Here is a 42,725-nt window from a genome sequence, read left to right on the forward strand (position 1 = left end):
CGGTCTGGTCGACGTCGGCGTCGAGGTAGGCTTCGGCGTCACGGTGGTGGTAGGCGCGGACGTTGACATGTTTTTCCACCACCTGATGGCGGGTTTGCAAGGCCCACACGCCATCTTCGCCGCTGCCCAGGCCGGCCGGTGGGCACAACGGCAGTTCGACGTCGAACTGGTAGCCGCGCTGGCCGTCACAGAAATGCACGACGTCGATCGGCAGGCGTTCGTGGTTGGTGAAGCGATACCAGATGCCGACTTCGGCCAGCAGGCGGCTGATGAAGGCCAGGTCGCTTTCGCCGTACTGCATCACCTGTTCGCGCCGGGGTATTGGCGATTCAGATTGAAGACGAAGTCCTGATACTCGAAACCGTGGCGGCGGCGCAGGACCTGCTCGACGATCGCCGGCACCGATTGGTGCTGGTAAATGCGGTATTGCCGGCCACGGTCGAGCAGGGCCAGTCGCGGTTGCAGGGTGACTTTGTAGCGGGCTTCGTCGCGGGAGCCGGAGAGTCGTTGCAAACCGGTGATCACGCCATGCAGGGTGCGCAGCGGTTTGACCTCGGGCGTCGGGGCCCAAGAGAACACCGGCAGGTTCGACGGCACGGCGTGCAGGCTGAATGTGGCTGGCTTGCCGAGCAGTTGTTCGGCGGCCAGGTCCTGGTCGGTGCTGGTGAATTCGATGTGGTAGACGTAGGGTTGGCTCAGGTGTTCCGTGCCGTCGAAGGCGAGGACGTCGAGGTGGGCGTCTAGATCCTCGACCTGGAGTTGTGGCGGCTGTGGTCGAAGAAAACGGGTACTTGGGTGTTCACGTCTGGACCTCCTTGGGACATTCGAGGAGGTGTCATTTCCACCCTCGTTCAAGCGCTGTCAGCTTTCAAGAAGCTGAGCCGAGTTGAAAGAGGATGTTTCGTGAAAGTGCGTAGGAGGCGTCGGGATTGGTGGTGTGTAGGGTCTGTAAGAATTTTTACGGTGTTATCAAAGCAGGATTAAAAGATCGTCCGAACGCAACGATCTTTTGATCTTAATGCCCCCAGATCAGCGCTTCGGTCCACCCCAACTCGGCAAAATCCTCGGCCCGCAAGTGCGACTCACCAATACAGAAAAACTCGTCCAGTTGCGGCGGTTTCACCGATGTATCGCTGAGCATTGCATGGACCTGACCACGGTGATGAATCTGGTGCTCGAACAAGTGCGACAGCATGCGCAGGCGGCTTTCATGTTGCGGCGTGTCCCGGGCGATGGTCACCACTTTTCCCAGGTCGGCATCGCGCATTTGTTCGCAGTAGGCGATCAGGCGTCGGTCGACCTGGGCCTGCTCGCGCTTGAGGTCCAGGGCATCGGTGAACGGTTCGTCGTCCGTGAAAAATACGTAGCAATCGGGATGCGGATCATCGCCGCGCAACTCACGCTCTAGGGCATCCACGTAAAACCAGTCGCACGTCAGGATGTGGTTGAGGGTCGTGCGTAGGCTGGGAAAGAAGCTGACGCGAGGGGCTGCCAGATCATCCGCACTCAACTGACACCAGGCTTTGGCCAGTCGGTGATTGGCCCAGGCGTTCTGATAAGCCATGGTCAACAAATGGTGTGAAAGAGGTTGATTCATGCTCATGCCTCCTGAAACTAAAGCCTGCTGAATCTCAAGGCTCCTGATTCTCAAACTTGCGCGAAACGTTGCAGCTGCATCTCCTGCAAGCGACTCAGGGTGCGTCGGAACGGGAATTCCAGGTAGCCCTCGGTGTAGAGCGAATCCATCGGCACCTGCGCTTCGAGGTATAGCGGTACCTTGCGGTCGTAGCATTCGTCCACCAGGGCGATGAAACGCCGCACACCGTCGTCATGCACCGACAGCTGCGGCAATTGGCGATCCCCTGCCTCCACTCGCACGGCGCCGTCTTCAGTGCCCCGGGCAATGCGCCCTGCACGTTTTTGCGCGCTCAGGTTGGGGACATCACTCAACAGGATAGCGCTGAAGGTGTCGCACAGGACCATGAAATCCATCGCGGCAAACGGCTGCTCACAGAGATCGGCGTAACGACACCAGAGCACGGTTTTGCTCGCCTGCACCACATCCAGCGAACGGTAACCGACCTTGACCGGTTCGCTGGACACCGGTTGGCCAATGGTCAGCACCTTGAACACATCATCCAGTGCGCTGGATTGTCCCGGCACGGCCACCCAGTAACGCTGCAAACCCTGCCCCGGATGCAGACGGTGATCTTCGCCGCCGTTCACCGCTATCACCTGCATGTGCTGTTTGATCGCGACGATGGCGGGCAGAAAGCGGTCGCGGTTGAAGCCATCGGCGTACAGCTGGTCCGGGGGCAGATTGGAGGTGCAGACCACCACCACGCCTTGTTCGAACATCACTTGGAATAACCGCCCCAGAATGATCGCGTCACCGATGTCATTGACGAACAATTCGTCGAAGCACAGCACCCGCACCTCTTCGCTCAGTTCGCGGGCCAGGGCCTTCAGCGGGTCGGCGGTGCCGGTGAGCTGAAACGAGCGCTGATGCACCCAGCCCATGAAGTGGTGAAAGTGTTGACGCCGGGCAGGAACCCGCAGATGTTGGTAAAACTGGTCCATCAACCAGGTCTTCCCGCGCCCGACCGGGCCCCATAGGTACACGCCAGTAATCGGCACGCGCCCCTCATGCAGCGCTTCATGGCACTTTTGCAAGGCCCAGACGGCATGTTCCTGGGCTTCGTCCTGGACGAAACCCTTTTGTTCGATCGCGTGTTGCCAGGCGCTGAGGGGAGAGTCGACATTCATGCGCGGCAGTATAGTCCTGTAGCAGTCGCCGGTCGGCCGATTTCCAAATAAGAGCCTTGACGACATATATGATTAACATCATATTTAATAAATGCCGTGCAACATCTATTAAATTCTCGATCGTTACTTCAGGAGTCATCCCCATGCATTACAAAGTTTTCGGCCGCAAGACCGGCCTGCGGGTTTCCGAACTGGCACTGGGCGCCGGCAACTTTGGCACCGGTTGGGGCCACGGCGCCGAACGTGACGAAGCCAAGGCCATTTTTGATGGCTACCTGGAGGCTGGCGGCAACTTCATCGACACCGCCAACGGCTATCAGGGCGGCCAATCGGAAACCATGCTCAGCGAGTTCATCGCCGCGGAACGGGATCACCTGGTCATCGCCAGCAAATACACCTTGGGGACTACACCGGCAGCCGGCATTTCCCACACCGGCAACAACCGCAAGAACATGGTTCGCGCCGTGGAAGAGAGTTTGAAACGGCTGAAAACTGACCACCTCGACCTGTTCTGGGCCCACATGAGCGATGGCGTGACACCGATGGAAGAAATTCTGCGTGGTTTCGACGACTTGGTACGGGCCGGCAAGATCCATTACGCGGGTCTGTCGAATTTCCCGGCGTGGCGTATCGCCCGGGCCGATCTGCTGGCCGAGATGCGCGGTTTTGCGCCGATTGCCGGGATTCAGGTCGAGTACAGCCTGGCCGAACGCACTGCGGAGCGCGAGCAATTGCCGATGGCCGAAGCGCTTGGCCTGGCCGCGACCTTGTGGTCTCCGTTGGGTGGTGGCTTCCTCACTGGCAAGTACCGCAACACCGAGGGCGACAACCGCGCCAGTAAACTCGGCATGCTGGTTCACGCCGAGAAAAGCGCCCGTGAAACTGCCCTGCTCGATACTCTGCTGGCCGTTGCCGAGGAACTGGCAGCCAGCCCGACCCACGTGGCCATCGCCTGGCTGCGTGAGCAAGCCAGACGTTCGACCACCACGCTGATTCCTATTCTCGGCTCACGGACCCGTGTACAGCTGGACGCTACTTTGGGGGCGTTGACCGTACAGCTGAACGCCGAGCAGTTGGCACGCCTCGATGACGTCAGCAGCGTGGCCAAAGGCGTGCCCCATGAATCGATTTCCGGTTCTGCTGCACGGTTTAGCGGGGGCGTAACCCTCGACCTGCCGAAAATCCCCGTGGCCTGAAAAAGCTTCGCGGGCAAGCCTCGCTCCTACAAGTGCACCGCTCACCCTGTAGGAGCGAGCTTGCCCGCGAAGAGGCCGTAACAGGCACTACAAAACTATGTTACCGATCGACCTTATGCTTGGCCGCATAAAGGCACAGCATCTCCATCGCCAGCGTCGCCGCCGCCAATGAGGTGATGTCCGCACTGTCATACGCCGGCGCCACTTCCACCACATCCATGCCCACCAGATTGATCCCGCGCAAGCCGCCGAGGATTTCCAGCGCCTGCACCGTGCTCAGGCCGCCACACACTGGTGTTCCGGTGCCCGGAGCGAAGGCCGGGTCGAGGCAGTCGATGTCGAAAGTCAGGTACACCGGGTTGTCACCGACCCGAACCCGAATGGCCTCGACAATCGCATCAACCCCGCGCCGATGCACCTGCCGCGCATCCAGTACCTCAAAACCCTGATGATCATCGTTAGTGGTGCGCAAACCGATTTGCACCGAACGCGACGGATCGACCAGGCCTTCCTTGGCGGCATGCCAAAACATGGTGCCGTGGTCGATACGCTTGCCCTCTTCGTCCGGCCAGGTGTCGCTGTGGGCGTCGAAGTGGATCAGTGACAACGGGCCATGCTTGCGTGCGTGAGCCTTGAGCAGCGGATAGGTGATGAAGTGATCGCCACCGAAGGTCAACATCGCGCTGCCCGCGTTGAGAATGTGTTCGGCGTGGGCCTCGATGCTTTCCGGGGTCGACTGCGGCGAACCGTAATCGAAGTCGCAATCGCCGAAGTCCACGACCGCCAGATGATCGAACGGGTCGAAGGTCCATGGCCAGTGACGCTCCCAAGCAATCCCGGTAGACGCGGCACGAATCCCCCGCGGTCCGAAGCGCGCGCCGGGACGGTTGCTGGTAGCGGTGTCGAACGGCACGCCGCTGACCGCCACGTCGACACCGCGCAAGTCACGGCTGTAGCGACGGCGCATGAAACTTGTGATGCCGGCGTAGGTACTTTCGGCGGCAGTGCCGTACAGGCTGTCGCGGGTCATGGCCTGATCGTTTTGCATCGGGACGTCCATCTCGGGTTCCTTATTATTGGCGGCTACGGTTTATTGGCGGCTACGGAAAGCGGTCCACAGTCGGGTGCGCTGACGCATGTCCTTGAGGCTCATGCTGCGGTCGGCGTACAACCGGTCACGTATGTCAGCGGGTGGGTAGATGTCCGGGTCGGTACGCACCGCCTCATCGACCAGCGGCGTCGCAGCCTGGTTGGCGGTGGCGAAGAACAGGGTGTTGGTCAGCGCGGCAACGGATTCGGGACGCAACATGAATTCAATGAACTGGCGCGCGGCTTCGGGGTGCGGCGCGTCCTTGGGGATCGCCAGGTTGTCCTGCCATACAAGGGTGCCTTCCTTCGGAATCCGATAGGCGATTTCGTAGGGCTTGTTGGCCTTGCGCGCCTGGTCGGCGGCCATGCTGGTATCACCGTTGTAAGCCAGTGCCAGACAGACGCTGCCGTTGGCCAGATCGTTGATCTGACGGCCGCTGGCGACGTACAGCACCGAAGGTTGCAGCTTGTGCAGTAGTTCTTGTGCCGCGTCGAGATCATTCTTGTCGGTGCTGTACGGATCTTTGCCCAGATAGTGCAAGGCCAGGCCGATCACTTCCTGTGGCGAATCAATGATCGCAATGCCGCAGTCCTTCAATTTGCTGGCGTACTCCGGCTTGAACAGCAGATCGAGGCTGTTCAGCGGTACGTTCGGCAAACGTTTGTGCACCGCCTCGACATTCATTCCAAGCCCGAGGGTGCCCCAGGTATAGGGCACGCCATATTGATTGCCGGGATCGACAGCTGCGAGTTTGTGCAGCAGATCCGGATCAAGGTTGGCGTAGCCCTTCAAGCCTTCATGGGGAATGGCTTTCAAAGCCCCTGCCGCCAAGCCGCGCGCCAGAACGCTGGACGACGGCACCACCACGTCATAGCCACTGCCGCCGGTGAGCAGTTTGGTTTCCAGCACCTCCGGCGCATCGAAAGTGTCGTAGCGCACGTGAATGCCGGTTTCCTTCTCGAAGCGCTGCAAGGTTTCAGGGGCGACGTAATCAGCCCAACTGTAGAGGTTGACGACTTTGTCCTCGGCCTGGGCCGCTGCGGCCATGGCGAGGAACAGCGCGGGTACACATAACTTGAACACTGGAGCCATGACGAACACCTGACCGGAGGAAGTGGATACAGCATGCGTCGTCGGATACATTGATAAAATATAAAGATTATTAACCTGACATTAGCCTTGAGTAATGTTTCATGCTCGGACAACTTCATGATCTGGACCTGCAACTGTTGCGTCTTTTTGTCAGCGTGGTGGAGTGCGGCGGCTTCAGCGCGGCACAGGGTGAACTGGGCTTGAGCCAGTCGAGCATCAGCCAGCAAATGGCCAAACTGGAAACCCGGCTTGGCTACCGGTTGTGCAGTCGGGGCAAGGGTGGATTCAGGGTCACGCCCAAAGGCGAACAATTGCTCAGCGCCACCCGAGGTTTATTCGAATCCATCGAAGCGTTCCGCCATAAATCTAATGGCGTGGCCGGGCGTCTGATCGGTGAAGTGCGCCTGGGCTTGTCCGAAGCGCTGGATCAATCGGTGCTGCAACGGGTGGCCGAGGCGATCCGGCGTTTTCGCGAACGCGACGAATCGGTACGTATCGAATTGATGAGCGCCATGCCCGGTGAAATGGAGCGCTTGCTGCTGCAACAGCGGCTGGACCTGGCCATTGGCTATTTCTCGCAGGTACAAAGCGCCTTTGACTACCGTGAACTGTTCACCGAAACCCAACATTTATACTGCGCCGCCGGCCATCCACTGTTCAGCAATGACGCGCCGGATGACCAGGCGTTGCAGGCTTGTGATCGGGTCGATCACCCCTACCGCTTCCTGCGCAGCGATGAGCCCTTTCAGGGAAAACTGTGTTCGGCGCGATCGGAACAGGTCGAAGGCACCCTGGCCTTCATTCTGTCCGGCAAGCACGTGGGCTATCTGCCCAATCACTTTGCCCGTGGCTGGGAAGACAAGGGTCTGCTGCGGGTCGTACGCCGCGAAGGCATGAGTTTCGACGTGGCATTTCACCTGGCGCGCCATCGTGCGCAGGTGCCGGGGGATGCACAGAAGGCGTTTGAGGAAGACTTGTTGGCGGCGTTTGCCTGAACCTCCTGTGTCTGCCAGTTCTTATAGACTCGATTCTGCAGGTCATGGAAAATCCAAATGTCCAGGTCTTGGGTGAACCTGCCATGCCGCCAGGTGTCGCACAGTTGAACCGTCAGACAACGCTCAAGGGCTGAGCCGCGCCGGCCCATCCCTTTGTTTACCTATGAGAGCACGTCCATGCGCAGCGTCCACGCGGTCATCCTTTCCCTTCTGTTGCTCTCCCTGAGCGCCTGTGCCCTGTTCCCCAATCGTGATCCACTGAACATCAACGTGGTCGGCATTCAGCCATTGCAAAGCCAGGACATGGAAGTACGCTTTGCCGTGAAAATTCGCGTGCAAAACCCCAACGATACGACCATCGACTACAACGGTGTAGCGCTGGACCTGGAGGTCAATGGTCAGCCGCTCGCCTCCGGCGTCAGCGATCAATCGGGTTCGATTGCGCGTTTTTCCGAAACCGTGCTGACGGTCCCGGTAAGCGTGTCGGCGTTCTCGGTGCTGCGCCAGACTTTCGGTTTGAGTCAGATGCAAACCCTGAACAACATGCCCTACGTTCTGCACGGCAAACTGGCCGCAGGCTTGTTCGGCACGATGCGTTTCGTCGATAGTGGCAAGCTCAGCCTGCCGGGGCCTACGACCGGCAGCCTGTAGGAGCGAGCTTGCTCGCGAAAAACCCAAAGGCACCGAGGTAATCCAAGGCACTCGGCGTCGGAACGCCGCCCGGAGCAAGCCTCGCTCCTACAGGGGTTATGTTGTGAATTTCACGCCCGGTTTGGCCCGCTCATCCACGCTCAGCTCGAACACATCGGGACGAGCGTAATGCCCGACCACGTCGAAGTCATAGCGGGCGCGAATCAGATCATCGGTGTCGATTTGCGCCGTTAGCAAACCCGCCTGACCACGCATCGGCCCGGCCAGAATATCGCCCATCGGACCTACGATGACACTGCCGCCGGCAATCAATGGTCGATCCGCCGGCCAGTTGGCGACCTCCACGCCAAGCGCCTGCGGCGAGTCCTGAACCTGACAGGCGCTGACCACAAAGCAGCGGCCCTCATGGGCGATATGGCGCATGCTGACCTGCCACATCTCCCGCTCGTCGACCGTTGGCGCGCACCAAACCTCCACGCCTTTGGCGTACATCGCAGTGCGTAACAGCGGCATCATGTTTTCCCAGCACACCACCGCGCCAATCCTCCCGACCTGGCTATCGATGACCGGCAAGGTCGAACCATCTCCCTTGCCCCAGATTAGCCGCTCGGTGCCGGTTGGCATCAATTTACGGTGCTTGCCCACCAATCCCGCCTGTGGGTCAAAATACAGCGCAGTGCAGTACAACGTGCTTCCCGCCCGTTCGATAACGCCGATTACCAGATTGGCGCCAGTGCGCGCCGACAGCCCGGCCAGTGCTTCGGTTTCCGCGCCGGGCACATCGATGGCATTGGCGAAATAACGGGCAAAGGCCTCCCGTCCTTCCGGCAGCCGATAGCCCAATTGCGTTCCAAAACCCTCGCCTTTCGGATAGCCGCCAAGCAGCGCTTCGGGCATTACCACTAATGCGGCACGGGATTCGATGATTGCGTTTTCATAGGACAGGATCTGTTCCAGGGTCTGTGCCTTGCCACCGGGCAAGGCGCCTATTTGAAGCGCGGCAACAATCGATTTAGGCATCACGTCAGCTCCGTTGGCATCAGGTGTTGCTCATTCTCAAACGCCACGGGATCATGAATAAAGCCCCATTCACTGCTAAATGATATGAACCAGATGAATATCGTCGACATCGATCTAAACCTGCTCAAAGTCTTCGAGGCGCTGCACGAGGAATCCAGTGCCAGCCGCGCCGCACTGCGCCTGGGCGTGACGCAGTCGGCGGTCAGCGCGGCGTTGCGCCGGTTGCGCGAGGTGTATGGCGATCAGTTGTTCGTTCGCACCGGACGCGGCTTGGCGCCGACGCTCAAGGCCAATCAACTCAAACCCGTGGTCAGTGACGCCCTGAACAAATGCCGCCAGAGCCTGGCGATGGTCGACCCCGACGCCAGCCATTACGACGGGCGATCCGTGACCGTGGGCATGTCGGATGATTTCGAGATTGCCTACGGCCGGCGACTGATTGAAGAAGTCGCCCGCAGCGCCCCGAAGCTGCGCCTGATCTTTCGCCAGACCCACAGCCAGATCGTCGCCCAGGCTTTGATGGAGCGCAGCATCGACCTGGCAATTACGGCCGGCGGGTTTGCCGAACGCATGCTCAGTCGTCAGGTGTTGGGGGAAGGTAATTATGAGTGCCTGGTAGACCCGCTCAGCCTGGAAGCGAACCAGCAAAGCATTGGCCTTGAAGAGTTTGTCGCCCGCGAACATATCCTGGTGTCTTCGGGAGGCTTTATCGGCATCACCGACGAGGGACTGGCGGCGTTGGGTTTGAGTCGAAGGGTTTGTGCCTCGACCACTCATTTTGCGGCATTGCCATACCTGCTCAAGGGCAGCCGGGCGGTGGCGACCATTCCGGCCCATGCAGCCCGCAGCATCGCGGCAATCAGCGGTCTGGCGCTGCTGCCCTGCCCTCTGGCGTTGCCGCGCTACCCGATCGAGCTGGGTTGGCGCACCAGCGTCCAGCTCGATCCGGTGGTGTTGAAAGTGCGCGAAGCGATTGTCGCGAGCTTTGCGTAGCCGTTACTTGGCGGCCATCAAGCGATTGACTTCACTGCGCACCATGTTTGAGAACTCCGGTGGCGACATGCCGTCCAGCTCGGCGCGGACCCACTCGGCCCATTTGCCTTTGCGTTTGGCACGCTCACCGAACAACCGGGCGGCTTCGCCTTTGGCTTTGCCCAGGTTGTTTTGCCAGAGCTCGAACAGACGGGATTTTTCATCTTCAAGCGCCGCGCGCTCGGCAAGGGATTTGTCGGCCAGATTGAAGCTCATGGGAATTTCCTGCTGCGTAAATAGCCGACATCTTACACTGTAGGACGAATCGTCCTGCTCGGGATTTTCACCGGGATGGCGCTAGCGCGCAAAATCACTGCAACTTTTTCAGTCGCCGCGCACTCCATTGTTCACTGTTCACTTAACTGCAAGGAGTACTTCAATGGCCCGCAAAACCGCCATGCAAGCCGCCGAAGACCAAATCAAGGATCAAGCCTTCAGCGAACTTCAGTCTTTGATAGAAGAGTCGGAAAAACTGCTCAAAAGCAGCGCTTCACTGGTGGGAGAGGAAGCGGAGACACTGCGCGGGCAGATCGCCCTGAAACTCCAGCAGGCCCGGAACTCGGTAACCAGTGTTCGTAACCGCACGCTGCCCGCGGTCGAAGCCACCGAAACCTACATCGGCGGTCATCCATGGCAACCGTGGCGGTTTCGGCCGGTTTTGGCCTGGTGGTCGGGTTGTTGCTGGCCCGGCGTTAAACACAGCCATGCATGCCCCTGTAGGAGCGAGCTTGCTCGCGATGAATTTGAAAGCGACGCATTTTTTCCGCCTGCAAGCGTCATCGTTCACGTTGATCGCGAGCAAGCTCGCTCCTACAGGTTCTACGTCTTAATCTCCAGCCAGCTCCCGCAAACTCGCCAGCGTCCGCGCATCCAGCGCAATACCACTGGCTTGCGATTTGGCCCGTTGATAGTGACGTCGATCCCCCGGTAACCGCTTTAACCCACACCATGCATCTGCCGCACCAGTTCCTGGCTGCGCTCGGCAAAGCCCTGTCCGGCGGCCTTGCTTGGATCGATGACGATCAGCAATTGGCCGGTCCACGGCGTCTTGGCACCGGGGTGATTCTTCCAGTCAAACTCGAATGAAAAATTGCCCCCGGTCAACGCCGCGGCCAACAACTCCACCATCATCGACAGCGCCGAGCCCTTGTGCCCGCCGAAAGGCAACAAAGCACCGCCTTCCAGAATCGCTTTCGGGTCCTGGGTCGGCTGACCGAGGCCGTCCACGCCCATGCCCGGCGGTAAACGCTCGCCTTTGCGCGCGGCAATCTGCACATCACCATGGGCAATAGCACTGGTAGCCAAATCGAAAACAATCGGTTCGCCATTGGCACGGGGCGCGGCAAAAGCAATGGGGTTGGTACCGAACAACGGGCGATCGGCACCGTGAGGCACCACACAGGTCATGCTGTTGACCACACTGAGCGCCACCAGTCCTTCATAAGCGAACGGCTCGACATCCGGCCACAACGCGGCGAAATGGTGGGAATTGCGGATGGCAAGTACCGCGATGCCGGCGCTGCGGGCCTTCTCCACCAGCAAGGCTCGTGCCGCCGCGAGAGCCGGTTGCGCAAAACCGTTGCCGGCATCGACCCGGACAAAACCCGATGCCACGTCCTCGACCAGCGCAACGGCCTTGCCGTTTACCCAGCCGCTTTTCAACGTCGAAACATAACCGGGAATGCGAAACACCCCGTGACTGTGGGCACCGTCACGTTCGGCGCCAGCGCAGTTTTCAGCCAACACCCTGGCGACGTCAGCCGAGGTTCCATGGCGCAGGAATATCTTCTCAAGCAATGCCGTCAGTTCAGCGAAGGACAGGTTTTGCGAGACATCAGTAGACACTTGATCGTGTGGCGCAGACATCTGAAGCTCCAGACTAATTATTGGAGGGGGCAACAGCGTATGTAGACCGCCGATTAACAACGCGCGGCGAGGGACCTGTCAACCCCTTCGATTGCGCCTGTTTGCACGAACACCGCCCGCCCGTGCGTTAACTATCTACCACCTGTGCCCCGGCACGCACTTCTAGTCTCGACGCTCCATCCACTGGCGCGCTGCGCCGCGCCTTGCACGAGACTCGACGATGTCTACATCCACTGCTCCACTGTTTTTCCCCGAAGCCCTCCAGTCCCCCGGCCTTTGGACGGCACTTGGCAAAACCCACGGACTGACGCGAAAGGACTTCGAATGGTTCAGCCACCTTCAGTTAAGTACCCATGAAAGTCGCAATCAACAAACCCCGCCGATGCTCGCCGAGAAAGTCCTGGTCAGCACGGGGACGTTGTCCCTCCCCCTGGCTGGCTGCTTTGTGTTGAGCTCCACGCCCGATGACAAGGGGGAAATTCTCTACACCCCATACGCAGGCATAAAGAAATTCGACAGCCGCACGGCCTTGTCCAGGCAAATCAAAAGCAAGTTGGACAGCGCAGGCGAAGACCATGACTTGCTGGCGTTCATGTCATTATCCGCGCGCAAAACCCTGGCGGCGGCCACCGACATCAAAGTGACTTTCAAGACCATTGCCGGGGACGTTTTCGAAGATCAGCGCGCAGATATCGAAAACAGCCAACGTAGTAACAATCAGGCCATGATCGACGAACTGCAGAAGCTGCCAACACTCAACGCACTGCTAGATACTGTGCTCGATGAATTGCTGAAAGCGGATTTTCCAGGGCTGGATCAGCGCCGGACCCAAGTCAGTTTTTATGCCGAAACAGCGAACAACCTCGCCGATGCGCAAAGCTCAAAGTCACGACAATTGACCCACTCCATGTCCCTGAGTGAAGCGGCACTGTCGTATTACCGCCATCAGCGCTGGCCGATCGGGCAGCGTGCTGAATACTCTCATCCACAAAGGAAGGCGCTGGCCGCTGACCAACAACGCTGGGAAACGGCGATCAAGCGCGCTGCCAATGACCTGATCAGTCGACTGTCCAGCCAACTGCAACGTTACTGGAACCAAGCGAGCGCCGACGGAGCCACGCGCCGGGCGTTCGTTTCGCGGGCCATCGGTGAAAAGGCGCGAGCAGAACTGCTACTCAAGCGCGAAGACCAGGTGATCACCCCGGAACAAAGCCGTGCCCTTGACCCGCTGATCAATCCAACGACGGGAACAAGCACCACACTGACCGTCGAAACCGTGCGGCTGTGGGAGTACCAGGCCAACTATGTAGAACTCGCCGGCTCGCTGATGATCAGTCAGGACAGTTCCAATGCCTTTCTGTATACCCCCGCCCATGGGCTACAGGTTCTGAAGGACTATCAGGACCTGAAAGCTACCCTGCAGAAAAAATCCATGGTGGCCGGGCACGACGATGAGCTCTATGAGCTCCTGAGTCTGGAAGAACGGCAGCGCTTCATCGGTTTCGATCAGCCGCAAGTGTCTGGCGCCGTGGTTAGCGGCTCGGTATTCACGACACTCTTTGAAACGGTCATTACCAAACAATTGCAAAACATGGAATACGCCTTTCAGGTCTTGCGCCACAGTGACGGCGCGGTAAATATCCAGGCCTACTTCGACAAGGCTCTGGACATACGCTCCATGATCGGCGAACAACTGCTGACGCTGGAAACCCAGGGTCGCTGGAGCACCCGCCCCGTATTATCGGGCGAACAACCTTCCATGGTTCTGGGGACACGGCGGCGGGTTTCGTGAAGACTTTTCGCTCTGTCGAAGGGCCGATCCGCGAAGAGTTCGAGGCCCAACCGCTGCGCACTCTGGCGATACAGCAATACCACCTGGCAGCCATGAAACCGCGACTGTCCCACGCCCTTTCCGTAGGCGTGCGTGGCGAGGCCACCCTTCGGGAGTTGGGTGGCACACTGCGAAACGCCGATTGGGTCATCGTCGATACGGTCTTCAACCCGGAACGTCCGGACCGTGCACGTCGACCCGCCGTCCGGGGTTTCCACCCGGATGCTTTCTCGCTGGTCCTTGACTGCGCTGGCGAAAAGGACGTTGTGCGCTTGGCTAACTGCGTCTTGTTGACCGAGCGTGGCGGGCTCGATGTCCAGCATTCCGGGCGCGCGATCCTGTGGACACCGGCGGCAGGGCTGGAAGTCTTCAAGACAGTCGCCAGCGCCCGCCAACAGCTGAACCTGCGCCTGCTCGACCCTGACGAACGCCTGGTACTGTTGGAGAACCTTTCCCCTGTCCAGCGCAAGTACCACCGGCGCTACTCGCTTAACTCGTTACGTCTGATCGAGGGCGATGTCTTGCAGCACATCGTGCAATCGGGCACTGAGCTCTTTCTGGCGCGATGCGAGCACATGCGGTCCTTGGAGTTGACCGCCACCAAACAAACCAAGGCACTTGAAACGTTGATGCGGCAAACAGGCATCGAGACCAACTTGCACAGAGCCACCCAGATTGCCCAGGCCATCAGCCACCAGCAATCTCTGCCAGCCTGGCTCGGCCTGGCGCCCGTCGAAGAGCAGAAACTGCACATCGAATTGCTGGAGCAATATCGCAACAATGTCACCGACGACAAAGACTACCTGCACGGGCTGCAGACGCTTGAGGAGTACGTTCGTCAAACACTGAAAACGTTGCTGACGGCCCGATTCCCGAAAAAATCCATTGATCCCGACTTGATCGAGATCACGCCCAATCTGGCGTTGGCAGGACCTGCGCAGACCCTCACCCAATTCGCCTTGAACCACGTCAATATCGCCCATGGCACGGGATTCCGGGTCAGCTCCAGCGCCCCTCAAAAACTGCCTGAAGACCTCAATCAAGCCGCCATCACTCAGCTTTTACTGTCACTGAACATTCAGCGAGATTATGCAAAACAAGTCACAGAAGCCTTGTCGGGCGCCGCTGCCGCCCCCCGACATTTGCGATTCGTTAAACAAGTCCCGTGGCAATTGCTGCAACACGCCCACGCCCTGAAATTGCAGCGACATCTGTCCTCCAGCGCTTTCGATTTGATTTCCCAGGTTCTGGACATGCCGGACGCCGTTGCCCGGTCAGCGGTGGCAGGCGCTCACGCCATCGTCCGGCCGCTGGAGCTGATCACGACCACCGGCTCCACCGCCGTCCAGGCCAAGGGCCTGTACCTGATCAGCCCTGGCGCTGGAAAAAAGGGGTCGCACATCCTGTATGCGCCCTACTCCCCAGGTTCGTTGTTTACTGAATTCGCGGACGAGACTTGCGTAGTCGCAGCAATTAACACGCCTGGCGCATTGCAGGACCTGATCGTTCGTCGCCTGCCTGTAAACGAGCAGGCGTCGTACCAAAGCCTACTCAAGTCCAGCATCGGTGAGTTAAGCGAAATCACCCTCGGGTCTACGCCCATAGGCGGCAACCTGCTGACGCAGTTATTCGATGACAACACCAGTGTGCTGACGCAGTTGCTCGGTAGTCAGTCGCAAGCCACTGGCCAGTCTGACTGGGAGCAAGCCAAACAGTTGTTCAGCGCCGGCATCAAACTGATCGCCAGTCACTTGCCCGGTAAACTCGCCTACGTCCGTTTTTTGTGGCAAGCGTTCGAAGACTTCCTGGATTCTGCCGAGGCATTGCAGGATCACCATTGGACACGTGCCTTGAAGAGTTTCATTGACGGTGCCGCGCAGATGGTGACGCTGGGAGAACTGTCGCTGGAGGATCTGGACGGCATCGAACCCGTGTCGACCCATATCACACCCGTCAAGACACCGGTCGCCGAACCACAGTGGTCGCGGATCAAACCGACAGCGTCGACACGCACCCTGTTGCAGCCTTTCGAGGGGTCAACCGTAGCCCTGAAGGACTTGACCAAAAACACGGCCGACGGCACTTACGATGATCCCGTCAGCAAGCTGCGTTATGCCCCCGTCGCCGGGAAAGTCTATGCCGTTGAAAAACCCGGCGATGTCTGGCAAATCAAAAAGCCTACGTCCGCGGGCCCTCGCTTATGAAACACCAGGCCAGCAAATGGTGCTCGACCCGGACCTCCATACGGTGCACTACGGCAAGGGCATGTCGAAGATGTACAACGAGTACGTGGCAGACAGTGGAGTTCGCCAGATTATCAATATCGAAGCCCGAGGTATGACAAACATCCGCGCCAAATTCCCGTATAAGGCCCGCATGATCGTGCAGGCCATCGATATGGCGCGCTACTACGTATTCAATAGCTTGCACAATCTGGTGCAAGCCCGACGCCTTGAAAAAGGCACACGGCTGGAGGGTTTCTTGAAGTCTTCTTTGATGTCGCCGAGGTCGATACCGACCTGCTTGATAAGATAGGAAAAGTCATCGTTCCTATCTGCCAGGCACTGGTGAACGAGAACGATGAGTTGTTGAACTCCGAGCGCTTTATCGTTGGCTCGCTTCGCACCCCACAGATAACACGAGTGCTTTTGTAATCGATGACGATGAGCGCCGGCATGTGCATTTCACCGAGCATTTCTTCGATCCACAACTCACTTTTTACACGCCCTTCCTGACGGAAAATTTCGATGTCGACGGCCACGCTCAGGCCGCCACGCTCCTACACGAGTTCGCTCACCTTTTTTCGGAAGCGGTCGATATGACCTATCTTGAAGCGAGAAGACCCTTCAGCGATCTTATCTCGCCTATAACCAGCGTGGCCGCAAACATTAAACGCGAACAGGAAGAGTTCCAACGAGAAGCATTGTCCCTGGATACTCCGCGCGAAGAACTGTTCTCCCGATGGAACAGAGAATTGCAAGAGTGGGTCAGCCTGGATTCGATTCCAGGTGTCAAACATGTGGGCAAGGCAATCCTGAAAGTAACCGGATGCCAGAACATGGATGAAGCACGAACCGCTTTCAGGAGCCGGGCCAATTCAGACGCGCGCATCGCCACCATTTTGCACACGCCGACTCGATCGCGCATTTGATCTGCCAGATGGGTCGACAGCTCGATCCGGCTCTACCGCCTGCTTCCTGATCGCCATTTATAGGCGCAGGACACGTGTTCTGCGCAGCGCAGCGTCACTATTGAGCTAATAGAAATCGTTTTGATCATTTTTCACCTCACCTATGGATACTGCTGCCCGCTGAACAGCATTTGCGCTACACAAGCGGAAAATAAATACACCTTGATGTTTAATTGCCATGAGCGATGTTCTCGCAGCTGCCCTCAAGGTTAGAATGGCGCAAATCAGGATGAGTCAATGACCGACCACTCTCTCTCCCCAGCCGAATTCGACGACATCACCGATGCCGCGGCGCACTGGTGCATGCGCATGCATGCCGATGACTGCACCCCGCAGGAGCGCCTGGCGTTCGAGCAGTGGCTGGATGCTCATCCGCTGCACGCGTTCGAGTACGAGGCCATGCTGGAAATCTGGGATGTCGCCGGTGATTTGCCGCGTCCTGAACCTGTCGTCGTGCCAATGGTTGCGGTGAAACCCCAGACACCCTGGCGCACCTTTGGCATGGCCGCCGCCGTGTGTGCACTGGCGTTGCCTTTGGCGGCTTACAGCGGCTGGAATCTGGGCTGGCTGCCCAATTCGTACCAACACTTCGAAGCGACCGACAATGTGCGTCAGGTCACCTTGAAGGATGGCAGTCAGGTCGAACTGAACCTGGGCAGTGAACTGACCTACAGCAACTACAAGGATCATCGTCAGGTCACCCTGAAAAAAGGCGAAGCCTTCTTCAGCGTCACCCACGACACCAGCCACCCTTTCCTCGTCAAGGCGGCCGAAGGCAAGATCCGGGTCACCGGGACCAGGTTCAACGTCTGGATGTATGAAGACCAGGTGAAAGTGAACCTGATCGAAGGCTCGGTGCTGGTCAGCAGTAATGATGACCTGCCGGGGACGGATTAAGGCTGGACCCATCGATGCAGGCGAGTTATCGCCAGGGCGATTTTATTCCGCGGATCAGCCAGACCTACGACGGCGACAATTCGCTGGCCTGGCGCAGCGGCAAACTGGTACTCGATGATCTGGCGCTCAATGATGCGCTGCCCCTGATCAATCGTTACCTGGAAATCCCGCTGATGGTGGCCGACAACAGCACCGGCGCGATCCGTATCGGCGGCATCTACAACATCAAGGAACTCAACACCCTGGTGGCGACTCTGCCCAAGGTGCTACCGGTTTACCTGACCCGCAACAAGGACGGCAACCCGGTCCTCAATTCCATTCCGCAACGCACTCCGAAAAGCTGAAGGCCGCAACCCTTGCGGGGTGCGGCCTTCGTCCATCGTTCAACTACCCATTACTCTATTGTGTAGCCACCTTCCCGGCCTTCTCATCCTGTTCGCGGATCGACTGTGCCTGGTATTGCGGATCGGACGTGATCTGCTGTTCGGTGAACGGCAACACACTCAACTGCTTCTTCGAAAACGCCAAGGTCTGGTCCCGGGAGTATTTCGAGGCCGGATCACTGGAGAGCGAGAACGCCAGCAGCCCCTTGGCCTGCGGGCCCTTTTCATCGAAGGTCACGACTTGCAGGTAGCTGGTGCCGCTGACCACTTCGCGCTTGCCGTCGGTCCGGGGCACGCTCTGAATGGCGTTGTACACGCCCAGCATACCCGGCCCGCCGTGGATCGGCGTTTGCTGGCCGCCACTGCTGACCACCTGAATATCGCCCCAACGGCTATCCTGCTTCAGCCCTGCCGCATTGACCTGCTCCACCGACGCCAGCATCGCCTGACGCAATACCTGCGCCACTGCAGGCCGGTCGACAGCCAGGCCACGCGGAGTATGTTGCGGGTCCTTCGGATCAAACGCCACACGCCAGATATCCGCGGCCTGTTCCAGAGGCGCCATGACATTCTGGAAATGCACGAAGCCCAGGCCGCTGTCGAGATTCGCCTTGCGATCCCACGCCTTGAGGCTGGCACACAGCGGCGCCAGGATTTTCGCATCGGCGCCCAGATCCGCCGCGCAAAATTGCAGCAGGTCCGGCATCACTTGCGCCGCCTGATAAACCTGATCGTCCATCACCATCTGTTGCAGATCCGCTGCCCCAATCGGGCCGGCCTTGGCTAGCGTGCTCAGGCGATCCAGGGCAAACCGCGAGCGCAAGCCCAATGGCTGGCTATCCTGGCTGATCAATGGCGAAAAACCGCTCAGCGGTTGCGCCGGGTTGACCATCCACGCGGAATCGTTGGAGTGCTGCACGAAGTCCTTGCGCAATAGTTGCGGCAATTTATCCGCCGCAAAAATGCCCTTTTGCGCGGCCTGCGGATCGATGTCCCAGGCGCAAGCGCTGTTGGATCCGTCGAGGACAATCATCTGCAACCCGATACGCGGATCGCTGCACTGCGCCAACTTCTCGGCACTGACGTTCGGCACAACCGACAGGTTCATGTATAGCGTTTGTCCCTGATCGTCCGCGGCCAGGGTGTTGACCCACGGGATGCCCTGGATCTTGTGGACCGAGTCCTGAAATTCCTTGAGGCTGCCGGCACGATTCATGGCGTACCACTGCTGCAGCACACGGTCGTTTTCCAGGTTGGCATCGCGCAAGCTGTAGGCAAACTGGTTGTCCCAATCCAGCCTTCCTGGCCACTGCACGATCGGGCCGAACCGCGAGCTGTAGACCACATGGGAAACCGCTTTGACCGAACCGTCCGGCTGCTTCACGTCAACCGTCAGCGTCTGTTTCTGCATGGGCAGGGATTTGCCGTCGAGCAGGTAACGGGTCGAATCCCTGGGGTCCAATCGCAGGCGGTACAGGGTGAAATGCCTGGACGAATCCACGGTGTGGGTCCAGGCCAGGTGCTGGTTGAAACCGATGTTGATCATCGGCAGGCCGGGCAATGCCGCGCCCATCACGTCCAGCTTGCCGGGAATGGTCAGATGCATCTGATAGAAGCGCATCCCGCCAACCCAGGGGAAATGCGGATTGGCCAGCAACATGCCGCGATCATTAAAGGAGCGATCGCTGCCCACCGCGACGGCATTGCTGCCACGGTCCAGGGCAAACCGCTGCATGCGCACTTCGGCCACCTGGAACGCTGTCTGTTTACCTGCATGCCCGGCGACCGCAGCCGGCGGCGTGGCACCCGCCAGAGCTTCGGCAAACTGCCCGACGCCACCTTCTACCAGAAGGCGGCGGGTCAACTTGAGCAGATCCTCGGCGGTGATTTCCCGCACCCATTCGCCCTGGCACTGCTGCGGTAGCCCCTGGGCCCGACGCTCTGAAAGGGAGCGGTTGTAGCCGGCTACATAGCCTTCGATCAGCTCTCGCACTTCAGGGGTTTGCGCCTGCCAGAACCCGGCAACTGCCTGCTGCGTGTTCAACCAGTTGAAAAACAGGTCGCTGACCAGGTTCTCGCGCTCTTCAATCGTGAATTGATCCGGACCGAAAAAACGTGAACGTTGACCGTTCACCGTGGCGATCTCATTGGCCAACAAACACAGATTATCCTGAGCGTAGGCATAGCCGATTCCATAACCGAGCCCCCGTTCGTTCTCGGCACGAATATGCGGCACACCGAAACTGGTCCGGCGGATTTCGGCACTTGCCTGCTCAGGCGGGTTACGCGCATTCGCCGCAAGACTCAGCCCCAGCAACACACCCGCCAGGCTCAACCTGCTTAACTGACTGGAAATAATCACACTCGCTCCTGATCGAAAAAACGATGGTCACAGTTCTGCGTACCGGCACGCACTGCGCATCCTTTCAGGGACGAAACAAACGACAAAAATTTAGGCGATTGGAACGCTATCCAGCGGCGTCTAACGGACTTGTGACGCCATGACAACGAAATTTCTACATTTAAGTCTTCATGATTTGTGTCACTGATACGTCTTGTTATGCAAGAGCGCCCATTTTCCTGATCAGGCTCTGAAAAGGAGTTTTTGCAATGTACAACTCGCAACTACCAACGGACGGTAGCAACGCGCCAAAGGGTACTTCCATTGGGGTTGAAGTTTTCGACCAGCGTACCGATCGCCGCGGCAACGAGCGAATTCGTCTGTTGCTCAAGAGCTTTGGCCTGCGAACCAGTCTGATTCGTCTCAAAGTCATCGACGCCTTGCTGACAGCCGCTGAAAGTGACCGCAGCCTGGGCGTGCGGGGTGTGCATACTCATTTGCTGGAGCTGGATATTCCCCTGTCCTTCCTAAGCGTGCGCGAAGTGCTGAAACGCCTGTGCAGCGAAGGCGTGATCGTTCTGAACGCCGACAAAAGCTACAGCCTGGACCCACGGGCCATCGCCGTTCTGCGCCACCACTGATTGTAGGAGCAGCCGGTCGACTGCTCGCGAAAAACATCCGGAAGCACACCTGTGTAGGAGCCGGCTTGCTGGCGAACGCGGTGTGTCAGGCACAGACAAGGTGACTGAACTGACGTCTTCGCCAGCAAGCCGGCTCCTACAGAAGAAATGCGAACGACCTCCCGACCAGGTCGGCGGTAGGCCGCCATCACCTGAACAATGGATATACACCCAACATCAATAGCTCAGGGCTTGACCTTGCGGCGCATCACACCATTGATAACCACCACGATCACCGCCACGCCAATAGCGATGTACTGAAACAGTTTTTCGCTGATAACCCCGGTGTTCTGCAAATACGACAGGCCAAACATGATCCCCAGCACCACCAGGGAGATCAGAATCGAATATTTCAAACGTTGCGACTGGGTCATTGCGAGTTCCTGAACATGAGCCTGAATGAAAGCCTGTATCTGAAGTAAATGTATCCACTTTGTATCCGGATGCATGCCAAGCCCCTACCGTTTTCCGGGGATGGGGCGCTGCAAACGGGGTCTCATGTTACAGCCGATGAAGAGTTTTGGCTTCATAGCGGCGATAACCATGAGGATTTTCAAATGTTGCGTCGAATCACACTGCTGATTCCCCTGCTGGCCCTGCTGTCCCTGAGCGGCTGCATCGTTTTCCCCCACGGTGGCTGGCACCATGACCACCATTACGACGATCGGGGCGGACCCGGTTACTACCAGCATCGTTAACAACTCTCACTTATTCAACACCCTGAGCGCCTGATCCGGCGCTCAGCGGCCTTCCTGACAATCTTGTAATGTCTCCCTCATCTGCCTGACAGCTTTGGTCTACGATCATAAAGCCGCCCAGCTTGTAGTAATTCGAAACAAACCTTGAATGTCTGGCCGGGAAAACCGGTCAGAATGCGTTTTTTCGCCCGTAATCCGAGACACATTCCGACATGCGAACCCACCTGCGTCTGATCGCCTTGAGCGCCCTGTTCATTTCCTCCCTGGTCCAGGCCGCCGACTTGATTCCCATCGAAGTCCATCGCGACGCCAACTGCGGATGTTGCAAGAAATGGATCAGCCACCTGGAGGCCAACGGCTTCAAGGTCGATGATCATGTCGAAGCCAATATGAGCGAATTCAAACTACAGCATGGCGTACCCCCGCGCCTCGCGTCCTGCCATACGGGCCTGATTAACGGCAAATTTGTCGAAGGTCATGTGCCGGCCGATCAAGTCCTGGCCCTGAGCAAACGTGATGACCTGCTCGGCGTAGCGGCCCCCGGCATGCCCATGGGTTCGCCCGGCATGGAAATGGACGGGATGAGCGATGCGTATCAAGTGATCGGCCTGAAAAGGGACGGTACGGATGTGGTCGTGGCGGATTACCCGGCCCATTGATCTTCGGCGCCTATATCGGCTTGTTTCTGGCGGCCTTCGGTGCCGCGACGTTGCTGCCCTTGCAATCCGAAGCGGTGCTGGTGGGATTGCTGCTCAGCGACAAGTATTGGCTGTGGTCGCTGCTGGCGGTGGCGACACTGGGCAATGTCCTCGGCTCGCTGGTGAACTGGTGGCTGGGGCGCGCCATCGATCGCTTCCGTGACCGGCGCTGGTTTCCGGTCAGCCCCTCTCATCTGGAAAAAGCCCGAAACCATTATCAACGTTACGGACATTGGTCGCTGCTGCTCAGCTGGCTGCCGGTGATCGGCGATCCGCTGACGCTCGTCGCCGGCGTGATGCGCGAGCCGCTGGGGCGTTTTCTGCTGATCGTGACCCTGGCCAAAGGAGCCCGTTATGGCGTGCTGACACTTGCCACTGTGGGTTGGATGGGTTGAACCAACCGCGGTGGCGATTGCCTGCTTAACGTCGCCCTAATCATGCCGATCCAGCATCGACGGATTTTCAACGGAGTTCACCGATGCCCATCACCTTTACCCGCTGGTTGCCCGGCCTGCTGTTGACCGCCGCGCTGCCTGTCATCGCTCACGCCCAAGCTCAATCCCAGGCCCCGGAATATGGCCCGGAGCTGCAAGGTTTCGAGTACCCCTACACCGTCAAGCATTTCGCCTTCGAATCCCAGGGCAAGTCCCTGCAAATGGGTTACATGGACGTCGCCGCCCATGGCAAGGCCAACGGCCGCAGCGTGGTGCTGATGCACGGCAAGAATTTCTGTGGCGCGACCTGGGACACCTCAATCAAGGCGCTCAGCGACGCCGGTTTCCGGGTCATTGCCCCGGACCAGATCGGTTTCTGCACCTCCAGCAAACCGGACCACTATCAGTACAGCTTCCAGCAACTGGCGAGCAACACCCAGCAATTGCTCAAGGCCCTCGGCATCCAGAAAGCTACCCTCCTGGGGCATTCCACCGGCGGCATGCTCGCCACCCGCTATGCACTGCAATATCCCGAACAAGTAGAACGACTGGCGCTGGTCAACCCGATTGGCCTGGAAGACTGGAAGGCTCTGGGCGTGCCTTATCGTACAGTTGATCAATGGTATGAACGCGAGCTGAAGGTCACTGCCAAAGGCATCCACGACTACCAGCGCAGCACCTATTACGATGGCCGCTGGAAACCTGAGTTCGACCGTTGGGTGGACATGTACGCGGGCATGGCCAAGGGCCCGGGCAAGACCCAGGTGGCGTGGAACTCGGCGCTCATTTACGACATGATCTTCACCCAGCCGGTGTATTACGAGTTCAAGGATCTGAAGGTGCCGACCCTGCTGCTGATTGGTACCGCTGATACCACGGCCATCAATAAGGACATCGCCTCGCCCGAGGTCAAGGCAAAATCGGCCACTACGACGTCCTCGGCAAACAAGTGGCAAAACTGATTCCCCAATCGACCCTTATCGAATTCCCCGGCATGGGCCACGCGCCGCAGATGGAAGAACCGACGCAGTTCCACAAGGCGCTGCTTGGCTGGCTGAACAAAACCAACCCCGTGCATTAATGAGGTAAGGCTGATGGCGGTGCAGATTGCGGTGATTGACGATTGGCAGGATGTGGCCTGTGACGTGGTCGACTGGTCGCTGTTGGACGATATCGGCCAAGTAAGCTTTATCCACGACTACCCTGCCGACAATGAGACGCTGGCAGAACGCCTGGGTGAGTTTGAAGTGATTTGCGTGATGCGCGAGCGCACCCGGTTCGATGAAGACCTGTTGCGGCGCTTGCCGAAGCTCAAATTGCTGGTGACCGGCGGCATGCGCAATGCCGCCCTCGACTTCAAGGCTGCTGCCGGGCTGGGCATTCAAGTGTGCGGCACCGACAGCTACAAACACGCGGCGCCGGAACTGACCTGGGCCTTGATCATGGCCGCGACCCGCAATCTCGTGGCCGAAGCCAATGCCTTGCGCGCCGGTAAATGGCAGCAAAGCCTGGGTGGCGATCTGCACGGCAAGACGCTGGCAATCCTCGGCCTCGGCAGCATCGGCCAGCGTGTCGCGCAGTTTGGCCAGGTATTTGGCATGCGCGTAATCGCCTGGAGTGAAAACCTCACCGCCGAACGGGCCGCCCAGGTGGGCGTGACCTATGTCAGCAAGCAGCAACTGTTCGAGCAGGCTGATGTGTTGTCAGTTCACCTGGTCCTCAGCGACCGCTCCCGGGGACTGGTCGACGCCGAGGCTTTGGGCTGGATGAAGCCCACTGCGCTACTGGTCAACACCGCACGCGGGCCAATTGTCGATGAAGCGGCGCTGATCAAGGCCTTGCAGAAACGACGTCTGGCGGGCGCGGCGCTGGATGTGTTCGATGTCGAGCCGTTACCGCCCCATCATCCGTTCAGGACTTTGGAGAATGTGCTGGCCACGCCGCATGTGGGGTATGTGAGCCAGCAAAACTATCATCTGTTTTTCTCGCAGATGATTGAAGATATTCGGGCTTGGTCTGCGGGGGAGCCGATTCGATTGCTGAACTGATATCGCGTTATCGTTCATTCGCGAGCAAGCCCGCTCCCACAGTAGATCTTCATTAGACATAGATTTTGTGCCCGACATAGATCCACTGTGGGAGCGGGCTTGCTCGCGAAGAGGCCCGCATCAACAACACACCACCCAAAAACACGCACCGCAATGGTGCAGTTCAACTGTTCACCCACGCACACCGATGTGACAGTTCTGCTTCTTTTTTATCCGTTTTGATAAAAAAACCTGCACTTCGTCGGTGCGTTTGCCTCGTTATCCGGCACGTCCGTACCTCTTTGGACCGATTGTCGAACAATTTTGCCATATGGGCTTTACCGCTCTAAGTTCTGGTCTAGGCTCATTTTCTTGGGGCGAAACTGATCGGTCACAAAGCGGAAAAATAAAGAAACTTTCGCTGTTGGTGGTCGGTCGACTGAAAGGCAGGTGCGTTGCGACTGGTGCAATCCTTGCAATGGTCCTTGCAATGGTTACTTCACCCATTCTGCTTCAGCGCATTGGGCAGCGCTTGCTCACCGATGCGTAGCGCTTTTGCGCCGGGCCACAGGATTTGGCCACGAAATACCGTTTGCCAGACCTAAGAATTAGATCAACAACACGGGAGATTCATATGATCAGTGCGGCTTTAGATGCTCAGGGAGAACGTGCTCATCAGCATGTCGGTGAATCGAGCGCCGTAAGTGCTCCCACAGCCCAGTCGATCAGCGTTACCGGTACCAGAACGCTGACACCGGTGGCCAGTCAGAACCCCAACAGGAAGAAAGTGCTGTTCGTCACATCGGAGATCGCCGATCTGGTGAAAACCGGCGGTTTGGGAGACGTTTCCGCCGCCTTGCCACGGGCCATGACCCATCTGCACGACGTGCGTGTGCTGATCCCCGGTTACCCGCAGGTGCTGCACAGCGAAAACCCGATTCATATCATCGGTGAGCTGGGCGGACATGCCGCGCTGCCACCCTGCAAGATCGGGCGCATGGACATGCCCGATGGCCTGGTCATTTACGTGTTGATCTGCCCTGAGCTCTACGAGCGCGAAGGTTCGCCCTACGGCGCCAACAACGGTCGCGACTGGCCGGACAACCATATTCGCTTCGCTCGCCTCGGTCTGGCGGCTGCCGATATCGCCGCGAACCTGGCGCAAATTCACTGGTGCCCGGACCTGGTGCACGCCCATGACTGGCCAGCCGGTCTGGCGCCCGCGTACATGCACTGGCGCGGGCAACGCACGCCGACACTGTTCACCATCCATAACCTGGCGTATCAGGGCGTAACCAGCCTGGGCTCGTGCCCCGAACTGGGCATCCCCCTTCACGCCCTGCAACAGGAAGGCATGGAGTTCTACGGCAAGATGTCGTTCCTCAAGGCCGGCATGGCCTATTCGAGCCACATCACCACGGTCAGCGCGACCTACGCCCAGGAAATCACCACCCCGGCCTTCGGTTGCGGACTGGACGGTTTTCTCGCCTCCAAGACCCAGCAAGGCTTGCTCAGCGGCATTCCCAACGGCATCGATGAAAGCTGGGACGCCTCCACCGACGCGCACCTGTTACGCCCCTTCAGCATCGGCGACTGGGAAGGCAAAGCAGTCAATGCCGCCCACGTGCGCCAGTTGTTCGGCTTGAACGAATCCGAAGGCCCGTTGTTTGCCGTGGTTTCGCGACTGGTCTATCAGAAAGGCCTGGACCTGACCGAAGCGGTCTCGGAATACATCGTCAAATCCGGCGGGCAAATCGCGATCATCGGTCGTGGCGAACCGGAAGAAGAACAGGCGATGCGCGAACTGGCCCTGCGCTTTCCCGGTGAGATCGGCGTGCGTATCGGCTTCAATGAAACCGATGCGCGCCGCATGTTTGCCGGCAGCGACTTCCTGTTGATGCCTTCGCGCTATGAACCTTGCGGCTTGAGCCAGATGTACGCCCAGCGTTTCGGTTCGCTGCCGGTGGCGCGCAACACCGGCGGTCTGGCCGACACCATTGAGAACGGCGTGACCGGTTTCCTGTTCAACGAATCCACGGTGGAGAGTTATCAGGAAGCCCTGAGCCGCGCGTTCAAGATATTCGCCTTCCCGAACTGCTGAACGCCATGCGCTGCCGGGCCATGACGCAGCCTTTCAACTGGTGCCAGGCGGTCGAACCCTACGCCGAACTTTACGAACAGCTTGTGGCTAAAGCACTGGGGAAATCGCACAAACAGTAAGAGGCTTTCAAGATGCCGTTACGGACCCTTGAGACCTGGCCCCACGGCGCAATCATGCTGGACGCTGAGCACACGCAATTTGCGTTGTGGGCGCCAGATGCGTTCTACGTCAGTGTCGAACTGGAAAATGGACAGTCCTTGCCGTTGCTGCCTCAGGCTGACGGCTGGTTCGTGACCAATACCCGTTGCCCGGCGGGCACGGGTTACCGATTCAACATCGACGGCGAGCTGGAGGTGCCCGACCCGGCCTCCCGCGCCCAAGCCGGGGATATCCATTTGCACAGCGTGGTGGTCGACCCCCACGCTTATCGGTGGCAACACAGTGCCTGGCTGGGCCGACCCTGGAACGAGGCGGTCATTTACGAGTTGCACGTCGGTGCGCTCGGCGGTTTTCAGGCCGTCGAGCAACATCTGGCGCGCCTTGTCGAGCTGGGTATTACCGCCATCGAACTGATGCCTGTGGCGCAGTTTCCCGGTGAGCGCAATTGGGGCTACGACGGGGTGCTGCACTACGCACCCCAGGCGTCCTATGGTTCGCCCGAACAGCTCAAACATCTGATCGACAGCGCCCATGGCCACGGCCTGGCGGTGATACTCGACGTGGTCTACAACCACTTCGGCCCGGACGGCAATTACCTGCATCGCTACGCCAAGGGATTCTTCAATGAAGACAAACAAACGCCTTGGGGGGCGGCCATCGACTTTCGACGGCGCGAGGTGCGCGACTTCTTCATCGACAACGCGTTGATGTGGTTGCTGGAGTACCGGTTTGACGGTTTACGCTTTGACGCGGTGCATGCCATAGAAAGCCCCGACTTTCTTCAGGAAATGGCGCAGCGCATCCGCCAGCAGACCGATCCGGCGCGGCACGTCTGGCTGATGGTGGAAAACGAACACAACCAGGCAAGCCTGCTGGAGCAAGATTACGACGCGCAGTGGAACGACGATGGCCACAACGCCCTGCATGTATTGTTGACCGGCGAAACCGATGCCTACTATGCCGATTATGCGCAAAACCCCACTGAACAATTGGCGCGCTGCCTGAGCCAGGGCTTCGTGTTTCAAGGCCACATCAATCGCCATGGCAAGCCGCGCGGCGAACCCAGCGGACATTTGCCACCCAGCGCCTTCATTCTGTTTTTGCAAAACCACGACCAGATCGGCAACCGCGCCTTTGGCGAGCGCCTGCATCAACTGGCCCATCGCGATGCCTTAAAAGCCGCCACCGTGCTCTTGCTGCTGTCACCGATGATTCCGCTGATGTTCATGGGTGATGAGTGTGCCGCCGAGCAGCCGTTCCTGTTTTTCACCAGCCACCACGGTGAACTCGCGCGATTGGTGCGCGAAGGGCGGCGTAACGAGTTTGCCGCGTTCAGCGCCTTTGCCGATCCGCAAAAACGCGAACGGATTCCCGACCCGAACGCACCACAGACTTTCGAAGCGTCCCGGCCCACCCTGACGGCCAACGACGCTTCGGCCACCCAAGATCTGTATCGGCAACTGTTGCAGATCCGTCATCGGCAGATCATCCCGCGCCTGCCTGGCGCCCAGGGACTGAGTGCCGAGGTACTGGCTGATGGCGCGGTGTCGGCGCGCTGGTTGATGGGCGATGGCAGCGTGCTGCGCATCGACCTGAACCTCGGCGGCACGCCAGTGGTCCACACTTCACAGGCCGATGCGCTGTTGTTGTTCGAGCATCCTCCACAATCCTTCGGCCTGTTGGAACAGGGCACGCTTGCCCCTATTGCGCGCTAGTCACCCTCAAGGCCGCGGCCCCTTTGCTACCCCCGGATGGAGAGCGTCAATGAGCGATGCGCAACTTGAAATTCTGGCCAGCCGGGCAGGCCTGGCAGTCGACTGGATCGATGCCAACGGCCGCCCGCAAAAAGTCGCCCCCTCGGTTTTGCGCAATGTCCTGACCGGGCTCGGCCACCCGGCTGGCAGTGCGCAGGAAATCGACGCCAGCCTGCTCCAATTGCAGCAGGTGCAACAGACCCGACACTTGCCGCCGTTGATTACCACCGATTTCGGTGTCGGCCTCAACCTGTCCCATTACTTCGAACCGCAAACGCCATGCGAGATTCACCTTGAAGACGGTTCGCGGCTCATGCTCAAACTGGACGCCGAAGCGACGTTGCCGGGGCTGATTCCGGTCGGCTACCAGCATGTCAGCATCGATGGCCAGACTTTCACCCTGGCGGTAGCGCCTGAGCGCTGCTACAGCGTGGGAGATGCGGTTGAAAACCCGATGCCGCGTGCCTGGGGTTTGAGCGTGCAACTGTATGCGTTGCGCCGAACCGGTGATGGCGGATTCGGCGATACCCAGGCCCTGGAAGATCTGGCACGGGTGGCGGGTGAACGCGGCGCCGAAGCGCTGGCGATCAGTCCGCTGCATGCCATGTTCGCCAGCGACACCCAGCGCTACAGCCCTTACTCGCCGTCCAGTCGTTTGTTCCTCAACAGCCTGTATTGCGCGCCCGGCGCGATCCTCGGCGAACGTGCGCTGCGCTCGGCCATCGATGCTACCGGCCTGACTGCCGAACTCCAGCATCTGGAAGAACTGCCGTTGATAGACTGGCCGGCCGCTGCCGAAGCCAAACATCGGCTGTTGCAGGCACTGTACGAAGGCTTCGTTCAGGGCGAACACCCGTTGCACGCCGACTTCAGCAGCTTCCGCCACGCCGGCGGTGAGGCACTGGAAAATCACTGCCGTTTCGAAGCCATTCAAGAGGCCCGTGCCGCCAAGGGTGAAAGCCTCGACTGGCGCCAATGGCCCGAGCAATGGCGCAATCCGCGCAGTACTGCCCTGGCCGAATTCGCCGAAGAAAACGCCGGACGCATCGGCTTCTTTGCCTTCTGCCAATGGCTGATCACCCGGTGCCTGGAGCGTGCGCAAGCTGCCGCGCGCTCCAGCGGTATGAGCATTGGCCTGATTGCCGACCTGGCCGTCGGTGCCGATGGCGGCGGCAGCCAGGCCTGGAGCCGTCAGGATGAACTGCTCGCCTCCCTTACCGTGGGCGCGCCACCGGACATTCTCAACCGCACCGGTCAAGGTTGGGGGATTTCCGCGTTCTCTCCCGAAGGGCTGGTGCGCCATGGCTTTCGTGCCTTCATCGAAATGTTGCGCGCCAACTTCGCCCACGCAGGTGGTCTGCGCATCGATCATGTCATGGGCCTGCAACGCTTATGGGTGATCCCTAATGGCGCACCGCCCGCCGATGGCGCTTACCTCTATTACCCGGTGGACGACCTCCTGCGCCTGCTGACTCTCGAATCCCACCGCCATCAGGCTATCGTACTCGGCGAAGACCTCGGCACCGTGCCGGACGGCCTGCGGGAAAAACTCATCGCCCGTGCGATGCTGGGCATGCGGGTGCTGCTGTTCGAGCAGGACAACACCCACTTCAAACCGATCCTCGACTGGCCGGACAACGCCCTGGCAACCACCAGCACCCACGACTTGCCGACCCTCAACGGCTGGTGGCACGGCCGCGACATCGACTGGAACGCCCGATTGGGCCTGATCGATGCCAACACTGAAATCGAGTGGCGCCGCCATCGCGAACGGGAACGCGAAGGTCTGCGTCGCACGTTGACCCAAGACCCGCAGAACTTTCGCGAAGAGTCCCATGAAACCGACCAGGTGCTCGACGCCAGTGTGCGTTTCCTTGGCCATACCCGTGCACCGCTGGTACTACTGCCGCTGGAAGATGCCTTGGGCATCGAACAGCAGGCCAACCTGCCGGCACCATCGACACCCATCCCAACTGGTCCCGACGACTGCCCGGCGACAGCGAAGCCCTGCTCGATAACCCGGACGCCGCCCGACGCCTGGAGCTGCTCGCCTGTGCGCGACTTCAGGCGGCCGAGCGTGATCAATGACTCAAGTGTCTACTCAACCGCCTGTGCAACCCTTGCGGGCCACCCTTCGCCTGCAATTTCACAAAGACTTCACCCTGGACGATGCGGTGCCGCTGGTGCCGTACTTCGCGCGCCTCGGCATCAGCCACGTTTATGCCTCGCCGCTGCTGAGCGCTCGCGCCGGGTCGATGCATGGCTACGACGTGGTCGACCCGACCACGGTCAACAATGAACTGGGCGGTGAAGCAGCGCTACGTCGACTGGTCAGCGCGTTGCGCAACCAGAACATGGGGCTGATCCTCGATATCGTGTCCAATCATATGGCCGTCGGCGGTAGCGACAACCCGTGGTGGCTGGACTTGCTCGAATGGGGACGGCTAAGCCCTTACGGCGAGTTCTTCGATATTCAGTGGCACTCGCCCGATCCGTTGATGGAAGGTCAACTGTTATTGCCGTTCCTCGGCAGCGACTACGGCATCGCGTTGCAGGACGGCACCCTGCCCCTGCGCTTCGATGCGCAGCAGGGTGCGTTTCATGTCGAGCACTACGATCATCACTTCCCGATTTGCCCCAGCCACTACGGCGAACTGCTCAAGGCGGATGCTGAACCGCTCAAATCACTGGCGGACCGCTTCAGCACACTGAGCTATCAGACGGATGCTCACAGTCTGGCGATGCCGTTGAAAGACCAGTTACGCGAACTGGCCCGCGATCCGGCCATTGCGCAAGCCATCGAAGACAACCTGAAAAGTTACGACTCATTTACCCCTTCCGGCTTCCAACGACTACACAATCTGCTGGAACGCCAGAGCTATCGTCTTGCCAGTTGGCGCACCGCCGCGGATGACATCAACTGGCGGCGTTTTTTCGATGTCAACGAATTGGGTGGGCTACGTGTTGAGCGTCCCGCCGTATTTGAGGAGACCCATGCGAAGATCTTCCAGTTGGTGGCGGACGGCTTGATCGACGGCCTGCGCATCGACCATATCGATGGCCTCGCCGACCCTCGGAGTTACTGCCGCAAACTGCGGCGTCGGGTCGACAGCCTTGCGCCGGGCCGGCACCTGCCGATCTATGTCGAGAAAATCCTCGGCGAGGGTGAAACCCTGCACCGCGACTGGTCGGTGGATGGCACCACCGGCTATGAATTCATGAATCAGCTGTCGCTGCTGCAGCACGATCCCCAAGGTGAACAGATCCTGGGCGAGCTCTGGCATCGGCACAGCGAACGCCCGGCCGATTTCCGCGAGGAAGCACAACTGGCCCGTCAGCAGATCCTCAACGGTTCCCTGGCCGGGGATTTCGAAAGTGTCGCCCATGCCTTGCTTCAAGTGGCCCGCGACGATCTGATGACCCGCGACCTGACCCTGGGTGCAATTCGTCGTGCATTGCAGGAATTGGTCGTGCACTTTTCGGTGTACCGCACTTACATCAGTCCTGTCGGGCGCTCGGCTCAGGACGAAGCCTTTTTCCAGCAGGCGATGGCCGGCGCCCGGCAAACCCTGGGCGAAGCGGACTGGCCGGTGCTCGATTGTCTGGCCGGTTGGCTGGGCGGCGAATCCTGGCGCAAACATCCGCCGGGCCGCCCGCGCAAACGGCTCAAACATGCCTGCGTGCGCTTTCAGCAGCTGACTTCACCGGCGGCGGCGAAAGCCGTGGAAGACACCGCGTTCTATCGTTCGGCGGTGTTGCTATCGCGCAATGACGTTGGCTTCAGCACCGAGCAGTTCAGCGCGCCGGTAGCCGAGTTTCATGCCGCGTGCGCACAGCGCCTGGCCGAATTCCCCGACAACCTGCTGGCCACCGCCACCCACGATCACAAACGCGGTGAAGACACTCGCGCGCGCCTGGCAGTGCTCAGCGAGCGCAGCCAGTGGTATGCCGAGCAGATCGGTCTGTGGCGCGCCCTCGCCCGGCCGTTGCGCAACGATGATCAATTGCCGTCGGCCGGGGATGAGCTGATCCTGTATCAAGCGATCCTCGGCAGTTGGCCGCTGGACTTGCGCAGTGATGATCCACCGGCCCTGGAGGACTACGCCAGGCGACTCTGGCAGTGGCAACAAAAAGCCCTGCGCGAAGCCAAGTTGCAGAGTAGCTGGAGCGCGCCTAACGATGCCTACGAACAAGCGAGCGAGGAATTCCTGCGGCGCCTGTTAGTGACGCCGGACGGCGAGCTGCTGCGCTGCGCTCTGGGCAAGGCCGCTCAGGCCATTGCCACGCCGGGCGCACTCAACGGATTGGCGCAAACCTTGCTGCGCATGACGGTGCCGGGTGTGCCGGATCTCTATCAGGGCAATGATTTCTGGGACTTCACTCTGGTCGATCCGGACAACCGCCGGCCAGTGGATTACGCCAGCCGCCAGCAGGCCTTGCAGCAACCTTTAGACCTGCCTGATTTGCTGGCGAACTGGCGTGACGGGCGCATCAAGCAGACGCTGATTGCCCGCACGTTGAACCTGCGCGCCGAGAATCCGGAGCTGTTTCGACGGGGGAGTTACCAGCCCCTCGAAGTCGTCGGCAGCCAGGCGCATCGGGTGCTGGGATTTGTTCGAGAACATGAAGGCGAACGGGCTATCGTCATCGTGCCGATTCGTTGCGCGGCCCTGCTGGAAAACAGTGCAGTACCGCAGGTTGGCGCGCCGCAGTGGGGCGATACGCGGGTTCAACTGCCATTTACTACCGCCGGGAAAAGTCTCAAGGGACTTTTTTCGAGCGATGTAGTCACAAAAAACAGGGAGCTGATGATCAGCGCCGCGCTGGGGGATTTCCCGGTCAATCTGTTTATCCAAACTACCGACACTTGAGTTGTTCAGGAGCATTGCGATGAGTACCGAAGACAAACGCATCCGCGAGTTTGCCTATCAGATATGGGAGTCAGAAGGCAAACCCGAAGGCGAGGAAGCACGCCACTGGGAGATGGCACGCAAACTGGCTGAAGCCGAGGCGCTGGCGCCCAAGAAGTCACCGCAAGCGGCGGGCAGCAAGACCGCAGCCAGCAAACCGGCTGCCGGCAAAACTCTGAATGGCAAGGCTGGCGAGCCTAAAGCCAAAGAAGCCAAGGCCAAGCCTGCTGCAGCTTCCAAGGTGATTCCTTCGGGGGAAAAAGCAGTAGAGAAGAAGCCTCGCACAGCGCGAAAACCGCCTGCTGTCTAACGGTTTAACGATTGTCCTGAATGACTACGTGGCGAGCGTGCTCGCCACCGAGGGATCGCTCGTTCTCCGGAAAGCCTCTTGTGGGAGCGGGCTTGCTCGCGAAAGCGGTGTAACAGCCAACACTGATGTCGACTGACACACCGCTTTCGCGAGCAAGCCCGCTCCCACAGATACCAGGTACAAACGTGTGGAATTTGGAACCATCGCGAGCAGGATCGCGCCCACATTTACCGCGCAGTTGTCCCCCCTTTGCAGGAGCACCTATGACCCGTCCAAAGAAAGCCGCGCCAGCACCTCAAGCCGAGGCCTCCTCGCGCATCCGTGAAGGCCTGCCCTTTCCATTGGGTGCGACCTGGGATGGGCTGGGGGTCAATTTCGCCTTGTTTTCCGCCAATGCCACTCGCGTTGAACTGTGCATTTTCGATGATGCCGGCGAAGTGGAATTAGAGCGCATCGAACTGCCGGAGTACACCGACGAGATCTACCACGGCTACCTGCCCGACGCCCATGCGGGGCTGATCTACGGCTACCGCGTGTACGGCCCGTACGACCCGGCCAACGGTCATCGCTTCAATCCCAACAAACTGCTGATCGACCCTTACGCCAAACAACTGGTGGGCAAGTTGAAATGGTCCGAGGCGTTGTTCGGCTTCACCATCGGGCATCCAGACGCCGACCTCAGTTTTGATGAACGCGACAGCGCACCCTTTGTGCCGAAATGCAAGGTGATTGACCCGGCGCACACTTGGGGCCACGACCATCGGGTCAGTGTGCCGTGGGACAAACCATTATTTATGAGACCACGTGCGCGGCATCAGCATGAGTCACCCTACCGTCCCCGAGAACGTGCGCGGCACCTTCGCCGGGTTGATGGTCGACGACGTGCTGGAACATATCCGCAAGCTCGGCGTATCGACTGTGGAATTGCTGCCGATCCATGCCTTCGTCAATGACCAGCACCTGCTGCACAAGGGTATGACCAATTACTGGGGCTATAACAGTATCGCGTTCTTTGCCCCCGACCCGCGCTACCTGGCCAGCGGCAAGATCGCCGAGTTCAAGGAGATGGTCGCCCACCTGCACGAAGCCAATCTCGAAGTGGTTCTCGACGTGGTCTACAACCACACCGCCGAGGGCAATGAACAAGGTCCGACACTGTCCATGCGCGGTATCGACAACGCTTCGTACTACCGCTTGGTGCCGGACGACAAGCGCTTCTATATCAACGATTCCGGCACCGGCAACACGCTCGACCTGAGCCACCCGTGCGTGCTGCAAATGGTCACCGATTCCCTGCGCTACTGGGCCTCGGAAATGCATGTGGACGGTTTCCGCTTCGACCTGGCGACCATTCTCGGGCGCTATCACGATGGCTTCGACGAGCGCCACAGCTTCCTCGTGGCCTGCCGCCAGGACCCGGTCCTGCGTCAGGTGAAAATGATTGCCGAAGCCTGGGACTGCGGCCCCGGCGGCTACCAGGTCGGCAATTTCCCGCCCGGCTGGGTTGAATGGAACGACAAATTTCGCGACACCGTACGCGCGTTCTGGAAAGGTGATGACGGGCAACTCGCGGACTTCGCCAGCCGCATGACCGGTTCCGGCGAGATGTTCAATCAACGCGGTCGGCGTCCTTATTCTTCGCTGAATTTCGTCACCGCCCACGACGGCTTCACCCTCAACGATCTAGTGTCGTACAACGACAAGCACAACGAAGCCAATGACGAGAACAACCAGGACGGCAGCAACAATAATCTGTCCTGGAACCATGGCGTCGAAGGCCCTACCGACGATCCCGAGATCAACGAGCTGCGTCTGCGGCAAATGCGCAACTTCTTCGCCACTTTGATTCTGGCCCAAGGCACGCCAATGCTGGTGGCCGGTGACGAGTTCGCCCGCACCCAGGAGGGCAACAACAATGCCTATTGCCAGGACAGCGAAATCGGCTGGGTCAACTGGTACATAAGCGAAGACGGCAAAGCCCTGCTCAAGTTCGTCAAACGCCTGATCGAGTTGCGCCTGGCTTACCCGATCCTGCGTCGCGGGCGCTTTCTGGTGGGCGATTACAACGAGGACATTGGCGTCAAGGACGTCACCTGGCTGGCAGCGGACGGCAGCGAGATGACCACCAAGCATTGGCACGATGCGCACAATCGCTGCATGGGCATGTTGCTCGACGGCCGCGCGCAAGAGACCGGCATTTGCCGCAAAGGCGCCGACGCCACTTTGCTGCTAGTGGTCAATGCGCACCACGACGTCGTCAACTTCCTGCTGCCGGAGGTGCCCGACGGTGGCTTCTGGACCTGCATGATCGACACCAACCAACCGTCGATCCGCGGCCAGGAACGCTTCGAGTTCGGCCACGAATACTCGGTCACCGGCCGCTCGCTGCTGTTGTTCGAACTGCAGCATGAGGAAGAGGAATAACCTGAGCCCCTGTAGGAGCGAGCTTGCTCGCGAAAAACGTCCGGGCAACGCGGGCATCCAGACGCCCCGCGTCATCGTTGACGTCCATCGCGAGCAAGCATCGCTCCTACAGAGGGAGTGCGGATAAAAAAACGTACCGCCGGCAACATCGGGGCGACGAATAGCATGACATGAGCAATACTCTGCCCGCGGCAGTTCCAGGGTTCGGAACGCGGCCAAACGCTTTCAACGAGAACAAGGACGTCGCCATGAAACCGCTCTCTCTCCTCGAAAACAGCCTGTCGGCGCAGATCTGGAACAGTGCCCCGCAACTGGACAATATCCCCGTCATCAACACCCAGTCCCTCGTTCCCGCCGGCGCCCGTGCGGTGGTGATTGCCCCGCATCCGGGCGATGAGGTGGTGACATGCGGCGGCCTGCTGCAATTGCTCAGCACCATGGGCCATCCCTTGCAATTGATCTCGGTCACCGACGGCAGCGCCAGCCATCCGGGATCCCAGCAATGGTCGGAGAAACGCCTCAGCGTGTTTCGCGCACAGGAAAGCGTCGAAGCCTTGCGTCGCCTGGGGTTGCCGATGCACAGCCTGAAGTGGATTCGCGGCGGCTTCACCGACAACACCCTGAACGAGCATGAGCTTGAACTTACAAAGTTCATCGCCCGGTATTTGCGGCCCGGCGACGTGGTGTTCAGCACTTGGTCCGAAGACGGCAACAGTGACCACGATGCCGTCGGCCGCGCCTGCGCCAACGCCGCGGCCATCGCCGGTGCCGATTTCAACGAAGTACCGGTCTGGGCCTGGCATTGGCCAACGCGCGAACGCGGCTTGATCCCCTGGCATCGCGCCCGCAAGGTCCGTCTGGACACCTGGACGGTCGCGCGAAAAAGCCATGCGACCCACGCCTACGCCAGCCAACTGGACGGCGAACCGGCCATCGGCATCGCCCCGCTGCTGCCACGGGTGCTGCTGCAGCGGATACGCTTGCCCTATGAAATCGTCTTCGTCTGACCCACAGCGCTCAATCTGTAGGAGCGAGGCTTGCCCGCGAAGAGGCCTGAACATTCACCATCATCGCTGCCTGTGAGTACGTCTTCGCGGGCAAGCCTCGCTCCTACAGGGATCGGTGCCATCTACATTGTCACCCAGACTGAACTGCCCGCCCCCACATCAGTCGCATGCATAAGCCTGCCTTGATTCAGAGGAGTGAAAGTGACCCGTACCTCCAAGCCGCAGACGCTCGAATCAGTGCCGTTGAACAAAACCCCGGCCATCCATCGACTGCGTGTGCTGACCGTCAATACCCACAAGGGCTTTACCGCCTTCAACCGACGTTTCATCCTGCCCGAATTGCGCGAAGCGGTGCGCAGTACCTCGGCGGACCTGGTGTTCTTGCAGGAGGTGGTCGGCGAACATGATCGCCACTCTTCGCGCTTCAACGATTGGCCAACGACCTCGCAATACGAGTTCCTCGCGGACAGCATGTGGAGCGATTTCGCCTATGGCCGCAATGCGGTCTACCCCGACGGTCACCACGGCAACGCGCTGTTGTCCAAATACCCGATTCGCGAATACCGCAACCTCGATGTTTCCATCACCGGACCCGAGCGCCGCGGGCTGTTGCATTGCGTGCTGGACGTGCCTGGGCACGCCGAGGTCCATGCGATCTGCGTTCATCTGAGCCTGCTGGAAAGTCATCGACAACTTCAGTTGCAGTTGCTCTGTCAGCTGCTTGAATCCCTGCCCGACGATGCACCGGTGATTATCGCTGGCGATTTCAACGACTGGCAGCTCCAGGGTAACGCCGCCCTCGCCCGTCGCGACTACCTGCACGAAGCCTTCGAACGCCATCACGGCCGTCCCGCCAAAACTTACCCCGCGCGGTTTCCGCTGCTGCGCCTGGACCGCATTTATCTGCGCAATGCCAGTAGCCATGAGCCGAAAATTCTCGGGACCAAGCCATGGACGCACTTGTCGGATCATTTGCCGCTGGCCGTTGAAGTACACCTCTGAACCCTGTGCCGATCATGTCGAAAAATCACTCATGATCGACAGCTAAAACGTTTCACCTGTTACTTTTGACAGTAGATACGCAAAAAAACTGCTGCTACGTTGCACTCGTCCATACACCTGAACCTATGGACGTGCGACTCATAGTGGCCGTCGTTGCTGAACGTTATCGGTTTCGGGTGACTGTTCACCCGATGCTGTCTCGCAACTCGCGCTGCCGATGGCGTCTGATGCCTTGCCATTTCTGACATGTGGCAACTCAGTCGCCGATCCATAAGCGGAGACGAGCATGAAGTTTTCCAGCGATCTGCCCATGTACCGTTACAGCGCCTGTGCCGTTTCAATCCTGTTCTGCATCGGCTGGCCCCAACCCACCCAAGCGGCGTGTACGCTCACCCCCACCGCCGGTAACGATAACTACGTTTGTGACAGCGCCAGCAATGGGCCGCTGACTGACCTGGCGGGCAATAACCGCCTGACCTTCCCGGCCAATGGCTCCGGCACGATCAATGGCAACGTCACGTTCGGTGCCGGCACCGATACGGTCAACATGAATTCCGGGCGCATCGTCGGTGTGCTGGATCAGGGTGACGGCGCGGACGTCCTCAACATCAGCGCCGGGCAGATCACCGGGGCGGTCCAACAAGGCAATGGCGTCGATAATTTCACCATGACTGGCGGCATTATTCAGTCCCTGGCTCAAGGCGACAGCCGCGACTCTTTCCTGATGACCGGCGGCACCATCGTTGGTGCTTTCGAGGATGGCGATACTGCCAAGATGACTGGAGGCACCATCGGCCGGGTCGACATGAAGCTCGATAACAACCTGTTCGACATGTCCGGCGGAAAGATCCTGGGCAATCTGGTGACGGGCTTCGGACGCGACACCATCATCGTATCCGGTGGGAGTATTGGCGGGTTCATCAGCGTCAGCGGTGGCGACGACAGCATTAAAGTGACCGGTGGCGAGGTCTTTGGTGAGATCCGCACCAGCGTCGGCAATGACACTTTTGTCTGGGATGGCGGTGGCATCCTTCACTCGGCAATTCTGATGGAAGGCGGCGACGACAGCGCGACTGTGCGCAATCTCGACGAGAGCACCCTCGCCCAGACCCCGAGCCTCAACGGCGGCACCGGCAACGATGTGCTGACCTTCGATCACACCACAACCACGGGCGCTGGCCGCTACGTCAATTGGGAAACGGTCAAGCTGAGTAACAACTCACGGCTCGATCTCGCCGATAACTTCGTACTGGGTGACAGCGCATCCCGCACTGGTGTGTTCAACATCGACGGCAGCAGCGTCCTGACGTCGACGCAAGGCAGCATCTCGCCCTTCACCGCCGGCCAGCGTGCGACATTGAACAACGCCGGGATCATCGACCTTGGCAACGGCAATACCCGTACCAGCGACACCCTGACGGTAGAGGGCAATTACGCGGGAAGCGGCGGTCAACTGCTTGTGCAAAGTGTGCTTGGCGGTGACAACTCGCCCAGTGACAAACTGGTTGTCAATAACGGTTCCCTGACGGGTACCACTGCAATCAGCGTCACGAATCTGGGTGGCGCTGGCGCGGCAACTTTGCAAAATGGCATTCAGGTAGTCCAGGCCCAAGGCACGGCAACCAGCGACAATGGCGCCTTTACGCTCAAGACCCCGTTGTCGGTCGGCGCCTACGATTACGTCCTGTACAAGGGCGGTGTAACCGCCGGCAGTCAGGACAGTTGGTACTTGCGTTCGTCCGTCGTGGCGCCGCCACTGGTAGCAGTGACCGCAGCCAACCCCGCCCCGGCCCTGCCGCCGGTAGCCAACCCCGCCCCGGCTGTGCCACCGGTGGGCAACCCCGCCCAGCCGTGCCATCGCTGCCCAACCCCGCGCCGGCCGTGCCACCCGTGGTAGAACTGGTGCCTTTGGTGGCGATACCCGTGGCCGCCGCCGGCAGCCCGCCGTTGCCAACGCCCGAACCCGGTGCTGCACCGATTCCGTTGTACCGCATGGAAGTGCCAACCTGGTCGATATTGCCGTCAGCGGCTGCGCAAATGACCCTGACCGCCCTCGGCACCTTCCATGATCGCCAGGGTGATCAGAGCCTGCTGACTGAAACCGGAACCTTTGGCGCAGGCTGGGGGCGGGTCTATGGCAAGGACCTCGACCAGACATGGGCCGGCACCGTCACGCCACGTTTCGACGGCTCAATTAAAGGGTTCCAGGTGGGCAACGATCTGTTCGCCTCAGAAACGTCTGGGGGACAAACCCAGCGCAGCGGTTTCTTCGTCGGCCAAAACCGCATGAAGGGTAATGTTGACGGCTTCAACCAGGGTTACGAAGGTAAACGCGCCGGCAAAGTCGAACTTGAAGGCAACAATCTCGGCGCCTACTGGACCCTGACAGATCCTAAAGGTAGATACTTCGATGCGGTGGCGATGTACACCTGGCTTTATGGCGATAGCCATTCCGATCGCGGCCTCAAAATCGACAATCGCGGTCACGCGCTGACCCTTTCATTGGAGACAGGTTTTCCCTTCACGCTGGCGCGCAACTGGGTGATCGAACCCCAGGGGCAAATCATCCGCCAGCAGGTTGATCTCGACAGTCAGAATGACGGCATTTCCCGAGTGTCTTTGATTCCGACGCGGCATTGACCGCTCGACTCGGCGCGCGGCTCAAAGGCAGCTTCAAAGCCGGCGGCCTGCCGCTGGAACCCTGGCTGCGTGTCAACGTTTGGCACGCTTTTGAAGGCACTGACACAGTCACTTTCGCCAACACCACCGATATCGATACAAAGCAGAAATCTTCGTGGGCTGATGTCGGTATTGGCGCGACCCTGAAGCTCGCGCCAAGCGTCGGCGTATATGCCAATGTTGATTACAGCAGCAATCTAGACGCTAACCAGCAACGCGCAATGGCCAGCACGCTGGGTATCAGGGTCAGCTGGTAATACCGAGCAAAGGCTCTAGCACGTGCGTTTTTTTGACGTTTTTTCCAATAAACAAGAACTTAGGTACGCGCCGTAAATCAGTCACTTATACGACCTGAAATACCACTACCACTGATCGGCCATTTTCTTGACGCAGTGGCGGGGGTCTTCTTGACTTCACGGTACTACCCCGGAATCATTACCAGGGGCAAGCCCCCAAGACACCCGCGCGATCGGGCGCCCCCCCGGCTTGCTCCAAACCATTCGGTCGCCCCTCGCTCGGGGTAGGAGAGACGCCAAGGCAAGTACGGCACGCGATTGCAAGGTAGCCCCGCCATGAAAACCTCCCTAACCCAACACGAGATCAAAATCACTTTTTTGCACTGTCTCGAGCTCACTCCTGCTGTGCTCGTCCATGGAAGTGCAGGCAACACCTGCCGAAGAAGATACAACGCCCTGGTTCGGCCAGGACATCCCGACGCTCTCCTTGCCTGCTCTCGCGAATACGTACCCCGGGCGTTTCAGCCCTGCTACCGATATGCGAAGCAGTTACTTCACCACCGAAGACGCCACCCCCTTCGCCTGGGATCAGGTCTACGGACAGGCCTCCCGCCTGGCCCAAACCGATGCCTTGGGCCAGGGCGTTTCCAATCCCGGCTCAGGCGAAGTCAAAGGTCCGGCGATCCTGACTGTGCAAAGCGGCAGCGGCCAGACCCAACAGGTCGGCCTGATTAGCGGCACCACCCAGTTGCAGGGCAATAGCAGTGGCCTGCTGACCAACCGCGCCATGTCCGACCCGACCACCGATACCCTCAACCTGCAAGGCCAAAGCCTCGGGCCTACTGGAGCCTGACCGGGGCACAGGGCTGGCACGTCGACCTGTCGGCCAGCGGCGGCCGTGTAAGCGGGTTCAGTCGCAACGAACAGGGCGCCCGGCAAGCCACCGAAGGCAGCGCGATGACGCTGTCGGTGGAGGGTGGTTTTCCGATCGGTATCAGCGAAAACTGGGTGGTTGAACCCCAGGCGCAATTGATCAACCAGCGGATCACCCTCGATACGCCCTATGCGGGCTCGGGCAACGCTTCTTCCTCCGACGTGACGGCATGGAGCGGCCGTGTCGGTGCCAAATTGCAAGGTAGTTATGACATCAGCGGCCTGCCCGTCGAACCCTATGTACGGACCAACTTGTGGCACACGGTGTACACCGGCAATACCGTGACGCTGGATCAGGTCGACAAGATCACCAGCAGTCGCAA

Annotated in this window: 25 protein-coding genes and 11 pseudogenes; 26 read left to right on the plus strand and 10 right to left on the minus strand. The window is 59.4% G+C overall.

What is annotated here, in order from left to right:
* The 3 genes and pseudogenes from CES87_RS30325 to zapE form a co-directional block, all read right to left on the minus strand.
* A pseudogene (locus tag CES87_RS30325) lies at positions 1 to 824 on the minus strand (type VI secretion system Vgr family protein); the annotation flags it as partial.
* A gap of 191 nt (positions 825 to 1,015) precedes the next feature.
* Positions 1,016 to 1,597, minus strand: a complete 582-nt coding sequence (locus tag CES87_RS30330) for a DinB family protein (RefSeq protein ID WP_128609019.1) — start codon at positions 1,595 to 1,597, stop codon at positions 1,016 to 1,018.
* Between the two features lie 50 nt (positions 1,598 to 1,647).
* On the minus strand, positions 1,648 to 2,766 hold the full coding sequence (gene zapE / locus CES87_RS30335; protein WP_128609021.1) for a cell division protein ZapE: 1,119 nt from the start codon (positions 2,764 to 2,766) through the stop codon (positions 1,648 to 1,650).
* Between the two features lie 143 nt (positions 2,767 to 2,909).
* Here zapE and CES87_RS30340 point away from each other — a divergent pair, with 143 nt between their 5' ends.
* Positions 2,910 to 3,962, plus strand: a complete 1,053-nt coding sequence (locus tag CES87_RS30340) for an aldo/keto reductase (RefSeq protein WP_128609023.1) — start codon at positions 2,910 to 2,912, stop codon at positions 3,960 to 3,962.
* Positions 3,963 to 4,062: 100 nt separating this feature from the next.
* Here CES87_RS30340 and speB read toward each other — a convergent pair whose 3' ends face one another.
* Complete coding sequence (gene speB / locus CES87_RS30345; protein WP_128609025.1) at positions 4,063 to 5,022, minus strand: agmatinase; 960 nt, start codon at positions 5,020 to 5,022, stop codon at positions 4,063 to 4,065.
* 30 nt (positions 5,023 to 5,052) lie between these two features.
* Positions 5,053 to 6,144, minus strand: coding sequence for a polyamine ABC transporter substrate-binding protein (locus CES87_RS30350; RefSeq protein ID WP_128609027.1), 1,092 nt, complete (start codon positions 6,142 to 6,144; stop codon positions 5,053 to 5,055).
* Between the two features lie 101 nt (positions 6,145 to 6,245).
* On the opposite strand from CES87_RS30350, the gene CES87_RS30355 reads away from it, so the two are divergent.
* Both CES87_RS30355 and CES87_RS30360 read left to right on the plus strand, forming a co-directional pair.
* Entirely contained in the window at positions 6,246 to 7,139 is an 894-nt protein-coding gene (locus tag CES87_RS30355; protein ID WP_128609029.1) for a LysR family transcriptional regulator, read from the plus strand.
* 177 nt (positions 7,140 to 7,316) lie between these two features.
* Entirely contained in the window at positions 7,317 to 7,790 is a 474-nt protein-coding gene (locus tag CES87_RS30360) for an LEA type 2 family protein (protein ID WP_128609030.1), read from the plus strand.
* A gap of 96 nt (positions 7,791 to 7,886) precedes the next feature.
* Here CES87_RS30360 and CES87_RS30365 read toward each other — a convergent pair whose 3' ends face one another.
* Positions 7,887 to 8,810 carry a carbon-nitrogen hydrolase family protein gene (locus CES87_RS30365; protein ID WP_128609032.1) on the minus strand — a complete coding sequence of 308 codons (924 nt, stop codon included), beginning with the start codon at positions 8,808 to 8,810 and terminating at the stop codon, positions 7,887 to 7,889.
* A gap of 84 nt (positions 8,811 to 8,894) precedes the next feature.
* On the opposite strand from CES87_RS30365, the gene CES87_RS30370 reads away from it, so the two are divergent.
* Positions 8,895 to 9,803 (plus strand): LysR family transcriptional regulator, encoded by a 909-nt coding sequence (locus CES87_RS30370; protein ID WP_128609034.1) that lies wholly within the window; start codon positions 8,895 to 8,897, stop codon positions 9,801 to 9,803.
* 3 nt (positions 9,804 to 9,806) lie between these two features.
* Here the strand turns inward: CES87_RS30370 and CES87_RS30375 are convergent, their stop codons facing one another.
* Entirely contained in the window at positions 9,807 to 10,058 is a 252-nt protein-coding gene (locus CES87_RS30375; protein ID WP_128609036.1) for a hypothetical protein, read from the minus strand.
* A 163-nt stretch (positions 10,059 to 10,221) separates the two neighbouring features.
* On the opposite strand from CES87_RS30375, the pseudogene CES87_RS30380 reads away from it, so the two are divergent.
* Positions 10,222 to 10,538, plus strand: a pseudogene (locus CES87_RS30380) (YqjD family protein).
* Positions 10,539 to 10,668: 130 nt separating this feature from the next.
* Here the strand turns inward: CES87_RS30380 and CES87_RS30385 are convergent.
* Positions 10,669 to 11,708: pseudogene (locus CES87_RS30385) on the minus strand (Ldh family oxidoreductase).
* 220 nt (positions 11,709 to 11,928) lie between these two features.
* Between CES87_RS30385 and CES87_RS34680 the strand changes: the two are divergent.
* The 5 genes and pseudogenes from CES87_RS34680 to CES87_RS30395 all read left to right on the plus strand — a co-directional run bounded on the left by CES87_RS34680 (position 11,929) and on the right by CES87_RS30395 (position 17,970).
* Entirely contained in the window at positions 11,929 to 13,500 is a 1,572-nt protein-coding gene (locus CES87_RS34680; protein ID WP_322784206.1) for a hypothetical protein, read from the plus strand.
* The gene (locus tag CES87_RS34685) at positions 13,497 to 15,743 is read left to right on the plus strand and encodes a dermonecrotic toxin domain-containing protein (RefSeq protein ID WP_322784207.1); all 2,247 of its coding nucleotides are present in this window, start codon (positions 13,497 to 13,499) and stop codon (positions 15,741 to 15,743) included. The genes CES87_RS34680 and CES87_RS34685 overlap by 4 nt, the downstream gene beginning before the upstream one ends.
* Positions 15,676 to 16,074 (plus strand): hypothetical protein, encoded by a 399-nt coding sequence (locus tag CES87_RS34690; RefSeq protein WP_322784208.1) that lies wholly within the window; start codon positions 15,676 to 15,678, stop codon positions 16,072 to 16,074. The genes CES87_RS34685 and CES87_RS34690 overlap by 68 nt, the downstream gene beginning before the upstream one ends.
* Positions 16,075 to 16,216: 142 nt before the next feature.
* Positions 16,217 to 16,690 (plus strand): hypothetical protein, encoded by a 474-nt coding sequence (locus tag CES87_RS34695; protein ID WP_322784209.1) that lies wholly within the window; start codon positions 16,217 to 16,219, stop codon positions 16,688 to 16,690.
* Positions 16,691 to 16,966: 276 nt separating this feature from the next.
* Positions 16,967 to 17,970: pseudogene (locus tag CES87_RS30395) on the plus strand (FecR domain-containing protein).
* 55 nt (positions 17,971 to 18,025) lie between these two features.
* On the opposite strand, the gene CES87_RS30400 reads toward CES87_RS30395, so the two are convergent.
* Complete coding sequence (locus tag CES87_RS30400) at positions 18,026 to 20,371, minus strand: acylase (RefSeq protein WP_128609038.1); 2,346 nt, start codon at positions 20,369 to 20,371, stop codon at positions 18,026 to 18,028.
* A 248-nt stretch (positions 20,372 to 20,619) separates the two neighbouring features.
* Here CES87_RS30400 and CES87_RS30405 point away from each other — a divergent pair, with 248 nt between their 5' ends.
* Complete coding sequence (locus tag CES87_RS30405; protein ID WP_128609040.1) at positions 20,620 to 20,991, plus strand: fe2+ zn2+ uptake regulation protein; 372 nt, start codon at positions 20,620 to 20,622, stop codon at positions 20,989 to 20,991.
* Positions 20,992 to 21,215: 224 nt separating this feature from the next.
* Here CES87_RS30405 and CES87_RS30410 read toward each other — a convergent pair whose 3' ends face one another.
* The gene (locus tag CES87_RS30410) at positions 21,216 to 21,404 is read right to left on the minus strand and encodes a hypothetical protein (RefSeq protein WP_028620074.1); all 189 of its coding nucleotides are present in this window, start codon (positions 21,402 to 21,404) and stop codon (positions 21,216 to 21,218) included.
* A gap of 183 nt (positions 21,405 to 21,587) precedes the next feature.
* On the opposite strand from CES87_RS30410, the gene CES87_RS32525 reads away from it, so the two are divergent.
* From CES87_RS32525 to CES87_RS30485, 15 genes and pseudogenes are all read left to right on the plus strand, one after another.
* The gene (locus CES87_RS32525) at positions 21,588 to 21,728 is read left to right on the plus strand and encodes a hypothetical protein (RefSeq protein ID WP_178081513.1); all 141 of its coding nucleotides are present in this window, start codon (positions 21,588 to 21,590) and stop codon (positions 21,726 to 21,728) included.
* A 212-nt stretch (positions 21,729 to 21,940) separates the two neighbouring features.
* The gene (locus CES87_RS30415; RefSeq protein WP_128609042.1) at positions 21,941 to 22,387 is read left to right on the plus strand and encodes a DUF411 domain-containing protein; all 447 of its coding nucleotides are present in this window, start codon (positions 21,941 to 21,943) and stop codon (positions 22,385 to 22,387) included.
* On the plus strand, positions 22,387 to 22,821 hold the full coding sequence (locus CES87_RS30420; protein ID WP_128609056.1) for a YqaA family protein: 435 nt from the start codon (positions 22,387 to 22,389) through the stop codon (positions 22,819 to 22,821). The genes CES87_RS30415 and CES87_RS30420 overlap by 1 nt, the downstream gene beginning before the upstream one ends.
* An 83-nt stretch (positions 22,822 to 22,904) precedes the next feature.
* Positions 22,905 to 23,941 (plus strand): annotated as a pseudogene (locus tag CES87_RS30425) (alpha/beta fold hydrolase).
* Positions 23,942 to 23,954: 13 nt separating this feature from the next.
* Complete coding sequence (locus tag CES87_RS30430) at positions 23,955 to 24,908, plus strand: D-2-hydroxyacid dehydrogenase family protein (protein ID WP_128609044.1); 954 nt, start codon at positions 23,955 to 23,957, stop codon at positions 24,906 to 24,908.
* 613 nt (positions 24,909 to 25,521) lie between these two features.
* Positions 25,522 to 27,107 (plus strand): annotated as a pseudogene (gene glgA / locus CES87_RS30435) (glycogen synthase GlgA).
* A 12-nt stretch (positions 27,108 to 27,119) separates the two neighbouring features.
* A pseudogene (gene treZ, locus CES87_RS30440) lies at positions 27,120 to 28,915 on the plus strand (malto-oligosyltrehalose trehalohydrolase).
* Positions 28,912 to 30,989 (plus strand): annotated as a pseudogene (gene malQ, locus CES87_RS30445) (4-alpha-glucanotransferase). The pseudogenes treZ and malQ overlap by 4 nt, the downstream one beginning before the upstream one ends.
* The gene (locus CES87_RS30450; protein WP_128609048.1) at positions 30,986 to 33,772 is read left to right on the plus strand and encodes a malto-oligosyltrehalose synthase; all 2,787 of its coding nucleotides are present in this window, start codon (positions 30,986 to 30,988) and stop codon (positions 33,770 to 33,772) included. Before malQ ends, CES87_RS30450 begins: the two are co-directional and overlap by 4 nt.
* 19 nt (positions 33,773 to 33,791) lie before the next feature.
* Entirely contained in the window at positions 33,792 to 34,121 is a 330-nt protein-coding gene (locus tag CES87_RS30455; RefSeq protein ID WP_128609050.1) for a DUF2934 domain-containing protein, read from the plus strand.
* 263 nt (positions 34,122 to 34,384) lie between these two features.
* Positions 34,385 to 36,545 (plus strand): annotated as a pseudogene (gene glgX / locus CES87_RS30460) (glycogen debranching protein GlgX).
* 248 nt (positions 36,546 to 36,793) lie between these two features.
* Positions 36,794 to 37,552 carry a PIG-L deacetylase family protein gene (locus tag CES87_RS30465; RefSeq protein ID WP_128609052.1) on the plus strand — a complete coding sequence of 253 codons (759 nt, stop codon included), beginning with the start codon at positions 36,794 to 36,796 and terminating at the stop codon, positions 37,550 to 37,552.
* Positions 37,553 to 37,753: 201 nt separating this feature from the next.
* Positions 37,754 to 38,554, plus strand: a complete 801-nt coding sequence (locus tag CES87_RS30470; RefSeq protein ID WP_128609054.1) for an endonuclease/exonuclease/phosphatase family protein — start codon at positions 37,754 to 37,756, stop codon at positions 38,552 to 38,554.
* A gap of 310 nt (positions 38,555 to 38,864) precedes the next feature.
* Positions 38,865 to 41,490: pseudogene (locus CES87_RS33840) on the plus strand (autotransporter outer membrane beta-barrel domain-containing protein).
* A gap of 315 nt (positions 41,491 to 41,805) precedes the next feature.
* Positions 41,806 to 42,725: pseudogene (locus CES87_RS30485) on the plus strand (autotransporter outer membrane beta-barrel domain-containing protein); the annotation flags it as partial.

It is taken from the genome of Pseudomonas sp. ERMR1:02, assembly GCF_002277815.1.
Lineage (GTDB): Bacteria > Pseudomonadota > Gammaproteobacteria > Pseudomonadales > Pseudomonadaceae > Aquipseudomonas.

What these genes read in the sequence shown, in the direction of transcription:
- CES87_RS30330 (WP_128609019.1), bottom strand. Translation starts at nt 1,597, where the DNA reads ATGAATCAACCTCTTTCACACCATTTGTTGACCATGGCTTATCAGAAC.
- zapE (WP_128609021.1), bottom strand. Translation starts at nt 2,766, where the DNA reads ATGAATGTCGACTCTCCCCTCAGCGCCTGGCAACACGCGATCGAACAA.
- CES87_RS30340 (WP_128609023.1), top strand. Translation starts at nt 2,910, where the DNA reads ATGCATTACAAAGTTTTCGGCCGCAAGACCGGCCTGCGGGTTTCCGAA.
- speB (WP_128609025.1), bottom strand. Translation starts at nt 5,022, where the DNA reads ATGGACGTCCCGATGCAAAACGATCAGGCCATGACCCGCGACAGCCTG.
- CES87_RS30350 (WP_128609027.1), bottom strand. Translation starts at nt 6,144, where the DNA reads ATGGCTCCAGTGTTCAAGTTATGTGTACCCGCGCTGTTCCTCGCCATG.
- CES87_RS30355 (WP_128609029.1), top strand. Translation starts at nt 6,246, where the DNA reads ATGCTCGGACAACTTCATGATCTGGACCTGCAACTGTTGCGTCTTTTT.
- CES87_RS30360 (WP_128609030.1), top strand. Translation starts at nt 7,317, where the DNA reads ATGCGCAGCGTCCACGCGGTCATCCTTTCCCTTCTGTTGCTCTCCCTG.
- CES87_RS30365 (WP_128609032.1), bottom strand. Translation starts at nt 8,810, where the DNA reads ATGCCTAAATCGATTGTTGCCGCGCTTCAAATAGGCGCCTTGCCCGGT.
- CES87_RS30370 (WP_128609034.1), top strand. Translation starts at nt 8,895, where the DNA reads ATGAACCAGATGAATATCGTCGACATCGATCTAAACCTGCTCAAAGTC.
- CES87_RS30375 (WP_128609036.1), bottom strand. Translation starts at nt 10,058, where the DNA reads ATGAGCTTCAATCTGGCCGACAAATCCCTTGCCGAGCGCGCGGCGCTT.
- CES87_RS34680 (WP_322784206.1), top strand. Translation starts at nt 11,929, where the DNA reads ATGTCTACATCCACTGCTCCACTGTTTTTCCCCGAAGCCCTCCAGTCC.
- CES87_RS34690 (WP_322784208.1), top strand. Translation starts at nt 15,676, where the DNA reads ATGCCGTTGAAAAACCCGGCGATGTCTGGCAAATCAAAAAGCCTACGT.
- CES87_RS30405 (WP_128609040.1), top strand. Translation starts at nt 20,620, where the DNA reads ATGTACAACTCGCAACTACCAACGGACGGTAGCAACGCGCCAAAGGGT.
- CES87_RS30410 (WP_028620074.1), bottom strand. Translation starts at nt 21,404, where the DNA reads ATGACCCAGTCGCAACGTTTGAAATATTCGATTCTGATCTCCCTGGTG.
- CES87_RS32525 (WP_178081513.1), top strand. Translation starts at nt 21,588, where the DNA reads ATGTTGCGTCGAATCACACTGCTGATTCCCCTGCTGGCCCTGCTGTCC.
- CES87_RS30415 (WP_128609042.1), top strand. Translation starts at nt 21,941, where the DNA reads ATGCGAACCCACCTGCGTCTGATCGCCTTGAGCGCCCTGTTCATTTCC.
- CES87_RS30430 (WP_128609044.1), top strand. Translation starts at nt 23,955, where the DNA reads ATGGCGGTGCAGATTGCGGTGATTGACGATTGGCAGGATGTGGCCTGT.
- CES87_RS30450 (WP_128609048.1), top strand. Translation starts at nt 30,986, where the DNA reads ATGACTCAAGTGTCTACTCAACCGCCTGTGCAACCCTTGCGGGCCACC.
- CES87_RS30455 (WP_128609050.1), top strand. Translation starts at nt 33,792, where the DNA reads ATGAGTACCGAAGACAAACGCATCCGCGAGTTTGCCTATCAGATATGG.
- CES87_RS30465 (WP_128609052.1), top strand. Translation starts at nt 36,794, where the DNA reads ATGAAACCGCTCTCTCTCCTCGAAAACAGCCTGTCGGCGCAGATCTGG.